General features: G+C 68.3%; 63 protein-coding genes, 1 tRNA gene, 1 pseudogene and 1 riboswitch (2 of these 66 cut by a window edge). Of the genes and pseudogenes, 34 read left to right on the forward strand and 31 right to left on the reverse strand.

Annotated elements, in window-relative coordinates; genetic code table 11:
• The 3 genes from Q9R13_RS08630 to rsmI all read right to left on the reverse strand — a co-directional run.
• Positions 1 to 801 carry the 5' portion of a transglycosylase family protein gene (locus tag Q9R13_RS08630; protein WP_310964693.1) on the reverse strand. It extends 357 nt beyond the left edge of the window, so 801 of the gene's 1158 nt are visible here — the first part of the coding sequence; the start codon lies at positions 799 to 801; its stop codon lies beyond the left edge, outside the window.
• Positions 802 to 1003: 202 nt separating this feature from the next.
• Complete coding sequence (locus Q9R13_RS08635) at positions 1004 to 1864, reverse strand: TatD family hydrolase (RefSeq protein ID WP_310964694.1); 861 nt, start codon at positions 1862 to 1864, stop codon at positions 1004 to 1006.
• Positions 1861 to 2721, reverse strand: coding sequence for a 16S rRNA (cytidine(1402)-2'-O)-methyltransferase (gene rsmI, locus Q9R13_RS08640; protein WP_310964695.1), 861 nt, complete (start codon positions 2719 to 2721; stop codon positions 1861 to 1863). The genes Q9R13_RS08635 and rsmI overlap by 4 nt, the downstream gene beginning before the upstream one ends.
• A gap of 34 nt (positions 2722 to 2755) precedes the next feature.
• Here rsmI and Q9R13_RS08645 point away from each other — a divergent pair, with 34 nt between their 5' ends.
• A complete protein-coding gene (locus tag Q9R13_RS08645) occupies positions 2756 to 4366 on the forward strand; it encodes a dolichyl-phosphate-mannose--protein mannosyltransferase (RefSeq protein WP_310964696.1) in 1611 nt (536 codons plus the stop codon).
• Between the two features lie 187 nt (positions 4367 to 4553).
• Here Q9R13_RS08645 and Q9R13_RS08650 read toward each other — a convergent pair whose 3' ends face one another.
• Positions 4554 to 6395 carry a phosphoenolpyruvate carboxykinase (GTP) gene (locus tag Q9R13_RS08650; RefSeq protein WP_310964697.1) on the reverse strand — a complete coding sequence of 614 codons (1842 nt, stop codon included), beginning with the start codon at positions 6393 to 6395 and terminating at the stop codon, positions 4554 to 4556.
• Positions 6396 to 6583: 188 nt separating this feature from the next.
• Between Q9R13_RS08650 and Q9R13_RS08655 the strand changes: the two genes are divergently transcribed.
• On the forward strand, positions 6584 to 6925 hold the full coding sequence (locus Q9R13_RS08655; RefSeq protein ID WP_310964698.1) for an ArsR/SmtB family transcription factor: 342 nt from the start codon (positions 6584 to 6586) through the stop codon (positions 6923 to 6925).
• 14 nt (positions 6926 to 6939) lie between these two features.
• Here the strand turns inward: Q9R13_RS08655 and Q9R13_RS08660 are convergent, their stop codons facing one another.
• A complete protein-coding gene (locus Q9R13_RS08660) occupies positions 6940 to 7422 on the reverse strand; it encodes a hypothetical protein (RefSeq protein ID WP_310964699.1) in 483 nt (160 codons plus the stop codon).
• Position 7423: 1 nt separating this feature from the next.
• Positions 7424 to 7786: a DUF488 domain-containing protein gene (locus tag Q9R13_RS08665; RefSeq protein WP_310965063.1), complete on the reverse strand. Its 363-nt coding sequence runs from the start codon at positions 7784 to 7786 to the stop codon at positions 7424 to 7426.
• Between the two features lie 72 nt (positions 7787 to 7858).
• Here Q9R13_RS08665 and Q9R13_RS08670 point away from each other — a divergent pair, with 72 nt between their 5' ends.
• Complete coding sequence (locus tag Q9R13_RS08670) at positions 7859 to 8065, forward strand: hypothetical protein (protein ID WP_310965150.1); 207 nt, start codon at positions 7859 to 7861, stop codon at positions 8063 to 8065.
• Between the two features lie 159 nt (positions 8066 to 8224).
• Here the strand turns inward: Q9R13_RS08670 and Q9R13_RS08675 are convergent.
• The 3 genes and pseudogenes from Q9R13_RS08675 to Q9R13_RS08685 form a co-directional block, all read right to left on the reverse strand.
• A pseudogene (locus tag Q9R13_RS08675) lies at positions 8225 to 8422 on the reverse strand (hypothetical protein); the annotation flags it as partial.
• Positions 8423 to 8606: 184 nt separating this feature from the next.
• Positions 8607 to 8750 (reverse strand): hypothetical protein, encoded by a 144-nt coding sequence (locus Q9R13_RS08680; RefSeq protein ID WP_310964700.1) that lies wholly within the window; start codon positions 8748 to 8750, stop codon positions 8607 to 8609.
• A gap of 48 nt (positions 8751 to 8798) precedes the next feature.
• Positions 8799 to 9224, reverse strand: a complete 426-nt coding sequence (locus tag Q9R13_RS08685; protein WP_310964701.1) for an Hsp20/alpha crystallin family protein — start codon at positions 9222 to 9224, stop codon at positions 8799 to 8801.
• A gap of 158 nt (positions 9225 to 9382) precedes the next feature.
• On the opposite strand from Q9R13_RS08685, the gene Q9R13_RS08690 reads away from it, so the two are divergent.
• Together Q9R13_RS08690 and Q9R13_RS08695 are read left to right on the forward strand one after the other, a co-directional pair.
• Positions 9383 to 9811, forward strand: a complete 429-nt coding sequence (locus tag Q9R13_RS08690; protein WP_310964702.1) for a DnaJ domain-containing protein — start codon at positions 9383 to 9385, stop codon at positions 9809 to 9811.
• Positions 9808 to 10146: a MerR family transcriptional regulator gene (locus Q9R13_RS08695; RefSeq protein ID WP_310964704.1), complete on the forward strand. Its 339-nt coding sequence runs from the start codon at positions 9808 to 9810 to the stop codon at positions 10144 to 10146. The genes Q9R13_RS08690 and Q9R13_RS08695 overlap by 4 nt, the downstream gene beginning before the upstream one ends.
• A 172-nt stretch (positions 10147 to 10318) precedes the next feature.
• Here Q9R13_RS08695 and Q9R13_RS08700 read toward each other — a convergent pair whose 3' ends face one another.
• Positions 10319 to 11251: an SDR family oxidoreductase gene (locus Q9R13_RS08700; protein ID WP_310965064.1), complete on the reverse strand. Its 933-nt coding sequence runs from the start codon at positions 11249 to 11251 to the stop codon at positions 10319 to 10321.
• A 33-nt stretch (positions 11252 to 11284) separates the two neighbouring features.
• Here Q9R13_RS08700 and Q9R13_RS08705 point away from each other — a divergent pair, with 33 nt between their 5' ends.
• The 3 genes from Q9R13_RS08705 to Q9R13_RS08710 all read left to right on the forward strand — a co-directional run bounded on the left by Q9R13_RS08705 (position 11285) and on the right by Q9R13_RS08710 (position 15069).
• On the forward strand, positions 11285 to 11863 hold the full coding sequence (locus Q9R13_RS08705; RefSeq protein WP_310964705.1) for a TetR/AcrR family transcriptional regulator: 579 nt from the start codon (positions 11285 to 11287) through the stop codon (positions 11861 to 11863).
• 16 nt (positions 11864 to 11879) lie between these two features.
• A complete protein-coding gene (locus Q9R13_RS20250; RefSeq protein ID WP_397219274.1) occupies positions 11880 to 12116 on the forward strand; it encodes a helix-turn-helix domain-containing protein in 237 nt (78 codons plus the stop codon).
• 97 nt (positions 12117 to 12213) lie between these two features.
• Positions 12214 to 15069: a phosphatidylinositol-specific phospholipase C domain-containing protein gene (locus Q9R13_RS08710; protein ID WP_310964707.1), complete on the forward strand. Its 2856-nt coding sequence runs from the start codon at positions 12214 to 12216 to the stop codon at positions 15067 to 15069.
• A 359-nt stretch (positions 15070 to 15428) separates the two neighbouring features.
• Here the strand turns inward: Q9R13_RS08710 and Q9R13_RS08715 are convergent, their stop codons facing one another.
• Together Q9R13_RS08715 and Q9R13_RS08720 are read right to left on the reverse strand one after the other, a co-directional pair.
• Positions 15429 to 15740: an SRPBCC family protein gene (locus Q9R13_RS08715; RefSeq protein WP_310964709.1), complete on the reverse strand. Its 312-nt coding sequence runs from the start codon at positions 15738 to 15740 to the stop codon at positions 15429 to 15431.
• A 198-nt stretch (positions 15741 to 15938) separates the two neighbouring features.
• Positions 15939 to 16442 carry a hypothetical protein gene (locus Q9R13_RS08720; RefSeq protein ID WP_310964710.1) on the reverse strand — a complete coding sequence of 168 codons (504 nt, stop codon included), beginning with the start codon at positions 16440 to 16442 and terminating at the stop codon, positions 15939 to 15941.
• Between the two features lie 719 nt (positions 16443 to 17161).
• Between Q9R13_RS08720 and Q9R13_RS08725 the strand changes: the two genes are divergently transcribed.
• From Q9R13_RS08725 to thiC, 8 genes are all read left to right on the forward strand, one after another.
• Positions 17162 to 17428 carry a hypothetical protein gene (locus Q9R13_RS08725; RefSeq protein ID WP_310964711.1) on the forward strand — a complete coding sequence of 89 codons (267 nt, stop codon included), beginning with the start codon at positions 17162 to 17164 and terminating at the stop codon, positions 17426 to 17428.
• A 146-nt stretch (positions 17429 to 17574) separates the two neighbouring features.
• A riboswitch (TPP riboswitch) is annotated at positions 17575 to 17684 on the forward strand.
• The gene (gene thiE / locus Q9R13_RS08730; RefSeq protein WP_310964712.1) at positions 17685 to 18272 is read left to right on the forward strand and encodes a thiamine phosphate synthase; all 588 of its coding nucleotides are present in this window, start codon (positions 17685 to 17687) and stop codon (positions 18270 to 18272) included.
• Complete coding sequence (locus Q9R13_RS08735) at positions 18272 to 19294, forward strand: FAD-dependent oxidoreductase (protein WP_310964713.1); 1023 nt, start codon at positions 18272 to 18274, stop codon at positions 19292 to 19294. Before thiE ends, Q9R13_RS08735 begins: the two co-directional genes overlap by 1 nt.
• Positions 19291 to 19491, forward strand: coding sequence for a sulfur carrier protein ThiS (gene thiS / locus Q9R13_RS08740; protein ID WP_310964715.1), 201 nt, complete (start codon positions 19291 to 19293; stop codon positions 19489 to 19491). The genes Q9R13_RS08735 and thiS overlap by 4 nt, the downstream gene beginning before the upstream one ends.
• On the forward strand, positions 19488 to 20258 hold the full coding sequence (locus tag Q9R13_RS08745; protein ID WP_310964716.1) for a thiazole synthase: 771 nt from the start codon (positions 19488 to 19490) through the stop codon (positions 20256 to 20258). The genes thiS and Q9R13_RS08745 overlap by 4 nt, the downstream gene beginning before the upstream one ends.
• Complete coding sequence (locus tag Q9R13_RS08750; protein WP_310964717.1) at positions 20255 to 20824, forward strand: thiamine phosphate synthase; 570 nt, start codon at positions 20255 to 20257, stop codon at positions 20822 to 20824. The genes Q9R13_RS08745 and Q9R13_RS08750 overlap by 4 nt, the downstream gene beginning before the upstream one ends.
• Positions 20821 to 21606: a bifunctional hydroxymethylpyrimidine kinase/phosphomethylpyrimidine kinase gene (gene thiD / locus Q9R13_RS08755; protein ID WP_310964718.1), complete on the forward strand. Its 786-nt coding sequence runs from the start codon at positions 20821 to 20823 to the stop codon at positions 21604 to 21606. Before Q9R13_RS08750 ends, thiD begins: the two co-directional genes overlap by 4 nt.
• A gap of 11 nt (positions 21607 to 21617) precedes the next feature.
• Positions 21618 to 23315, forward strand: coding sequence for a phosphomethylpyrimidine synthase ThiC (thiC, locus tag Q9R13_RS08760; RefSeq protein WP_310964719.1), 1698 nt, complete (start codon positions 21618 to 21620; stop codon positions 23313 to 23315).
• A gap of 592 nt (positions 23316 to 23907) precedes the next feature.
• Here thiC and istB read toward each other — a convergent pair.
• Genes istB through Q9R13_RS08780 form a run of 4 tightly spaced genes read right to left on the reverse strand, consistent with a single transcriptional unit; the run spans position 23908 to position 27439 of the window.
• Positions 23908 to 24723: an IS21-like element helper ATPase IstB gene (istB, locus tag Q9R13_RS08765; protein ID WP_310961737.1), complete on the reverse strand. Its 816-nt coding sequence runs from the start codon at positions 24721 to 24723 to the stop codon at positions 23908 to 23910.
• A complete protein-coding gene (gene istA / locus Q9R13_RS08770) occupies positions 24723 to 25952 on the reverse strand; it encodes an IS21 family transposase (protein ID WP_310962791.1) in 1230 nt (409 codons plus the stop codon). The genes istB and istA overlap by 1 nt, the downstream gene beginning before the upstream one ends.
• A gap of 18 nt (positions 25953 to 25970) precedes the next feature.
• On the reverse strand, positions 25971 to 26282 hold the full coding sequence (locus Q9R13_RS08775; RefSeq protein WP_310964720.1) for a hypothetical protein: 312 nt from the start codon (positions 26280 to 26282) through the stop codon (positions 25971 to 25973).
• A 35-nt stretch (positions 26283 to 26317) separates the two neighbouring features.
• Positions 26318 to 27439, reverse strand: coding sequence for an abortive infection family protein (locus Q9R13_RS08780; protein ID WP_310964721.1), 1122 nt, complete (start codon positions 27437 to 27439; stop codon positions 26318 to 26320).
• Between the two features lie 90 nt (positions 27440 to 27529).
• On the opposite strand from Q9R13_RS08780, the gene Q9R13_RS08785 reads away from it, so the two are divergent.
• Together Q9R13_RS08785 and Q9R13_RS08790 are read left to right on the forward strand one after the other, a co-directional pair.
• On the forward strand, positions 27530 to 27928 hold the full coding sequence (locus tag Q9R13_RS08785; protein ID WP_310964722.1) for a GNAT family N-acetyltransferase: 399 nt from the start codon (positions 27530 to 27532) through the stop codon (positions 27926 to 27928).
• 265 nt (positions 27929 to 28193) lie between these two features.
• Positions 28194 to 29132: a hypothetical protein gene (locus Q9R13_RS08790; RefSeq protein ID WP_310964723.1), complete on the forward strand. Its 939-nt coding sequence runs from the start codon at positions 28194 to 28196 to the stop codon at positions 29130 to 29132.
• Positions 29133 to 29191: 59 nt separating this feature from the next.
• Here the strand turns inward: Q9R13_RS08790 and Q9R13_RS08795 are convergent, their stop codons facing one another.
• The 11 genes from Q9R13_RS08795 to Q9R13_RS08845 form a co-directional block, all read right to left on the reverse strand.
• Positions 29192 to 30334, reverse strand: coding sequence for a hypothetical protein (locus Q9R13_RS08795; protein ID WP_310964724.1), 1143 nt, complete (start codon positions 30332 to 30334; stop codon positions 29192 to 29194).
• A 309-nt stretch (positions 30335 to 30643) separates the two neighbouring features.
• Entirely contained in the window at positions 30644 to 33148 is a 2505-nt protein-coding gene (locus Q9R13_RS08800) for a S8 family peptidase (protein ID WP_310964725.1), read from the reverse strand.
• 28 nt (positions 33149 to 33176) lie between these two features.
• Entirely contained in the window at positions 33177 to 34061 is an 885-nt protein-coding gene (locus tag Q9R13_RS08805; RefSeq protein WP_310965065.1) for an AAA family ATPase, read from the reverse strand.
• A gap of 203 nt (positions 34062 to 34264) precedes the next feature.
• Positions 34265 to 35005: a site-specific integrase gene (locus tag Q9R13_RS08810; protein ID WP_310964727.1), complete on the reverse strand. Its 741-nt coding sequence runs from the start codon at positions 35003 to 35005 to the stop codon at positions 34265 to 34267.
• Positions 35006 to 35422: 417 nt separating this feature from the next.
• Positions 35423 to 35498, reverse strand: a tRNA-Ala gene (locus Q9R13_RS08815).
• Positions 35499 to 35555: 57 nt separating this feature from the next.
• Positions 35556 to 36359, reverse strand: a complete 804-nt coding sequence (gene sepX, locus Q9R13_RS08820; RefSeq protein WP_310964728.1) for a divisome protein SepX/GlpR — start codon at positions 36357 to 36359, stop codon at positions 35556 to 35558.
• Positions 36360 to 36420: 61 nt separating this feature from the next.
• Positions 36421 to 37005 (reverse strand): GNAT family N-acetyltransferase, encoded by a 585-nt coding sequence (locus Q9R13_RS08825; RefSeq protein ID WP_310964730.1) that lies wholly within the window; start codon positions 37003 to 37005, stop codon positions 36421 to 36423.
• Positions 37006 to 37019: 14 nt separating this feature from the next.
• The gene (locus Q9R13_RS08830) at positions 37020 to 37490 is read right to left on the reverse strand and encodes a MogA/MoaB family molybdenum cofactor biosynthesis protein (protein ID WP_310964731.1); all 471 of its coding nucleotides are present in this window, start codon (positions 37488 to 37490) and stop codon (positions 37020 to 37022) included.
• Complete coding sequence (gene moaC, locus Q9R13_RS08835; RefSeq protein ID WP_310964732.1) at positions 37487 to 38008, reverse strand: cyclic pyranopterin monophosphate synthase MoaC; 522 nt, start codon at positions 38006 to 38008, stop codon at positions 37487 to 37489. The genes Q9R13_RS08830 and moaC overlap by 4 nt, the downstream gene beginning before the upstream one ends.
• Positions 38009 to 38022: 14 nt before the next feature.
• On the reverse strand, positions 38023 to 39255 hold the full coding sequence (gene glp, locus Q9R13_RS08840; protein WP_310964733.1) for a molybdotransferase-like divisome protein Glp: 1233 nt from the start codon (positions 39253 to 39255) through the stop codon (positions 38023 to 38025).
• Between the two features lie 9 nt (positions 39256 to 39264).
• Positions 39265 to 40656, reverse strand: a complete 1392-nt coding sequence (locus Q9R13_RS08845) for a UTP--glucose-1-phosphate uridylyltransferase (protein WP_310964734.1) — start codon at positions 40654 to 40656, stop codon at positions 39265 to 39267.
• Between the two features lie 26 nt (positions 40657 to 40682).
• On the opposite strand from Q9R13_RS08845, the gene Q9R13_RS08850 reads away from it, so the two are divergent.
• The 4 genes from Q9R13_RS08850 (at position 40683) to Q9R13_RS08865 (ending at position 42914) form a co-directional block, all read left to right on the forward strand.
• A complete protein-coding gene (locus tag Q9R13_RS08850; RefSeq protein ID WP_310964735.1) occupies positions 40683 to 41267 on the forward strand; it encodes a 5-formyltetrahydrofolate cyclo-ligase in 585 nt (194 codons plus the stop codon).
• 91 nt (positions 41268 to 41358) lie between these two features.
• A complete protein-coding gene (locus Q9R13_RS08855) occupies positions 41359 to 41691 on the forward strand; it encodes an FmdB family zinc ribbon protein (protein WP_310964736.1) in 333 nt (110 codons plus the stop codon).
• 76 nt (positions 41692 to 41767) lie between these two features.
• Positions 41768 to 42400 (forward strand): SAF domain-containing protein, encoded by a 633-nt coding sequence (locus Q9R13_RS08860; protein ID WP_310964737.1) that lies wholly within the window; start codon positions 41768 to 41770, stop codon positions 42398 to 42400.
• Positions 42401 to 42455: 55 nt separating this feature from the next.
• Positions 42456 to 42914, forward strand: coding sequence for a large conductance mechanosensitive channel protein MscL (locus tag Q9R13_RS08865; RefSeq protein ID WP_310964738.1), 459 nt, complete (start codon positions 42456 to 42458; stop codon positions 42912 to 42914).
• Between the two features lie 77 nt (positions 42915 to 42991).
• Here Q9R13_RS08865 and Q9R13_RS08870 read toward each other — a convergent pair whose 3' ends face one another.
• The 4 genes from Q9R13_RS08870 to Q9R13_RS08885 form a co-directional block, all read right to left on the reverse strand.
• A complete protein-coding gene (locus tag Q9R13_RS08870) occupies positions 42992 to 43165 on the reverse strand; it encodes a hypothetical protein (RefSeq protein WP_310964739.1) in 174 nt (57 codons plus the stop codon).
• Entirely contained in the window at positions 43162 to 44076 is a 915-nt protein-coding gene (locus Q9R13_RS08875) for an NAD-dependent epimerase/dehydratase family protein (RefSeq protein ID WP_310964740.1), read from the reverse strand. Before Q9R13_RS08875 ends, Q9R13_RS08870 begins: the two co-directional genes overlap by 4 nt.
• Positions 44077 to 44151: 75 nt before the next feature.
• Positions 44152 to 45636 (reverse strand): FAD-dependent oxidoreductase, encoded by a 1485-nt coding sequence (locus Q9R13_RS08880; RefSeq protein ID WP_310964741.1) that lies wholly within the window; start codon positions 45634 to 45636, stop codon positions 44152 to 44154.
• A gap of 88 nt (positions 45637 to 45724) precedes the next feature.
• Positions 45725 to 46855, reverse strand: coding sequence for an LCP family protein (locus Q9R13_RS08885; protein WP_310964742.1), 1131 nt, complete (start codon positions 46853 to 46855; stop codon positions 45725 to 45727).
• Between the two features lie 673 nt (positions 46856 to 47528).
• Between Q9R13_RS08885 and Q9R13_RS08890 the strand changes: the two genes are divergently transcribed.
• From Q9R13_RS08890 to Q9R13_RS08945, 12 genes are all read left to right on the forward strand, one after another.
• Positions 47529 to 47768 carry a helix-turn-helix domain-containing protein gene (locus tag Q9R13_RS08890; protein WP_310964743.1) on the forward strand — a complete coding sequence of 80 codons (240 nt, stop codon included), beginning with the start codon at positions 47529 to 47531 and terminating at the stop codon, positions 47766 to 47768.
• 87 nt (positions 47769 to 47855) lie between these two features.
• Complete coding sequence (locus tag Q9R13_RS08895; protein ID WP_310964744.1) at positions 47856 to 48089, forward strand: hypothetical protein; 234 nt, start codon at positions 47856 to 47858, stop codon at positions 48087 to 48089.
• A 275-nt stretch (positions 48090 to 48364) separates the two neighbouring features.
• Positions 48365 to 48685, forward strand: a complete 321-nt coding sequence (locus Q9R13_RS08900; RefSeq protein WP_310964745.1) for a hypothetical protein — start codon at positions 48365 to 48367, stop codon at positions 48683 to 48685.
• Positions 48682 to 49188, forward strand: a complete 507-nt coding sequence (locus tag Q9R13_RS08905; protein ID WP_310964746.1) for a hypothetical protein — start codon at positions 48682 to 48684, stop codon at positions 49186 to 49188. The genes Q9R13_RS08900 and Q9R13_RS08905 overlap by 4 nt, the downstream gene beginning before the upstream one ends.
• 76 nt (positions 49189 to 49264) lie before the next feature.
• The gene (locus Q9R13_RS08910) at positions 49265 to 49720 is read left to right on the forward strand and encodes a hypothetical protein (RefSeq protein WP_310964747.1); all 456 of its coding nucleotides are present in this window, start codon (positions 49265 to 49267) and stop codon (positions 49718 to 49720) included.
• Entirely contained in the window at positions 49717 to 50376 is a 660-nt protein-coding gene (locus Q9R13_RS08915) for a hypothetical protein (protein WP_310964748.1), read from the forward strand. Before Q9R13_RS08910 ends, Q9R13_RS08915 begins: the two co-directional genes overlap by 4 nt.
• Before the next feature lie 263 nt (positions 50377 to 50639).
• Entirely contained in the window at positions 50640 to 51293 is a 654-nt protein-coding gene (locus Q9R13_RS08920) for a hypothetical protein (RefSeq protein ID WP_310964749.1), read from the forward strand.
• Positions 51294 to 51393: 100 nt separating this feature from the next.
• A complete protein-coding gene (locus tag Q9R13_RS08925; protein WP_310964750.1) occupies positions 51394 to 52560 on the forward strand; it encodes an AAA family ATPase in 1167 nt (388 codons plus the stop codon).
• Between the two features lie 119 nt (positions 52561 to 52679).
• Entirely contained in the window at positions 52680 to 53504 is an 825-nt protein-coding gene (locus tag Q9R13_RS08930) for a hypothetical protein (RefSeq protein WP_310964751.1), read from the forward strand.
• A gap of 212 nt (positions 53505 to 53716) precedes the next feature.
• Positions 53717 to 54019: a hypothetical protein gene (locus Q9R13_RS08935; RefSeq protein ID WP_310964752.1), complete on the forward strand. Its 303-nt coding sequence runs from the start codon at positions 53717 to 53719 to the stop codon at positions 54017 to 54019.
• Positions 54016 to 54669, forward strand: a complete 654-nt coding sequence (locus Q9R13_RS08940; RefSeq protein ID WP_310964753.1) for a recombinase family protein — start codon at positions 54016 to 54018, stop codon at positions 54667 to 54669. Before Q9R13_RS08935 ends, Q9R13_RS08940 begins: the two co-directional genes overlap by 4 nt.
• Positions 54670 to 55162: 493 nt before the next feature.
• A protein-coding gene (locus Q9R13_RS08945) for a hypothetical protein (protein ID WP_310964754.1) crosses the window boundary here: on the forward strand, positions 55163 to 55417 show its 5' portion. Its footprint extends 240 nt past the window's final position; only the first 255 of its 495 coding nucleotides appear in the window; the start codon lies at positions 55163 to 55165; its stop codon lies off the right edge, out of view.

Genomic DNA, 55417 nt, shown 5'->3' on the forward strand with positions numbered 1-55417 from the left:
GACCTTGTAGGTGACATCGCGGCGCCCGGTCTGTCCGGCCCGGACGGTCTTGGTGGTGCCCTGGGTCATCGAGGAGTCGTCGTGGCGGATGGTGCTGAACGGCATCACCTCGTCCTTGACCGACTTGGTGCGCACGGCGATGCGGGTCAGGACCACGTGGTCGCCGGCCTTGATGACGTGCTGGGGCCCAGGGGTGATCCGGTCGTTGCCGTTGTAGCGGACGTGCAGCTGGTCCAGCACACCGCGGGCGTCGAACGCGGCGACACGGTGCGCCTTGAGGTGGCCGCCGGCGACCTTCACCCAGATCCGGTGCGGGGTGGCGATCTTCAGCGCCATCCCCTCACGGTCGATGGAGGCGCTACGGCTGACGGAGAGCGCAGCACCGGCGTACGCATCGCCGAGCTGGTCCAGCGCGCCGTTCACCGTGCTGGCCGTCGTCCAGACGGTCTTCTGCTTGCCGTCGACGGTCAGGTGCAGCTGGCGGCCGTAGCGGACGGAGATCTGCGACCCGTCCACGACGTCGGAGTCGAGGCTGGGTACGACGGTGTCGTGGGCACCGATGTGGATGCCCTTGTCCTTGAGGACTCCGCCGACGGTGTCGGCGAAGGTCCGGACGCTCTGGGGGTGCCCGTCCACGGACAGGGTCACCTGGTCGGTCATCGAGCGGTAGCCGACGGTCGTCACGGCGAGCGCCACGACGATCAGGCCCGCAAGGGCGAGGCTGAGGGGCTTGCTGGCAAGGCGGCTTCGCCGGACCTTCTGGGCCGTCTTCTGGGCGAGGTGCGTCAGGCTGGTGCGCACGTCGTCTCTCCTGCTTCCGCGGCACATGATCAGGCCGCTGTCGGGTCCCGGATCTCGTGGACCCGGCTTCGCAGCCGTTGACGCTGGCACGGATCCGGGCAATGTCTCAAATCGGTAACGAGACATTTCGGGCCGCTCAGGCGGGGCCGCGTGACGTAAGTCATGCGCAGCCTGTGCGGCCGGTCACCGGCCGCGGAGGGGCTCAACCCCAGGCGCCGCCGAAGGCGCGGTCGGTGTTGGCGTCGATCACGGCGCACAGAGCGGCCAGGTCATCGCCGCGCGTGGCGGCCATCGACCGCACCGTCAGCGGCACCATGTAGGAGGCGTTGGTGCGGCCTCGGTGGGGGCTCGGGGTCAGGTACGGCGCGTCGGTCTCGACCAGGATCCGGTCCGCGGGCGCGAGCCGCAGCGCGTCCCGCACCTGCTCGGCGTTCTTGAAGGTGATCGTGCCGGAGAACGAGAGGTAGGCCCCGCGATCGAGGCAGGCTCGGGCGAAGTCGGCGTCGCCGGAGAAGCAGTGCATCACCCAGCGTTCCGGCGCCCCGACTTCGTCGAGCACGGCGAGCACGTCGTCGTGGGAGTCGCGGTCGTGGATGACCAGGGTCTTGTCCAGGCGGCGGGCCAGGTCGATGTGGGCGGAGAACGCGTCTCGTTGGACCTGTCTGCCGTCGGCTCCCGAGCCTGTCGAGGGGCCCGTGCGGAAGTAGTCCAGGCCCGTCTCCCCCACGGCTCGCACCCGGTCACTGCTTGCGGCCAGCGCCTCGATCTCCGCCATCGCGGCGTCGAGCTCGCCTCGGGCGGCCAGCCGCGGGGCCTCATTCGGGTGGAGGGCGACGCCGGCGACGACCGCGTCGTACTGCTCCGCGGTGCGGACCGCCCACCTCGCCCCGGGGAGATCACACCCGATCTGCACGATGCGCGGCACACCGACCGCGGCTGCGCGGGACAACGCCTCTGCGACCGGCAGCGCGGGCTCGTCGTCGCCGCGGGCGATGTCGAGGTGGCAGTGGTTGTCGACGACGGGGTGCGGCAGCGGCTCGGGAGCCTCGGGGCGGTTGCTCACTGCTCCCCCTTGCGGTGCACGAGGTCGTAGACGACGCGTTTGGGCACCCGTGAGCGCCGGGCGACGTCGGCGACCGCCTGCTTGCGCGGCGTACCGTCGGCCTCAGCCTGGGCGACCAGCGCGCGCAGCGTCTCGGGATCGTCGGTCGGCGCCTGCTCCGCGGCGCCCTGGACGACGATCGTGATCTCGCCACGCACCTCGCCGGCGGCCCACGCGACCAGCTCGGCGAGCGGGCCGCGGCGCACCTCCTCGTGGGTCTTGGTCAGCTCGCGGCACACCGCAGCCGGCCGCTCGTCGCCGAACGCCTCAGCGAGGGCGGTCAACGTGGCGGCGGTGCGATGGGGCGCCTCGAAGAACACCATGGTCCGCTGCTCGTCCGCGAGCGCGTCCAGCCGACGTCGGCGCTCACCCGCCTTGCGGGGCAGGAACCCGTCGAAGCAGAACCGGTCCACCGGCAGTCCGCTGACCGCCAGCGCGGTGAGAACGGCCGAGGGACCGGGTACGGCGGTGACGGGTACGCCGTGCGCGACCGCGGCGGCGACCAGCCGATAGCCGGGGTCGGAGACACTGGGCATCCCGGCATCGGTGACCAGCACTACCCGCTGGCCGGCGAGGAGCGACTCGAGCAGCTGCGGCGTGCGGGTCGCCTCGTTGCCTTCGAAGTACGACGTGACCCGCGCTCGCACCTCCACGCCCAGCTCGGCGGTCAACCGGCGCAATCGGCGGGTGTCCTCGGCGGCGATCACGTCGGCGGTGGCGAGCTCCTCGACCAGGCGTGGCGAAGCATCCGCAACCCGGCCGATCGGGGTGCCGGCCAGGACCAGCACGCCCGGCTCGGACGGTGCGGCGTTGCTCATCCCCCGATCATGACAGCCCACTAACCTTGCCCGGGTGACCCAGGCACCGGTGACCGCTCCTGCTGACGCGGCACCGACGCTCCGCCGCCCCGATCCGGTGACCGAGTGGGCCGCAGCACTCGGGATCACTCTGCTCGCGGCCTTCCTGCGGCTGTGGGACCTCGGCCGGCCACACAGCTTCGCCTTCGACGAGACCTACTACGCCAAGGACGCCTGGTCGGTCTACCACTTCGGCTACGCACGCAACTACGTCCAGGACGCCGACAAGAACATCCTCGCCGGCCACGTCATGGGCCAGTGGGACAAGGGTGCCGAGATGGTCGTGCACCCCCCGGTCGGCAAGCTGCTGATCGGGCTCGGGGAGAAGCTCTTCGGGATGGACCCGGCCGGGTGGCGGGTGGCATCGGTGGTGGTCGGGTCGCTGATGGTGCTGGTGATGATCCGATTCGCCCGTCGGGTCACCGGGTCCAGCCTGCTCGGTCTCGTCGCCGGGCTGCTGATGTGCTTCGACGGCCTCCAGCTGGTGCTGTCCCGGCTCGCCCTGCTCGACATCTTCCTGGCCTTCTTCATGCTCTGTGCCGTGCACTGCATGGTGGTGGACCGGGACTGGGGGCGGAGCCGGCTCGTCGACCCCGTCACCGGACGGTCCTGGGGCGCCCGGCTGTGGTGGCGGCCGTGGCGGCTCGCGGCAGGCGTGTGCTGGGGGCTGGCGCTGGGCTCGAAGTGGGACGCGATCTTCCCGCTCGCAGCGCTCTGCCTACTGATGTGGTTCTGGGACGCCGGCGCCCGCCGGCGGACCGGTGTCCGATGGTCGCTGCCGAAGTCGGCGATCATCGACGAGCTGCCCGCACTGGGGTACCTGATCGTCGTCCCCCTGCTCGTCTACGTCGCGAGCTGGACGGGATGGCTGATCCACCACCGGGCCTACGAGGTGTCGCTGTCCAACACCCAGTACGGGCCCTACTGGGGCAACTACCTCCACCAGCGGACCCATGGCTTCGTCGCTGAGACGATCCGGGCGCTGCGCGACCTCCTGCACTACCACCAGGACGTCTACAACTTCCACACCAAGTTCCTCAACAACGCCCACCACGTCTACCAGTCCGACCCGCAGGGCTGGCTGATCCTGAACCGGCCGGTGGGCGTCGACGCCCAGCTCGGCATCCAGCCGGGCCAGCAGGGCTGCGCCGCGGCCTCGGGCTCCACCTGCCTGCGCCAGGTGCTGCTGCTGGGCACACCGGCGCTGTGGTGGTTCGGCACTGCCGCTGCCATCTGGGCCGTGGTTACCTGGGCGTTCCGCCGGGACTGGCGCCCCGGCATCGTGGTGGTCGGCATCGCCGCCACCTGGCTGCCCTGGTTCCGCTACGACGACCGCCCGATCTTCAGCTACTACGCGATCGCGATCGAGCCGTTCCTCATCCTCGGCGCGGTGCTGCTGCTGGGCGAGATCCTCGGCCCGGCGCCGAGCCCGGGCCAGGGCCCCCGTGCCGCCGCCGTACTCCGGCGTCGGTACGGCGCCCTCGCCGCCGGCCTGATCGTCCTCCTGGTCGCCCTGAACTTCGCCTACTTCTGGCCGATCTACACCGACGGCCTGCTCACCAACGACCAGTGGCTGCACCGGATGTGGTTCAAGCGCTGGATCTGACGCCGAGGCGGCGCAACGTCACACCCCAAGCGCGCCGAGGCGGCGCAGAATTGCACTCCAGACGCGCCGAAGCGGCTCGAATTCGCAGCACCATCCCAGGGATGTGCGAATCCGAGCCGCCTCGGGCTGTTCAGGCTGCAATTCCGGGCCGCCTCGGCGTACCCGTCGGCTAGTCCGCCGCGGCGTCCTACTTGGCGTTGTCCAGGGCGGCGGCCACCCGGCGGTGGGCCTCCCAGATCTCCTCGGGCATCCGGTCGAACTGCTTGAGGTGCTCCTCGCGGTAGCCCATCTCCTGCTTCCACCGCTCGACGTCGATGGTCAGGATCCGGTCCAGGTCCTCGGGCGCGATGTCGAGGCCTTCGAGGTCGAGCTCCTCCTTGGTCGGCACGATGCCGACGGGAGTCTCCCGGCCCTTGACCTCGCCGTTCTTCAGCTTCAGCAGCCACAGCAGCGGCCGCAGGTTCTCCCGGTATCCGGGCCACAGGAAGTGACCGTCCTCGGGGTCACGCTGGAACCAGTTGACGTGCGCGAAGATCGGCTGCTCGGAGGCAGCACCGACCACGTCGAGGTAGTGCCGCGCGTAGTCACCCTCGCCGTAGGCCATGAACGGCCGGTTCGACATCGGGTCGTAGCGGAGCACACCCTCGGTGCCCTCGGCCGCGAAGGTCGCCTCCGCACCCAGGGTGAGGCCGTCGTACACGCCCTCCGCGAGGTCGTGGATCGCCCGCACGAGCGGCTCGCGGTCGCGGGTGCGGCCGCCGAAGATGATCACGTCGATCGGGACGCCTGCCGCCGCGTTGTAGTCGGGGGCGATGTTCGGCACGTTGTCCAGCGTCGTGGTGAACCGGCTGTTCGGGTGCGCCCAAGGCTCGCCCTGCTGCTCCTCGGTGCGCTCCGAGATCGGGTTGCCCTTCCAGTCCAGCCACCCGTCGGTGTCGGCCGGCGGCTCGGGCGTGCGCCCCTCCCACCAGACCTCGCGGGTCTTCGGGTTGTAGGCGATGTTGGTGAAGATGCAGTCGGTGCCCTCGCCGACCGACTTCAGCGCAGTCGGGTTGGTGACCTCGTTGGTGTCCTTGGCGACACCGAACACGCCGTACTCCGGGTTCATCCCGTAGAGCTTGCCGGTGGTCTCGTCGACCCACAGCCACGCGATGTCGTCACCGTAGAACGACACGTGGTAGCGGTCGCCGAGGGCGTCGGGGGCCAGCATCATCGCGAGGTTGGTCTTGCCCGACGCACTCGGGAAGCCACCGCAGATGTGGTAGTCCTTGCCGGTCTCCTTGTCGTGGATCCCGATCAGCATGTACTGCTCGCCGAGGAACTTCTTCGACGCCCAGCCGTCGTACGCCGCCTGCCGCAGGCCGTGGGCGATCTTGCCCAGCAGCGCGTTGCCGCCGTACGACGAGCCGAAGTGCAGGATCGTCCGCTCGTCCGCCACGGTCACGAAGTAGCGCTGGTCGTCGGGGGTGCCGTGACCAAGGTTCTCCAGGTCGCCGGTCACGTGGACGGCGCGGACGAAGTGGTCCTGGTCCTCGAGGTCGTTGACGAACTCCACGCCCACCCGGGCCATCCGGATCATGTGCAGCACGACCGTGCGGGCGTCGGTGATCTCCACACCGGCGGCCCACGGGGCGAGTGCGTTGCCCGGAGGCGACATCAGGTAGGGGACGACGTACATCGTCTTGCCCGCCGACGCGCCCCGCATCTTGTCGATGACGACGGGCTTGATGTCCTCGGTGAGGCGCCAGTTGTTGTAGACGCCCTTGTCCTTGGGGTCACTGGTGGCGACGATCGTGCGCTCCTCCGAGCGCGCGGTGTCCTTGGAGTAGGAGCGGGAGAAGTAGCGGCCCTCCCCTGCGGGCTCCAGCTCGCCGGCGTCGAGCGCCTCCTGGATCAGTCGTGCGTCGTCGGCCGCGCTCACCACCTCGACGCGCTCCGCGCCGGTGAGCTCGGCCCAGTGCTTGACGTACTCGCGCACCTGCAGGTTCTTCAGACCCGCATCATCCAGGGCCTTCTCCACGTCAGCCATCGTCGTAACAGTCCTCTCAGTTGACGACCCAGAAGCGGGTCTCATCCTTGCATCGAGACGGTCCGTGCCGACGGGTGGGTCGCCATTGACACGTAACCCGACACGGTGGTTGGTGGGCAGGCTACATGAGTTGAAGACTTCCTCATCTTGTGTATCGTTCAAATCGGATTCCGGCATGGGGAGGTGCGATGAAGACCAATGTGCCGCTGTACCAGGCCAAGGCGGAGCTCTTCCGCAGTCTGGGCCACCCCGTCCGCATCCGGGTGCTGGAGATCCTCCAGGAGGGTCCCACGCCGGTGCGCGACCTGCTCGCCGAGATCGAGGTCGAGGCGTCCAACCTCTCCCAACAACTGGCCGTGCTCCGCAGGGCTGGCCTGGTCACCTCCTCACGCGAGGGATCCACGGTCCACTATCGGTTGAGCTCCCCCGAGGTCGCCGACCTGCTGTACGCCGGCCGCCGGCTGCTCGCCTCGGTCTGGACGGATACCGAGGGGATGCTCGCCGAGCTGCGGCAGACCTCGGCCTCCTGACCGCCCCCGACCGCTCACCTGCCGATGGTGATCGGCAGCTTCGTCGGAGGTCGGCCGCCGTGCACCGCGACGAGCGTCGCCCGACCGGGGTGGGCGCCGGCCGGCACCGTCACCTGCCAACTGACCCGGCCGAGGTCGCCGTGCCCGTCAGCCGTGCCGAGGGTCCAGTGTCTGCCGGATTGCCGCAGCTCGAGCCGAATCCCGATCAGCGGGCCATAGGGATCGCGCCGCTGCGAGGATGAGCATCCGAAGCCGCCACGTCCTTGCCCAGTGTCGTCGCAGTCCTTCACGAAGGCGCGCCCGCGGACTGTGATCGTCGAGCCGCGGGGCACCGTCGGGGGGTGCCCCGAGCCGCCGACCGTCTCGAGGACCGGGGCGGCACAGCTGGCAGCCGCCCGCTCCCCCGGCGCCGGGACGATGACGAAGCCGACCAGGACGAGGGCGATCCACCACGAGCGCATGCCGCTGGGACGTCCGGCATGCCCGGACGGTTCCACATCAACCGCCCAGCAACTCCACCAGCACCGCCGCCTGGCTGATCTCGACCGCCTTGCTGGCGGTCAGGACCGTCGCCGGGCCGGTGCCGATCCGCGTCCGCAGCGCGTCCAGCGCTTGGCGCCGCTCCGGCTCATCGAGCTCGGCGCGGTAGCGCTGCTGGAACTCCGCGAACTTGTCGGGATCGTGCGAGTACCACTTGCGCAGCTCGGTCGAGGGAGCGACGTCCTTGCACCATTCGTCGAGGTGGGCCTTGTCCTTGCTGAGCCCGCGCGGCCAGACCCGGTCGACGAGCACACGCAGGCCGTCGTGCGCGCCGGGCTCGTCGTACACCCGGGCCAGACGGACATGGGGACTGCGGCTCACCCGTCCAGCATGCCACCGCGGCGTCTCCCGGTGGACCGCATGCGTGGCGTCCGCAGCGGGCACCCCGCACCCGTGGACGGACTGAAGATGGCCTGGAGCATCAGCCTGATCGTCACCGTGATCGCCCTGCCGATGGGGCTGGTACGGCTGCTCGCGCTGCACTCGGGCGGGTTCGAGCCGTCCCGGACGATGCAGATCGCCGCCCGGTTCGCCCTCGGACTGGGTGCTGCGGGACTGTTCTGTCTGGGCACGCTGTCCGTCGTGCTGCTGATGCGATGAGGACCTCCGCGGCAGTCGGGCGCCGTACTGCGCGTCGGTGACGTGGTCGAGCCAGGTCACGACCTCGCCCCGGTCGTCGGCCTCCTGAAGAGCGACGCGCGCCATGAACCGGTCTGCGGTGGCGCCGTGCCAGTGCTCCTCGCCCGGCTCGATGGAGACGATGTCACCCGGTCGGATCTCCTCGGCGTCGCCGCCGCGGCGGGCCACATACCCGATCCCGTCAGTGACATAGAGGGGTTGGCCCTTGGGGTGGCGGTGCCACGCGGTCCGGACGCCAGGTGCGAACCGGACATGCGCGCAACCGACCGCGGACTGCTCGTCTAGCTTCGCGGTGTGACCCTCCTGCTCAGGGTGCACTGACCCGGACGAGCGACTTGATCGCGCGTCGCTCGCCAGGCATTCGACGTCTTCTCTTTGGCAATGCTGGTGCAGGGAGGCTTTCCTTTGTGCGCCCCGCGGCGAGCGATCGCGCGCGGTGCAGGTCTGGAGAGCCCGGCTGGGACTCTGGACAGCCGGGCTCTCCAGCCGTGGGAGCAGGGCGTCAGCGGGTGCGCTTCCCCGCGTCCCGGCTGCGCGGGCCTGATGTCAGCCAACTGGCTGCGGTCCGGCGCAGGGTTGTCGTAGCCGCGGTGAGGCGCCGCAGCAACGTGCGCCGCAGCGTCTCCCGGGCGGAAACCTCGGCCATCATCACCCCCTTTCCTGACGGGCTCGGCTTGACGGCCACGGCAGGGGATCAGGCGTTGATCTCCTTGCGGTCGGTGCTGCTCGCGCTGATCTCGACCTTGCGAGGCTTGGCCTTCTCCGCGATGGGGATGGTCAACGTGAGCACGCCGGCGTCGTAGGTGGCCTTGAGCTGGTCGGCGTCGAGAGTCTCGCCCAGGAAGAGCTGGCGGCTGAAGACCCCGTAGCCTCGCTCGTCGACCACCCGCTCGGCGCTGTCGCCGACGGGAGGCTTGCGCTCGGCGTGCACGGTGAGCACGTTCTGCTCCACGGTCAGATCGATGGAGTCCGGTGAGACCCCGGGCAGATCGAGGTGGACCACGAACGTGCCGTCGTCACGGTAGGCGGTCATCGGCATCGCCGCCGGCCGGGCACGGGTCCCCCACACCGCTTCGGCGAGCCGGTCGAGGTCCCGGAACGGGTCAGTGCGCATCAACATGGTTTCCTCCTCACGAACAAGGGTGATCTGTTTCCCGAACAGGTGTCAGGTCGTGGCACCGATCAGGAAATCTCTGTTGGACAATTGAGATTTTTACCCCTTGGAGACAGAATGATCAAGTAGTGACCGCAGAACATCCATCAAGAAGGGTGAGAAGGGTGATCCAGTCGATCGATGAGGCTCGCGCGATCCTCGGGGTGGCAGCGGAAAGCAGCCCGGCGACGGTGGCGCGCGCGTACCGGCGGCTGGCCCGGGCGACCCATCCCGACGTGTCGTCGGCCCCGGATGCTGCCGAACGGTTCGCCGCGATATGCGCCGCCTACGAGGTGCTCCGGCAGGCTCCGATCCGCCCAGCGCACCTCTCCGAGCCGGAGACCGCCGAGACCGGTTGGGACGCGGATGCCAGGGCGCCGCGGCCCGACGCAGTGCCCCTCGACCCGTCGGTGGCAGCCCGACCCTCGGGATGGCCGCCGAGAGGCACAAGGGGGTACTTCGGTCGGCCCGCGCCGGTGATCGTGGCCGGCCCGGTCACCGTGCTGCCGGCCGATCCGTCGCACCGTCGTCGCGGGCGGAAGGGGGATCGATGATGGTCGACCTGGACGCAGGACGCGGCCTGTTCTCGATCTCGGTGACCTCCGAGCTGACCGGCGTGAACCCGCAGATGCTGCGGGTCTATGAGCAGAAGGGGCTGTTGGCGCCAGAGCGCACCCAAGGAGGCACCCGTCGCTACAGCGGCCAAGACCTCGAGCGGATCGAGCAGATCACCACCCTGCTCTCCGACGGGCTCAACCTCGCCGGCATCGACGTGGTCCTCCAATTGCGGGCCGAGAACCAGCGCCTGCAACGCGAGATCGACCGCCTGCGCCCCGATCGAGGTCGTCCTTCGACCAGCAGGCGGACGCCGTCGGATCCCACTCGTTGACCGCGTCTTGCATCTGCGGTACGCCGCCTCCTCCATCAGACCCGGCCGCGGTTCGGCCGCAGGGGATCGGAGGCGCTTGCGCGACATGGGCTCAGATCGTTTTCGCAGCGCGGACTGGCTCACCTCCAAGGCCGTGCGGAGAGCGCCGAAGCGACGCCCTCGAGGAGTGGCTTCAGGGTTGGATGTTCTCCAGGTCCGCGATCAGCTTGGGGTGGGTCGGCCGCCAGCCGAGCTGCTCGCGCGTTGCGGCGCTGGAGGACGGTTGGTCCATCGCGAAGACCGGGCCGATCGGTCCGAAAGTGTCGGTCGGGACCTGCTCGACGGGTACGCCGAGCCGGCGCCCGATGACCTCGGCGATGTCGCGGACCGCGACGCCCTCGTCATCGACCGCGTGCCACGAGCTGCCAGCGGGTGCGGACTCCAGCGCGAGGCGGAACAGGACCGAGGCGTCGAGTGCGTGCACCGCGGGCCAGCGTTGGGTGCCGTCGCCGGGGTAGCCGGACACACCCGAGCTGCGGGCGATCGTGGTCAGCAGGCCGGCGAACCCCCCGTTGCCGTTGTTGTGCACGGTTCGCGGTAGCCGTACGGCAGACGCCCGGACGCCGCGCGATGCCAGCGCGAGGATCGCCGACACGGTGCGACCGCGGCCGCCGACCGGACCGTCGGTCGGGATCGGGTCTGCCTCGGTGGACACCCGACCGGGCACCGATGGCGTGCCGGAGACGGTGACGAGCGGACGGTCGGTGCCGATCAGGGTCTCACCGAGCGCGTTGAGCGCGGCCGTCTCCTCGGCGATCGCCCGGTCCAGGGCTTCCGGGCTGCTGAAGTCGTTGGCGAAGGCGAGGTGGATGACGCCATCGGCCTGCTCGGCGGCGTTACGGATCACCTCGAGGTCGGCGAGGCTGCCGTGGACCGGCGTACCACCTGCTGCCAGGACCGCCCGCGCGGAGGCAGCGGAGCGAGCGAGGACGTCGACCGTGTGGTCGTGGGCGAGGAGGTCGGCGACGACGGCGGAGCCGACCAGCCCGGTGCCGCCGGTGATGAAGACCTTGATGGCGTTCTCCTGAAGTGATGGGACTGATGTCCCATCACCATAGCACGTGATGGGATAAGTGTCCCATCACCTAGGATGAGCGTCATGGCGAGGTGGGAACCGGGAGCACGCGAGCGGATCGTTCTCGCTGCCCTCGACCTCTTCACCGAGCAGGGGTACGACGACACCACGGTCGCGCAGATCGCCGAGCGCGCCGGCATCACCAAGAGCACGTTCTTCCGGCACTTCCCCGACAAGCGCGAACTGCTCGCCGCCGGTCAGGAGACACTGAGCCGGTTGCTGAGCGAAGGCATCGCGGAGGCCCCGGCGGGCGCGAGCCCGTTGGATGCGGTCGCCGCTGGACTCGAACGTGCGTCCAGCGAGATGGGCCCCATCAACCGCGAGCTCGGTCCGCGCATCTCGGCCGCGGTTGCCGCGAGTGCGGAACTGCAGGAGCGGGCGCTGCTCAAGAACGTCGGCCTGGCTGCGGCGATGACCGCAGCGCTCGTCGGTCGCGGAACCCCGGACCCGGTGGCGCACCTCGCGGCTGAGCTGGGAGTCCTCGCGTTCAAGCGGGGCTTCGCCGAGTGGACCGAGGGTGACGGGGACGGGACCGACCCGCTGGCGCCGTACACACTGGCTGCGCTGAACGAACTTCGAGTAGCAACCGCCTCGCTCGGATAGGCAGGTTCCGCCCGGTGTGGTCTCGCTTCTCGACGGCGGCGGAGACGCGGTCTCCAACGCGGAGATCGCCGAACAGCTCACCCTCTCTCGGCGCACGATCGAGTGGCATCTGCGTCACGCGTTCCACAAACTCGGCATCACCAGCCGCACGGAGCCGGTGTCGGCTCTCGCAGCCGCGCAGCCCACGAATCCCCGTGAGCCCCGCGCAAACCCCAGTGCGGCGCGGGCAAAGACCGGTACTGGGCTTGGTTGACCCTCATTCCGAGGAGGGCAAGCGTGAGAGACGACGCCGAGCGTTCTCGGGAACGGTTGTCGCCCCCCTGCTCCCCTCCTGATTGGACGGCCTCGACATGCCCCTCCTTCGACCCCGTCCCGCCGGGCCGGGCATCGGGCAACGCGTCGCGCTCTCGGTCGTGATCGCCGTCTTCCTCGGCGCCTCGTCGATCCTGACAGTCCCCCTGCCTGCCGCCTCGGCCCATTCCGACGACTACAACACCACCTACGACCACAGCAGCGATGTGGTCGTAGGAGACGACTCCAGGGCCGACTGGATGGCTGGGATTTCGGACGATTTCAGACTGAGCGACCTTTCGATCCCTGGCACGCACGACTCGGGGGCATACGCGATCGGCGGCGACGCGGTGCAGACCCAATCCAAGACGATCGCCGAACAGCTCAGGGCGGGCATCCGGGCCTTCGACATCCGGCTTGGCAACGATGACATTTGCAAGGGCCCGACGCTGTGGGTCATGCATGGTGTCGTCTGCCAGTTCGCGACCTTCGACTCGGTGCTCAGCACGATCTCCACGTACTTCAAGAGCCACCCCAACGAAGCAGTGGTGATGCTGATCGGGCACGAGCACGGGGACATGAGTCACGCGGATTTCAAGGCCGCGGTCAAGGCGGACTTCGACCATTTCCCGGGTTTGCGCTGGACGGGTGCGACCAGCAATGACGTCAACCCCTCCCTGAAGGAGATGCGCCACCACGTCGTCGTCCTGGACAACTACTCCGACGATCCCGGCCCTATCACCGACATCGGGATCAAGAACAACAGCCAGGTCAAAGCACAGAACAAGTGGGACCAGCCGGACCAGATGCACCTGGCCGACAAGTACTTCGCCATCAAGACACAATTCGACACATCGAGCGCTGGACCGGCCAACCAGATCTACGCGAACTACCTGAGCGCCGCCAACGGTGCGACGCCCGCGTTCTTCGCCAGCGGCCAGGACGCGCCGGCGAACGGCAGCCCTCCCGCGCCGACGCCCTGGATCCCGGCGAACTGCTCCGCCAATCCCCGGTGTCTGCCGGAATACACCGTCAAGGACGGCTGGGTCTACTACCGGGGGCTCAACTCACTCGCCGGCGCGTACCTCGACGGCCACCCCGTCAACCGGGCCGGCCTCGTCTTCGCCGACTTCCCCGGGCACGGACTGATCTGGAAGATCATCGCGATCAACTCGCGCCTGACCCGGTTCAATCCCGTCGCCGCTCCGACCTACCCCGCTCCGAATGCGAGCGGTTGGTACACCAGCGTGCCAGTGACCGTCACCTGGAACTGGTCGGTCGACCCCACGGGCGGCGACACGTCTGCGACATCGAAGACCTGTCCGTCTACGAGCACCGCGCTCACCTACGGTGACCGCTTGCTCAGCGCCACGTGTACAGACAAGGAAGGCAAGTCGACCACCGCCACGGTGGCACTCAAGATCGATACGACCGCGCCAGATGTCAAGAACGTCACCGTGGACCGGAATTGGTCGTCCTACTCCTGGTACAACCAGGACGTCACCGTCACCTACGGATGGCACGACGACCTGCCCAACGTGCCCCAGTCGGGGCTCGACCCGGCTGCATGCCCAGCGACCAAGACCAGTTCGGGTGTCGGGGACGACGTCACTGTCACGGCGACCTGCAAGGACCTCGCCGGAAACGCCAACACGAAGACCTACCACTTCCAAATCGACAAAGCAGCACCATCCGCGAGTCCGACGTACCCCGCCGCCGACTACGGCTCGTGGTACGGCTCGGACACCAAGGTGACCTGGAACTGGTCCGACGATCTGTCGGGAATCGATTCGACCAGGTGCCCTGCGTCATCGACCACGACCGGTGAGGGGTCGGTCGAGGTGTCGGCGACGTGCTACGACCAGGCGGGCAACCCTACGACGAAGACTGCGTCCGTCCACGTCGACAAGACTGCGCCGAGCTCCACCCCGACGCACGCCGTTCCGAACTCGTTCGGCTGGTTCCGGTCCGACGTCGCCGTGAGTTGGTTCTGGCGTGACTACTTCTCGGGAATCGACACCTCCCACGGGTGCGCGGCCTCGACCACGTCATCGGGGGAAGGCTCGGCAGTCGTCGTCTCCGACACGTGCGCCGATCACGTCGGCAACTCGAGCACCGCGAGCACCACGTTCAAGGTCGACAAGACAAAGCCGACCAGCGCGCCGACGGCTCCAGCAGCAAACGCCGCCGGCTGGCACAACAGCGATGTCAAGGCCACCTGGAACTGGTCGGATGCGCTGTCGGGGCTCGACACCCCCCGTTGCCCGGAGACCGCCACGACGAGCGAGGAGGGGGCCGATGTGGGCGTGACCGCGACCTGCTACGACAAGGCCGGCAACTCGCTCACCCGAAGCATGAGCTTCAAGGTCGACAAGACCAAGCCGACGCTGAGTCCGACGATCACGCCGATCCCGATTCTGCGTGCGAGCTCGGCCGTCGCTGACCCCGGGGCTAGCGACGCGCTGTCCGGCGTGGCGACTTCCTCGTGCGACCCCGTCGACACCTCCACGATCGGCCGACACACGATCGAGTGCCGCGCCACCGATCGTGCGGGAAACACGGCCACGCGTACCGTCAACTACATCGTCGAGCTCTCGATCGTGCGGCAGGCTCCCGAGGTCACCAGCATCGCGGGCCGCGGCAGCCGAGTGGTGCGGTTCCAGCTTTCCGACGCCGCCGGTCCCATACCCGACGACCTGGCGAACCAGCTGGCCAAGGGTTGCGCCGCGACCGTGACTCTGGGAACCGGTGTCCCCGAGTGCCCGACGTACGACGCGGGGTCACAGACCTTCCGCGCGATCATCCGGGCCGACGGAAGCTATCCCTCCGGAAGCATGGTCCCGCTGACGGTGGCCGTCGCAGCGGCAGACACCACCATCGTGGCGTCCGACACGACACAGGTCCGCGTCCGATGAGCCGGATGCACCGGCGCTCGCAGCGGCGAGGTGCTGGGCTCCTGCGGAGCCGGAAAGCGCTAAAGGCCGCTGCCTTCGGAGAACCGGACGTCAGCAAAGCGGCGCCCGTCTGCGAGGCGCACCATGGCGCGGTGCGGGACATCGCAATGTGGAGCTGAGGGAGCTGATGGTGTCTTGGTTCAGGACATAGGTCCCAACTGACACGTCCCACGTGAGTCGGGACATGCGTCACAGTCCCGTGGCATGCCGAAAGCCAGGGTCGCGGTCCTCAAAGTCGTCACCAAAGAACGCACCGTCACCGCTGCCGCCGAGCGGTACGGATTCTCCCGTAGGCATCTCCACCGACTACTTAGGAATCTTCATGCCGGTGCCGCCGTCAACCGGCTCCCCGGTGTAGGTGGTCTCCATGGGGGATGGTTCGTCCGCGGCGCGCATGGCAGGCGGCACGGCGGCTCGAAATCAACGACCTCGTAGGTGTAGGAGAGCCGTCGGTCGAGGAAGACGGCTTCGAAGTCCATCTGTGACCCGAACTTCACCAGCGGTGTGGTCCGCCACTTCACCGAATGAATGTTGGCGTACCACTCGGGGGCCTTCGTCGGGTCACCTGCGCACGAAGCGACTTCGTCGACCGCGAACTCGATGACTGCATGGAACTCGACGTCGACGTTCACCCCTCGACTATGCGCGTTTTCGCCACACCGGCCACGGAGCCTGCCAGGGCAGGCACCGGCGAGCGCGTCTCCGCGCGCAGCCCCGTCGCAGCGGAGCGTGCCACCCCGACACCGTGATGCACGTCGAGTCCGAGCCTCCACGCGGCGAAGCGACGCGTCGGTGTGCTGCACCCTTCGGACCGTGCGGCCGTGGGGCCGTCAGGAAGTGCATCCCCAGCCGTCGTGGTCGGCGTCGAGTCGGTAGGGGTCGCTGCCTGTTACTCGGACCGGCTTCTTCGAGGCGGGGATGTCGGCGCAGTTGAGGTCTGAGACCCGGGGCAGGCAGGGCGAGTAGTCGGGTTCGCAGCCGCTGCCGCTGCCCTTGCTCGCGGCGTGTGTCGTCGGCGCCGTCGCATGGGCGGTTGTGGTCGCGACGGACGGGGCGCCGATGTATCGGCGGTAGGCGGAGACCCAGTTGGTGTCCTCCATCTTCTGGGCGCGAGCCAGGCTGAGTTGGCCGGCGCAGACCAGGTCATGCAGCTTGTTCTCGACGGCATCCTTCGTGCGTGCTCCCCAGCGGCCCGCATACGGCTCGGGCCACAGATTGGTGATCGCATTGGACCCACCCAGCTCGAGGGAGACCAGGTGGTCGACCTCGTGGGCGTAGGGAACGTGGGCGACGTGGTAGCGGGCGTAGACGGCGCTGCTTTCCGATTCCGGCACGTCCCGCACGCTGGCGGCGTAACCGGGTGCGCACACCCTGGCGCGGCTGGTGGTCAGCACCGCACCGGGAGTCAGGACACGGTTCGGCAGGTCCGCCGCGCGAACTCCGGCCACGCGGGCCCGGGTCACCCGGGGCGCCGGCTTGGCAGTGGCCTTGGGCGGGGATTTGTGCAGCAGACCTCGATGGGTCGTGGCAGACCCGCGATGCGTCGACGCCGCGGACGGGGTCCGAACGGCTCTGGCCTGATGGACTGCTGTCGCCCTGTGGGCGGTCTGGGGGCTTTCGGAGGAGCAGCCGGTCACCGCAACGATGGTCGCCGCCGTCACGGCGGCGGTCAGGACGGCCAACCTGGAAGTCCTGCGGTGTCTCATGCAGCCAGCTCCTGTGGTGGGCCGGATGCCGCTCACTCGGGCAGGGACGACCGGTCCTGCGTTCTCGATGTACCAAGGTGTCACCAGATGCGAACGGGCGTGGACGATTCCCGGATCTGGGCTCCGAAGATCGCACGAGGTGCGGCTCACGTTGTCCGGACGAAGACGCAACGTCGGCGACCCACAAGGTCTCTCACAGCGAATCGCCGCTGTGTCGCAGGGCGCGGCGGATGGGCATGAGCCGCTGTCGCGGCGGTGTGCCGCACTCAATGCAGCAGATCTGGACATGCATGCTGGGCATGACCTGACGCGGGTGTGAGCCGGGCCCGGGAGGGCACACCGGCAGGATGACCGTCTACATCGCGTGGACCTCGGCGGACCTCCAGCAGTTCGACTCGTTACGAGACCTGGTTGGGCCATGGCGTGAAGTCTCGGTAGCTGCCGCTGAGCTGGCCTTTGTCGACAGTGACGAGGCGCTCTCTCAGGTCTACCACTCGTTGAAATGGGCACTGCCCGAAGGCGTCGCCCTCGTAGTGGCACCCGTTGCCGATCTGCCGAAGACAAAGGGACTGCCTCCTGGCACGACCAGCTGGCTTCGGGCGCGGCTCAGGTGACCACCGGTTCGCCACCGGCCAGGAAGATCCACACCCGTCGCGCGGAGTGTCGCACCCTCGATTGGCGCGAACTGGGCCTTCCATCACGCGCGAGGCCCGTCACCTCGGGCCGGTGAGGCCGAGCGGTGGGGTGTTGCTAAAGTCACCGACAACCACACGGGAGTCCGCGGCAGCGGGCTGAGATGGAGCTGGAGCCGCTCCGACCGTCGAACCTGATCCGGGTCATGCCGGCGAAGGAAGTGAAGGAGCTGTGCTCGTGTTACCCCGCATCTTCTGTCTGGTCGACGCCGCCCACCTGTCTCTCCTGCCTGCGATCGCGGAGACAGGCGTGGACGGCTTCCAGGTCCGCGCGAAGGCCGTGGCCGACTCGACGCTCCTCGCGTTCACGGAGTCGGTGGTCGCTGTAGTCCGGCCGCTCGGAGGGGTCGTCGTGGTCAACGACCGCGTCGACATCGCGTTGGCGGCGGGTGCTGACGGCGTGCATCTCGGCCGGCACGACCTGCCGGTCGATGTGGCCCGCCGGCTCGCTCCCGGGCTGCTGATCGGCGCGACCTGCCGGGACCGCGAGCAGGCGCGACGGGCCGCCACCAACGGAGCGGACTACGCCGGGTTCGGGCCGATCTTCGCCACCGCGAGCAAGACGGGTCTGCCGGCCCCGCTCGGGATCGCGGCGGTTCGCGCGGCCGCCGGTGTCCTGCCGCTGGTCGGGATCGGGGGCATCGACGCGGCCACCGCGCGTGCCGTCCTGGAAGCGGGCGCGGCTGGTGTCGCGGTGATCGGCGCGATCTGGCGACAACGAGATCCGCTTGCCGCAGCGAGAGAGCTCGTCGAAGCGGTCGCCTGATGCGGGTTCGGATCCTCGGGGCCGGGATCATCGGCTTGTCCTGTGCCGAGGAGCTGATCCGGCGTGGGCACGAGGTCGTCGTGGTCGACCGCGACCCGGGCCGCGGCGCGTCGTACGCCGCGGCCGGGATGCTCAGCCCCTCATCGGAGGTGTGGCACGGCGAAGGGGCGTTGCTCGACCTCGGCCTGCGCAGCATGGCGCTGTGGCCCGGGTACGCCGGCCGGTTGGGGATTCCCCTCCACACCACAGGCACTCTCCTGGTCGGCCGCGACGGTGGCGACCTCCAGCTCGTCGAGCGCCAATGCGCACTCCTGGCGAGGCATGGCCTCGATGTACCGATGCTGGAGCGGCGCCAGGTCCGCCGACGCGAGCCGATGCTCGGACCGCGGGTCGCCGGGGGCGCCTGGCTGCGCGACGACCACAGCGTCGACCCGCGCGCGGTGCTGGCCGCACTCCTGGTCCGCGCCCGTGTTGTGGCGGAAAGCGCGGCGCCGGCTGAGGTCACGGTCGTCGCGACGGGTTCTCGACTGCCCGAGCCCTTCGGTCGTCTCGTGCGGGGGGTACGCGGCGAGATCGTCCGCGCCCGCGGCGACGGTCTGCCGGCGCACACAGTCCGGGGCTGGGTGCACGGCGATCCGGTCTACGTGGTCCCACGGGCGTCGGGCGAGGTGGTCATCGGGGCGACATCGGAGGAGCACGACGGGCCGCCAGTGGTCAGTGTCGGCGGCGTGGCGCGGCTGCTCCAGGCGGCGCGCGAGCTGGTCCCCGGACTCGACCGGGCCGAGTTCGTCGAGGCGATCGCCCGCGACCGTCCGGGCACGGCGGACAACCTTCCGCTGGTCGGGCCTTCGGAGGTGGACGGCGTCGTGCTCGCGGCGGGCCACTTCCGGCACGGCGTACTCCTCGCGCCACTGACCGCACAGCTGGTGGCCGACCACCTCGAGACCGGGTGCGTCGAGCCCGCCCTCGACCCGCGCCGGCTCTCCCGAGACGGACTGACACGAGAAGGGACGAGTCGATGACGATCATCCTCAACGGGGCGTTGGCCGACGGAGCGGACACCGTCGCCGATCTGGTCGAGCGCCATCTCCCACTGGTCAGGCCGACGGGGGTCGCGGTTGCCGTCAACGCCACCGTGGTCCCCCGTGACCGCTGGGCCGCGTGGCCGTTGCGCGAGGGCGACGTCGTGGACATCGTGACGGCGGTGCAGGGCGGATGAGCGTCACGATCGCGGGTCGGGATCTCGCGTCGCCACTGTTCCTCGGCACCGGTGGGTTGCCGCACCTCTCGCTGCTGGAGCCGGTGCTCGAGGCGGCAGGGCCGGGCCTGGTGACCGTGGCGGTACGCCGCACGTCGGCCCTGCAGTCCGGGGGCCTGCTCGACACGATCAGGCGAGCCGGCGTGCCGGTGCTGCCGAACACGGCCGGCTGCACGAGCGCCCGCGAAGCGGTGCTGACCGCGCGGCTGGCTCGGGAGGCGCTCGGCACGACCTGGGTCAAGCTCGAGGTGATCGGCGACGAAACGAGCCTGATGCCCGACGCGGTCGAGCTGCTCGAGGCCGCGGCGATCCTGGTCGGTGACGGATTCGCGGTGCTGCCGTACACCACCGACGACCCGGTGCTGGCTCGTCGCCTCGAGGACCTCGGGTGCGCGGCGGTGATGCCGCTCGGCGCGCCGATCGGGTCGGGCCTGGGGATCCTCAACCCGCACGCGATCGAGGCTGTCGTCGCTTCGGTGTCGGTGCCGGTCGTGCTCGACGCCGGCGTCGGTACGGCGAGCGACGCGGCGTACGCGATGGAGCTCGGGTGTTCCGCCGTCCTCGCTGCGACGGCGATGACGCGTGCGGACGACCCGGTCGCGATGGCCCGGGCGCTGCGGCTCGGGGTCGAGGCGGGCCTTGCCGCGCGGCGCGCCGGCCGAATCCCCCGGCGCACGACGGCCCGCGCGTCCAGCCCGACGAGCGGAATGGTCGGGACCGTCGGATGAAGGTGCCACGACTGGTGTTGCTGACCGACCGGACCCAGCTGTCCGCGGCGCGCGGCCTGGTCGAGACCGTGCGCGTCTGTGCGGAGGCCGGGTTACGACAGGTGGTGGTGCGGGAGCACGACCTGGACCAGGACACGCGTCACCGGTTGGTCATCGACCTCGCCGCGATCGACGGCCTGGTCGTGATCTCCTCCCGACGGCCCGAGCCGGCCGCCGCCGGCATCCACCTGGCCGCCTGCCAGGCCGCCCCGGACACGGGATGGTTCGGGCGGTCGTGCCATACGGTCGAGGAGGTGCACCGTGCGGCGGCCGAGGGTGCCGGCTACGTCACGCTGTCGCCGTTCGCGGCGACCCGGAGCAAGCCCGGCTACGGCCCGCCGGTGGACCTCGACGCCTACGCCGACGGCTACGGCGTTCCGGTGCTGGCTCTCGGTGGCATCGGACCTGGCGACGCGGCACGGGCGCTGGCGGCCGGCGCCCACGGTGTCGCGGTGATGGGCGCGGTGATGCGCGCCGCCGACCCGGCCGCGGTCGTGCGTGGGCTCCTCGCGGAGGTCGGAGGATGAGCTCACCGGCCGTCGTCCTCGCCGTCGCCGGCACCGACTCCGGTGGCGCCGCAGGTATTGCCGCGGACCTGACCACGTTCGGTGACCTCGGTGCCCACGGAGTTGTCGCCGTCACTGCCGTCACCGCCCAGGACACCACCGGCGTCCGCTCGGTCCACGCGGTGCCCGCCGCGATCGTGCTTGCCCAGCTCGAGGCGGTGGTCGAGGACCTGCCGGTGGCGGCGGTCAAGACCGGCATGCTCGGCACCGCGGAGGTCGTCGCGCTGGTCGCCGACCGGCTGAGCGCCCTGGGTGTTCCGCTGGTGGTCGACCCGGTCTTGGTCGCGACCAGCGGCGCGGTGCTCGGCGATGCGGAGACCATGCACGCCTACGTCGAGCGCCTGCTGCCGGTGGCGAGCGTGATCACCCCGAACGCCGACGAGGCCCGCGCCCTGCTCGGCGCAACCGGACCTCCCGACCGGATGGCCACGGCGCTGACCAGGCTCGGCCCGGCCGTCGTGCTCACCGGCGGCGGACTGGCCGGCACGTGCACCGACTGGGTCGCCGTACCAGGCGAAGCGCCGGTGGCGCTGTCGCACCCGGCCGTCGAGACCACGAACGACCACGGCACCGGCTGCACCTTCAGCGCAGCCCTCGCCGTCCACCTCGCCCACGACATCCCTCTGATCACGGCGGCGCGAAAGGCCGCCGCCTACACCGCCGGACGACTCCGGCTCAGCCAGCCCTGGAGCCTCGGCCGCGGCCGCGGCCCGATCGCCCACACCCGATCGTCGAAATCCTGAGGAGAACCCGCATGACCGTCCACGAAGCCCACACTCGCGTCCTCGTCGAAGGACCCCGCCCCGGAAGTCGGCCCGACGTGCAAGTGCCGGTCACTCGGGTCGCCCTGACCAACGGCGAGATCTTCGACCGCTACAGCACCGAGGGCCCCGGCTCCGACCCGGAGGCCGGCCTGCCCAGGCTGCGGGAGACCTGGATCGCCGAACGCGCCGACACCACCACCTACGACGGCCGCCAGACGGGGCTGCCTGACAACGGCCGGGCGGCAGTGCGCCGCGGCAGCGCCCGCGCGGAGTGGCCCGGAGACACGGCACGGCCACGGCGGTCCGTCGACGGCGCGCGTGTCACGCAGATGCACTACGCGCGGGCCGGCCTGGTCACCCCGGAGATGGAGTTCGTCGCCGTGCGCGAGAACTGTGACGTCGAACTGGTCCGCGCCGAGGTCGCCTCCGGCCGCGCGATCATCCCGGCCAACGTGAACCACCCCGAGTCCGAGCCGATGGTCATCGGCCGCAGGTTCCTGGTCAAAGTCAACGCGAACATCGGCAACAGTGCCGTGACCAGCAGCATCGCGGAGGAGGTCGACAAGCTCACCTGGGCCATCACCTGGGGCGCCGACACGGTGATGGACCTCTCCACCGGTGACGACATCCACACCACCCGGGAGTGGATCCTGCGAAACTCTCCCGTCCCGATCGGGACGGTCCCCATCTACCAGGCGCTGGAGAAGGTCGACGGCCAGGCCGATCGGCTGACCTGGGAGATCTTCCGCGACACCGTCATCGAGCAGTGCGAGCAGGGCGTCGACTACATGACCATCCACGCCGGCGTACTGCTGCGCTACGTGCCGCTGACCGCGAACCGGGTCACCGGCATCGTCTCCCGTGGCGGCTCGATCATGGCCGGCTGGTGCCTGGCCCACCACGAGGAGAACTTCCTCTACATCCACTTCGACGAGCTCTGCGAGATCTTCGCCCGATACGACGTCTCCTTCAGCCTCGGCGACGGGCTCCGGCCCGGCTCTGTCGCCGACGCCAACGACGAGGCGCAGCTCTCCGAGCTGCGGACCCTGGCCGAGCTCACCACCCGCGCCTGGCAGTACGACGTCCAGGTGATGGTCGAGGGCCCCGGGCACGTGCCGCTGAACCTGGTCGAGGAGAACGTCGTACTCCAGCAGGACTTGTGCCACGGCGCACCCTTCTACACCCTCGGCCCGCTCGCCACGGACATCGCGCCCGGCTACGACCACATCACCAGCGCCATCGGCGCCGCCGCCATCGCGACGCATGGCACCGCAATGCTCTGCTACGTCACCCCCAAGGAGCATCTCGGGCTGCCGAACCGCGACGACGTCCGCGTCGGTGTGGTGACTTACAAGCTGGCCGCACATGCCGCGGACATCGCCAAGGGCCACCCTGGCGCCCGGGCGTGGGACGACGCGCTGAGCAAGGCGCGCTTCGAGTTCCGGTGGCGCGACCAGTTCGCCCTCGCCCTCGATCCGCAGACCGCGGAGTCCTATCACGACGAAACACTCCCGGCCGAGAGCGCCAAGACCGCGCACTTCTGCTCGATGTGCGGCCCGAAGTTCTGTTCAATGAAGATCTCCCAGGACGTGCGCGACCGCTTCGGCGACCCCGATCCGGACCTGGCGATGAAGCAGAAGTCAGCGGAGTTCCTTGAGCTCGGCGGCTCCGTCTACGTCCAGCCCTAAGTGGCCACGGCCAGTTCAGGGATCCAGACCACTTTGCGGCGAAGTGGGCCGCCTCCTACGCGACCTGCCCGCGAGCCTGTAGGTCGGTCTGGGAGCGGCGCAGGGCACGGCCGATGATCCGGCGCAGCCCGCGACGGACCATGCAGACCGCGTCGTGGTCGATCGGTCAACGCCGCCGCGGGAGCGGTGCTGGTGGCCCATCGCCGCGCAGGCCGAGTCGATGGTGGTCAGGGAGAGACCTTGGTCGGGCCAGCCGGTGAGGTAGGCGCACAATGCGGCGGGCTCGGCAGGGTAAGGCACGATCCCGCGGCCGGTGCACCAGCGCACCCAGCGGCGCCAGGCAAGGACGTAGACGGTGCGGTCGGCCCTGACGAGCGGGTTTTGTGGAGCTGAGGGTGGAGCTGAGGGTGTAGCTGAGGGGATTCGAACCCCTGACCTTCTCTGAAGGACCGCGACCATCGAATGGTCGATGGATCTCGGTCTCTCTCGAGCCAAACCGCTCAATCTGTAGCCCTGCGACGGATCTGAGATGTCGGCGGCGCTCCAAAACTGGTCGATTCCGGCGCCTGAAAAGTGAACGGTTTGGGTGAGTCTAGGACTCGTCTTCTGCTGTGGTGGTGCGGATGCTGGGGAGGCTGTCGATGCCGCGTCCGCGGAGCCTGTAGCTGGCGCCCTTCAATGTGAGGACGTCGGCGTGGTGGACGATGCGGTCGATCATGGCCGCGGCGACGGCTTGGTCTCCGAACACGCCACCCCAGCTGGAGAACGGCAGATTCGAGGTGAGCACGAGCGAGGCGTGTTCGTAGCGGGATGAGACCAGCTGGAAGAAGAGGTTCGCGGCGTCTTGTTCGAAGGGCAGGTAGCCGACCTCGTCGACCACAATCAGCCCGTAACGGCGTAGCCGGGCGAGCTCTTGGGGCAGTCGTCCCTGCCGGTGGGCCTCGGTGAGTCGGGTGACCCAGTCGGTGGCGGTCGCGAACAGGACCCGATGCCCGGTCTGGGCGGCGGTGACGCCCAGGGCGGTGGCCAGGTGGGTCTTCCCGGTGCCGGGCGGTCCCAGCAGAACAACGTTGCGGGCCTCGGCCAGAAAGCCGCCTGAGGCCAGTGCTGCGATCTGTTGCCGGATGCCGGGTTGGGCGTCGAAGTCGAAGTCCTCGATGGTCTTGACGGTCCCGAACCCGGCAGCCCGGATCCGCAGGTGGGCTCCGGAAGCGTTCCTGGCTGCGACTTCGCGTTCCAGGACGGCGGCGAGGTAGTCCTCATGGGTCCAGCCGGCGTCACGGGCTTGGTCGGCAAGCCGTCCTGCTGCTTCGGTGATCCTGGGTGCCTTTAACGCCGAAGCCAGGTAGGTGATCTGCTTGAGTGCTTCGGTGCTCGCGGCAGCCTTGGTGTTCTTCGCGGTGGCCATCAGCTCATCGCTCCCTCGTCGTTGCCGAGCAGACCGAAGGCGCGGTCGTAGTCACTCAGATCGCGCAGAAGGTCATCGCCAGTTGTCGCTGCACTGACTGGGCGTGGTTGCTGGAACCGTTTGCGCAGCCAGGCAGCGGTCTCGACATGGGCGGGGTCGGTGACGGTAGCGCCCCTGGCCCAGATTCGGGTGTGCTCGGTGACCAGCCGTCCCTCGGCGTGGACCCGGACGTGCTCCAGGTCGGCGGACACGTCGACGAGGCGGCCGATCAGGGTCGGGTCCACGGAGTAGTCGTTGGTGTCCAGACGCACGTAGTAGTCGCGGCCCAGTCGGATCCGGTTGCGCCAACCCAGATGCAACGGGATTGGTGGCAGCGGCAGCATCGCGGCCCGGTCGGCCTCGACCAGATCAACCGGGGATGCCTTGATGGTGCGCACCGTCCGCGCGTTCGCCTTCAGCAGCCAGTCGCCGAACTGGTCGTTGAAGTCGACCGGGGAGCCGAAGGTGCGTCCGGGCATGAAGGAGGTCTCGAACCAGCCATTGCGGCGTTCCACCAATCCCTTGGATTCCGGATCCCTGGGCGGCAGCAAGACCAGCTTGGTGGCCAAGGTGCCCATGAACTGCTCGACGCCTTCGGCGCGGCGGTGTCCGCGGCCGATGCCAGGCTCGTTGTCCCAGATCAGGCGTCGTGGCACCCGTCCCAGTTGCTGGATCAACTCCCACGAACCCAGCAGCAGGTCCTCAGTCTTGCGGGTAGGGATCATCTTCGCGGTGATGAACCTCGAGTGCGCGGCGGTGATCACCAGCACCGGCAACAGCTTGGTGGTGCCGTCCTCCAGCGGGATCCGCCTCGGCGGGAACCACAGATCACACTGCGCCGCATCACCCGGCGCCCAGACGAGCCGATCCGCCGGATCCACCGGCCGATGCTCGGGACGCAGCCGCTTCACGTTCTCGGAGAACCAGCGGATCGATCCCGTCCAGCCGACCCGCTCGGCCAACACCGTGGCAGGCATATCCGGCGTCACCTCGAGCAACTCCCGCACCCGCGGCTCGAACACCGCGAACGACGACGCCTTCGGCGTCCGCTCATAGCGGGGCGGCGCCTCAGAGTTCACCGCCTTGATGACCGTGGTCCGCGAGATCCCCAACCGTGCCGCGATCCGTGCCTTCGGCACCCCCTCAGCAGCCAGCCTCCTGATCAGCGCCCAGTCCTCCAAAGTGATCACACTCCAATCGTTGAGTGTTCACTTTTCACCGCCGAAACTGTTCAATTTTCGAGCGCCGCCGACATGAGATGTTCTGGACGTCAACGCTACCTCATTACCTCGGGCAAGCTCGGCGGCGCTCGGAGTCCATTTCTGCTGACTTTCCGGTACCGCGTAGAAGCCCAGATTGACGCGACGGGTGTTGAGCCCCGGGGTCGACTGGTGGGCGTTGTTGGGTTCGGAGTTCGCGCTTGGCAGCGCATGTGAGAGTCCGAACTTTGACACGGAGAGCGAAGAGACATATGAGCCGGAGGCCATCATCGTGACCAACTCCGCCGGCATCGTCCCCATCGCATACTTCCTCCGAGGTCGCCGCACCGCCTGAGTTACGGGTGCAACGCGAGCGGCGCATACCGCAGCAGGAGCCGCTTCACGCCGACCTCGCGCCCGAAGTCGATGGATGCCACCGCCGTGTCGAGCTTCCCGTCACTCATCACAACGTCGACGATCGTGCCCTTCCCGAAGGTGGTGTGCACTACCCGCGTCCCGGCAGTCGCATGGGTCGCGGTCAGGCGCGACTCCTTGCTGACGAAGTTGGGCGCCTGGTCGTTGTTCGTCCGGTCCTCATACACCTCGATGAGGTAGACCACTGCCGGGAGAACCAGCCCGACCGTGAGGCGGCCAAGCGCATCGTCGAGAAGGTGCGACTTGCTGCGTCCGTGACCGGTGCCGCGAGCGTTCCGGAGCTCGCCCGCACCGTTCAGCACGCTCGCCAACCCGCCGAACAGACGCTTCGCTGACCGTGCCTCTACCGGGTCGCCGCCTTCGTCGACCTGGGACGGGTCGATGCCCAGGTGCTTCATCGTTCGGGAGATGAGCTTGGGCAGGTCCTCCTTGCCGGCGTCCCCGGTGTGGCCCAAGATCGTGCGGCACGCGGTCTCGATGAGGTCCTTCGCCTGCCCGACAGCAGCCTCCGGGTCGGTCGCGTGGTCGCGGCGGATCCGCTCGATCTGGCGGCGCATCTCCCCAACTTCGAGACGCGCAGCGGCAGCTTCTGCGGACGAGAGAACGGTGCCGTCCGGGAGAGTCGCATCCACATCAGATGCGTCCCAGAACAACTTCTCCAGAAGGTCCGGGTGGTGCTCCTGCAACCAGGCAGGCAACTTCAGGTACTCGGTGACGGTGTCCAGGTTCGGGAACCGGTCCCGCAGAGTGAGCGGCTTCGGCGGCGCCGCCTTTGCCCCGAGGTCCGCCCACGGGTCGGGCTTCGGGTCAGGAACGCGGCCCAAGACGACCGGAACCATGTCGAGCACGTTGCCCTCGTAGTCGTCGTCACCGAAGTAGAGCGACCGCAGGAGCCGGGCGTGGCCCTCGATCTCCTTTGCCTTGCCGGTCAGTAGCGCGAGCTCAGTCCAGTCGCCGGCCGTAGACATGACGTCGTGCATGCAGCGCCCGAAGGCCAACAACACGAAGTTCTCCGGAGCGTCCGGTCGCCACGACAAGGTCACCCGCCCAACGCTACGGACCCGGGGCGACAACTTTGGGACCACCCGGGTGTCACTGCGGCAAGATGACGCCTAGCCCAACCAGGAGGACCGATGACTGACTGCCCCGACGTCCGTGACTACGGACCGTTCGGCAACCGCCAGTACGTCCTGTTCATCGACGACGAACCGGTCAGCCACGCGTGCGTCGGTGAGAGCAGGTATGACGAGGACGACGGCACCCTCGAGCAGGCGGCGTCGCTGAAGCTCATCTGGACGCCGCCGGACCACCGCGGACACCAGTACGGACGCAAACTCGTGGTCGAACTCCAAAGGCTGTTTCCGGACATCGTCCACGATGGCCAGTTGAGCAGCCACGGGCGGAAGCTCGTCGATGAGCTCGGCATCCCCCACGACGGTCGGACCACCCCTGTGTCGTACGACGGCGCGGAAGCGGAGAGCAAGGGTGCAGAGGCTTGGGCGAAATGGACCGCTGAGTACCTCGACGCCTGACGTCGCTCTGGTCGCCGGTGCGGGTGACGACGGATGGGCGCCGGTCGTCCGGACGTGGGCAGGGGCCGCATGCGACACGCCGCGCAGTCACGTGACCGGCGCAACGGTCGGTCGCTAGCTTCGAACTGCTGGCGTCGATTCGACCCCTCGCCGGCACGCGTCGCGGCTCGTCAGCCTGGGGAAGGGCAGGCGGGCCGCGACGTCCTCGACCGGGCGGGCGAGCCCGTTTGGCGCCGATGTCGCGGTCGTGGCAGCGTCCGGTGCCGTGGACGAACGCATTCGCGACCTCAACGTTCTGATGGACCAGGTCTTCCGTGGCCAGATCCCGGCAGGCGTCGTCTGGCACTACACGAAGCCCCGTGGGCTGCCGGACATCCTCAAGAGCCGCATCATCTGGGCCGGGGACTCGTACGGCATGAACGACCCCCGAGAGCTCCTTACGGGGCACGATGCCGTCGCGGACGCCCTGGCTGCAGCGAACTTCCCCGACAAGCTGCGCGAACGCATGACCAAGCTCCTCGCGTTCTACCGGCAGCAGATGGAACGCAGCGAGACGTTCATCCTGTCCGCGTCCATCGACGACGACAGCCTCCACCAGTGGGACGCCTACGCCGGCCGCGATGGGTACTCGATCGGCTTCCACGTCGAGCCCGGCAACATCAACCTCCTCGAGCGGTACCCGTTCAACCCAACGCCCGAGAATTCCAAGGACCAGACCCAGTTTGTGTCGAACTGGCGCAACGTCATCTACGACCCCGCCGAGCAGGCTGGAGAAGCTGGTGCGTACGTCGAGCTCGTCGCCCGGATGCTCGACCCGGTCCACTTCGGTGCCGACCCGAACCACCTCTATAACGAGTACACCGTCGAGCTGCTCGGAGCACCGGGGTACGCGGCAACCGTTGCCCGCCTCAAGCGGGACGACTCCGCACCCGAGAACGAAGTGCGGATCACCGCGACGACACTCGACCCGGACCGGTTCCGCAGCGACAACCCTTGGGGGCGGCCCAAGGTCGACCTCACCGGCTGGGTCAGCCCCACGAAGTTCCGCCCCGCCGGCGCGTACTCCAGTCCCGAGGCGACGCTCCTCCCGATCGTGGAGATCCGCACTGGCCCGGACGCCGACGTCACCGGTCTCCGAGAACTGCTCGACCAGCACGGGTACGGGCACGTCCGGATCTCCACCAGCCAGCACCCGCCCAGCTGAGCACCCGGGATGCGTGAGCCACCGCCACGGTGACCCACGCACCATCGAGTCGGGCTACGTCAGGGCTGCGGGACCGACGCCAGCGGAATCAGGCCCCAATCGCGGACAGAACGCCCGGGGGCGAAGTCCCACTCGCCACGGCACCGGTCACACCACAGGTTGACCGAGTGCTCCCGGAACCCGGGGACGTTGTCGTGCTCCTCGACGACCTCGCCGTCACCGCACGGGCACAGGAAGGTGACCTTCTCCATGTCGCCCGCGCCGGCACCCCACCCGGAGACATCGTCAGAGCTGCGGCTCACGAACTTCGGCCGTACCGGGTCCGCGTCGGGCGACGCCATGAACCACTCCGCAATGGTGTGCACCGCAGCGTCGTACGCGTTTGCCGACGGCCACGACGCAACGAGCTCCTCGAGGAAGTCGCCGCCCGAAGCGCAGATGGACTGGATGTTGTACTCGATGCCGCCGACGTAGTCACGGGCGATGTCGCCGACCCGGTCGTTCCGGTCGGCCTGGGCGATGAGCCAGTCGTGGAACGGCGTCGCGACAACCACCGGGGCCGGCCGAACCCACCGCGGCGCAACAGGCGTGCCCGCAGCGCACCGCGCGAGAGACTCCTCCAGGTGGTCGAGCGCAGCGGGACGGTGGTGGTGAGCGGTCGGCGGCGTGCTGCCGTCGACGAGCTGCCGCACGTAGTCGTGCTCGGCCTCGGAGATGCCGACCAAGAGGTTCGGCCCAGGGGTCTCGGTCTCGACCAGCGGCAGCCCGAGCGCGGCAGCGGCCCAGATGAGCCGCCCGTTGGTCACGTAGTTGCAGTGCGGCGCGAGGAGCTTCTCGACCGTGTGCTTCAGCCGGTAGCTGTGCACCGCAGCGTCCGCCTCGGTCGCCGGGGTGAACAGACGCAGCGCCTCGACGACCAGCGCCATCTCGACCAAGTCCTTCTTGGTGCCGAACCGCCACGGAGTCGTGTCCCACATACCGTTGTCCCCCAGGACCGGAGGCCCGCCGTGCGACCCGACGACCGGGTGGTCGTCCAGGACCCCGACGAGGGTCCGCACGCTAAACCGGTCACCCAGGAAGCCCTGGGCGAACGGCGACTCAACCTGACGCAGCGACGCGGTGTACTTCGTACCCGTCAAGGCGCTCCAGGCACGCGCGTCCTGCTGGGACGCCCGGTCAGAATTGTTCCTGCTTGATGCCATCTCGATCTCAATTTCCGAGCTCGCAACCCACGCTTGCCAGCCCTGACTGAGAGAGAATCCAAAGCAGACTGGAACCAACATCGCTGGTGCGCATCGCTTGTCCTCAACCACCGTCATCGCGTGGGAATCAGGCTCGGAGAGAGGTCGACCAGCCGGCCTCGTATTCCAGGATACCCGCTGACCCAACTCACACCAACGCCCCGCCCGGCCTGCTCGACGACACGAAAGCGCCCCACAGTTACTCAGAAGTCGAGCTTGAACCCGACCTTCGCCTCGGCCTCCGCCAAGGACAACCAGACACACTCGCGACTATTCGACGGTGATCGCGGTCGGGATCTTGAGGGTGTTCGCGATCGGGGTGTAGAGGTCAATGCCCTGGGCGCTGGTCTTCAGCGAGATCACCAGTGCGTAGCGGACAGGCTGATCGACTCTGGCCTTAGCATTGTTGTTCTTCCACCAGCCACCGACTGGGAAGACGGCGAGTTTGCCTGATTGGGCTAGCTCGACACCCGACGTGGGCCAGACGTCTTGGTGCAGTGACCCGAGGTTGCGCTGGTAGGCACCGACAAGCCACTTGACTTGTCCCCCGTCGGGGCGCCCGCCGGCCTCTTCGGTGCGAGCGTCGCGGTTCACTCGCTGGACGAATTGCAACTCTGACTCAAGTGGATCCTGGACCTCGAACCTCAACTGGTGCGACGGGTAACGGTAACGGCGTCGCCATCCGCGGCGCGACGCTGTGGGCTCGATGAAGTAGGAGAGCGTGACCCGAAGGTCCACCTGGAGGTCTCCGAGGTCTTGAAGAACCTGGGTCGGCCAGGGCAGGTCGTGGAGCCGGAAAGTGGGGATCTTGAAGTCGTCGCCTTCGAACGGGAGGAACTCGTCCTGGACGACCAAAGTGACTGCCTGGTCGGTCGAGTAAAGGACCCGGTCTTCGGTCGGAACTCCCCAGCCGTAGCGGCGCAGCATGGCCTGCTGGGCCTTCTTTCCCTGCTTGCTTGCTTCGTTCAGCGCGGCACGCATCGCGGGAGTCCACTCGGCTCCGTGGACGAGGAGTGCGCGGATGGTCTCGGGCCAGTACTCCGGATAGGTAGCCATCGCAAGCGCAGCCAGGCGCGAGGCTTGGGCGGTCGCCGCGCTCGTCGCGTGTGCCGACGTCAGTGCCAGGTTGTTGACATGGCCGGTGGTTCTCGTCGAGAGAGCTGGCAGGCCCGGTTCGAACAAGGAGCCCCCGTCGTACAGAACGTTGCCGCCCTCCATCACGATGTCGGGCTTGATCGGCCAGGGTGTGGTCCCGAACAGCAATGAGGTGCGGCTGTACGGGGACAGCTCGCCTTCGTCGGCGAGAACTTCCCAGCCGGTGTACGCGGGGTCAGTCGGCGCGGAGATGAGCTCGGTGTGGGCGCCGACCGTGAGGGCGTTCCAGGCCTGGCCGGGATCCAGGACTGCTGAGAGGTCAGACAGGTCGAGGTGGTCGGCGACGCTCTTGTCGGTGTTCCCCGCTGAGACCACCAGCAGCCGCGCGCGCGCGGGATCTGGGGCTGAGAGCAGTTCGAGTTCGTCGCCGTTGCGGACAACTTCGGCGCCGACGGCGAGGGCGTCCACGGTGGCCGACCAGAGTGTCGGTTGACCCGGTACCTCTGCGTTGTCGGCCTTCACGCTGATCGGCATGCAGAACACGCGGTCCCGCTTCGAGACGGTTTCGGGTACCGCCACAGCCTGGGCTGTCACGTCGCCGTAGGTGATCCGATCGTGTTGCGGTTCACCGTTGTGCGGCATGATCCTGACCGACTCCAGGCGGTGTCGAAGGACCACGGCCCCAGAACCGGCAAGAGTGGTTTCGAGGTTGCCGAACAGGGCGATGCCGGCCATCTTCGTGCCGTGGCCCTCCTGGTCGAATCCGCTGACGCCCAGGACGGTGTGCAGATCCGGTTCGGCGAGCGAGTCGGCCAACAGCACGTGCGTCCGGGCCACCCCGGTGTCGAGATGACAGACCGCGGGTGCGATCTCGTCGGCGGGCTCGAGCCGTTCGAGCAGGTCGTCGAGGTATTCCTCCTGCTCCTCGATGGACAGGTCCTCGATGGTGTCGACAAACTCCGGGCTCCGGATCTCCGCTACCGGAACGGCGGTGAACGGGAGCGCTTCGAGCTGGGTCCAGGTGGCTTCGATCCACATGACGCTGCGGTCGATTAGGCGCAGTACTCGTGGTGAGTGATTGAGTTCAGTGGTCTGGGCGTAACGTCTCAGGAGTTCCGGGCCGTCGGCGGTGGGTCGAAGCCAGATCTCCCACCAGTGCTTTCCGGTTGCGGGAGGTTGGCCGTCGGACTGCCAGAGGTCTGCGAGGACGGTCTGTCGGATGCGGGCGATGTTCGCCACGAGTTCGTTGTTTCGCGGGTTCCCGGCGGGGCTCGAGCGCTGGAGGTAGTCCTCGAAGATCTTCAGGAACTGGGCGCGGTACTGGTCGCTGACCCAGACCATGGCACGTTCGGGTAGGTCGATGTCGGGCTGGGCGAGGCGCACCGAGAGGAGGAGCCACTGGGGACGTTTTGCCGTGGTGCGGTGCCGGGACATTCGCTCCAGGCGTTCGATCGCTAGCGGGTATTCGGCGTCGGCTCCCTCGAGGGTGATCACCGTCCCGAGGGCGCGTAGCTCTTCTTCGGTGAGTACCTCGGAACGTGCCTGTTCGGCGGCGTCAAGGGCTGTGGTGAGTTCGTCGAGACGTCCTCGGCCGTGTCCGGCGCGGCTCTCGACGGGACGGATCTTGGGGTCGCCGCGGCCGGGGCGTCGGAACTCTTCGTCAGTGGATCTGTTCTCCACCAGGAGGTGGCTCAGATGTTGGCGGGGTTCAGCCAAGGCTGCCCGCCTGTCGGGCCTCCAATGCGTGGCGCAGATCTTCGACCGCGATCTGCGTGCGTCCCATGAGGATCACGCTCTTTGCGGCGGATTCGGCAGCCCGGACCAGGTCGGCGTGCGAGAGGCCTTCCATCTCTGACGCCAAGGATGTCCAGCGCACGCCCTTGGCCAGGGTGCCGAGCCGTCCGCGCATGACGGCGGCTCCTTGCTTGGGATCCGGTAGCGCGTAGTCCAGCACCATGTCGAATCGTCGGAACAGCGCCCGGTCAAGGATCTGGCGGTGGTTGGTGGCCGCGATGATCAGGCTCTCGCTGCTGCTGTTCTCCAAGAACACCAAGAACGAGTTCAGGATGCGGCGGGCCTCGCCGACGTCGTTCCCGCTCCGCTCGCCTCCGAGCGCATCGAACTCGTCGAACAGGTAGACCGCGCGCTGTTGTTCGGCCGCTTCGAAGATCACCCGCAGCTTGCTAGCGGTCTCCCCCATGAACTTGCTCATCAGGCTGTCCAGACGGATGGTCAGCAGTGGCATCGAGAGCTCGTGCGCGAGTACGGCAGCGGTCATCGTCTTGCCAGTACCGGGTGGCCCTTCGAACAGCAGTCGATGGGCCGGCTCGAATCCGTGATCCAGCAGATTCTTGCGCTGACGCTGCTCCGTCAGGATTCGTCCGACGAGGGACCCCAACGCGGTGGGCAGCACGAGTTCCTTGAGCGTGACCTCTGGATGGGTGGCGATGACCAGGTCCGCGAGGTCGCCGCGCGGCTGCGCGATCGAGGTGACCTTCGGCGACGACGCGGCACGGGAGGACTCAACGACCGACTTCAGGTCGGTCGCGAGTCGGTGATGTCCCTTGCGCGCCGCTTGGGCGGCCACCTGCATCGCCACCGAGTAGAAGGCGGCATCGTCACCGGCAGCGTGGCTGCGCACGAGCGCCTTGAAATGCTCCGCGCTCCCCGCCATGACTCACCTCCGCCGCCGGTATCCCCGTACGACGCAGTCTAGGGGGACCCACCGCCACAATCCGACCGAACGCGGCAGGCGACAACAGCCCCCTGAGCGCGCCCTTCGTCCGTTTTGCGCACTCATAGACCCAGATCGCGGCTCGAAGTGGAGGCGAGGGCTTCGAGTGGTCGGATGTACCGGTTGACGAGCACCGACATGTCTTTGTGCCGGGTCTGGGCGGCGATCCGGGCGAGCGGGACGCCGCCGAGGGCGGCGGTGGTGGCGTGTCCGGCGCGCAGGGAGTGGGCGGTGATGCGTGCGGCGTCGAGGCCGGCTGCGTAGGCGCGCTTGCGCAGTATCCGGGAGATCGATTCTCCGGCGAGCGCCTGGAGGCTGATCTGGCTGCGGTAGAAGCGGGTGAACAGCGGTCCGGGCTGGTGGCCGCGGAGCTTGCGCCAGGCAGCCATCGCCGCGACCGGATCGGTGGTGGGGTGCTTGCCGCGGGCCACCGCGACGATCTGGCCGTGGCCTTCTTGGTCGGTCTTCGACTTACGGATGGTGACCAGGACTCCGTCTGGTTCTTCGCGGATGTCGAGCAGGTCGAGTCCGATGATCTCGGAGCGGCGCATGGCGGAGGCGTAGCCGAGCAGGATGATCGCGGCGTCGCGGACACCAGGCGCGGTGGTGCGGTCGATGTGGCCGACGATCTGGCGAATGTCCTCGGTGGATAGCGGTCGGGCGAGTTGTCGGGGTGCGGTGCCGTAGGTTCGGCGCAGTCCGAGGCGGACCTGGCGCACGGTCTCGGAGGCGACCGGGTCGGGCAGCTCGTGCATCCGGTGGACGTGCCGGATCGCGGTGCAGGCCATGTCCAGGCTGCCCATCGCGATGCCAGCTTCGGCGCGTTCGGTCAGGTAGGCGCACAACGCGGCCGGGTCACCGGGCAGCGGCGGCAGGCCGCGGCCGGCGCACCAGCGGGCCCATTGGCCCCAAGTGTAGGCGTAGACGCGACGCGTGGACTCGGTGCGCGCGGCGGCGATGGCGGCTGCGATCCGCAGCGTCGACCTCGGTCAGGGGAGTGGGCAGGGCGACCTGAAGTGGCGGCGGGTTCCTCGGCAGCAGGCAGAGCGGTGAGGTGGTCATCCCGGTCGTATAGCGGCGCACCAGTTCGGCCAGCCAGCCCTCGCCATTCACCCGCGACGCGTGGTCACGAGTTCAGGTAGCAAAGTTCTGAGTTTCTGCTGAGTTGCCACTGCCGTCTCCTGAATTCAGGATCCGTGCAGGCCTCTGACCAGCGGGTTTGGTGGAGCTGAGGGGATTCGAACCCCTGACCTTCTCATTGCGAACGAGACGCGCTACCAACTGCGCCACAGCCCCAGGTGCGCCGGAACGGCGCGTGGAGAAAGTTACCACCCGCCAGGGCGGCGGCCGAAATCAGGCGCCGGCGACTCGACGCTGCTCAACGGTCTGCACTGCGGACTCGTCCTTGTCCTTCGCGACAGCCTTCGCGGCCTCGGCCTCACGGACGAGCTTGGAGTCGACCGGGTCGTGGCCGGAGGACGTCACCTGGGCCTGGGTGAGCTCGATGGTGCGAACCGTACGACGGGCCCGCGGCTTCGAGACGTAGGTCGGCAGCGTCACCGGCAACGGGTCCCACAGCGATCCGTCGTCAGCCAGCGGCTGGTCGGCCGCGGCAGCCAGGTCAGCCCGTGAGACGCCGATGGTGTCCTCGGTGTCGACCGGCTCGTCGATCGGGGAAGCCACCGCCTCGGCCGGGACAGCGACGCGCCGCCCGATGCCCTGCTCGCGCCGCACGGTGAGCCGCGCGACTACCAGGAACGCAACGATCAGGACCGCCGGGACCGCAGGGCTCCACATGGGGAGGTGCCCGAGGTAGGCGACCAGCCCGGTCGCAGCCAGCAGGAACACGAGCACGGCGAGCACCTTGCGGCGGCGGGCCGCAGCGCGACGGGCAGCGGCCCGACTGGTACGGCGGACCGGGGCCACCCCGGCAGCCGCGACCGGGGCGAGGGCAGGATGCGCCACCGGCTCGGCGGGGGCCGCCGGCTCGGCGACGGCCTCCGGCTCCGACGTGCCGCCGAACACACGCATCCGCGCGGAGAACCGCTCGACCGAGCGCGATCGAGCCAGTTCGTCGTGCTGCTGCAGCGCCTTGGGGATGAGGTAGACCGCCCACGCGAGGGCGAGCGCGATGAAGATCATTCCGGACAGGTCCACGGGTCAGAGCGTAGGAGCGTCGGTCACCGTGGAGACGCAAGCGGCCCGGTGTGTCGCAAGATCACTCCTGTGACTGGTGTGAATCCAATCGATGCAGCAGCCCAGGGAACGCCTCCTCGCGAGTGATTCCGAAGAGCAGGTGGTCACGCCAGTCGCCGTCGATGTGCAGGTATCCGGCAGCGAGCCCGACCAACGGGATCTCGAGCTTGTCCACGACGCGCAGCGAGGCGTGGTTCTCCGGTCGGATCGCCACCTCGATCCGGTGCAGGCCGACCGGCCCGAAGCAGTGGTCGATCGTCAGAGCCAGCGCTCGCGGCATGATGCCGCGTCCGGCCACCCGTTCGTCGATCCAGTAGCCCACCGAGGCGAACTGGGCCGACCCACGAATCACGTTGTTGACGGTGACCTGACCGACGAAGCGGCCGTCGTACTCGATGACGAACGGCAACTGCTTGCCCGCGCGGGCGCTGCGCAGCATCGCCCGGACCATCGAGCCGAAGGTTCGCGGCCGGGCGTTCGTCCCCGGTGGGGCGGTCGCATCCCACCGATGCAGCCACACCTGGTTGCGCTGTCGCACCTCGCGCCAGGCACGGCGGTCCCTCGCGGAGATCGGGCGCAACCGGACCGCCCCCGACTCCAGCACCACGGGCCAGCCCGGACTCAGTGGTCGCTCCCCACGATCTGCTCCACCGCGTGCCGCAGCACCGGTACGACGACCGCGAGCCCGTCGCGCACCCCGCCGGTCGAGCCGGGCAGGTTCACCACCAGGGTCCGCCCGACCACGCCGGCCAGACCCCGGGAGAGCGCCGCGGTCGGGACTCCCTGGGCGACGCCGTAGGCCCTGATCGCCTCGGCGATCCCGGGGACCTCGCGGTCGAGAAGGTCGCGGGTCACCTCCGGGGTGCGGTCGGTCGGCGTCAGGCCGGTGCCGCCGGTGGTGAGCACCACGCGGGCCCCGTCGGCGATGGCAGCCCGGATCGCCAGGCCCACCGGCTCGCCGTCGGGTACGACGTCGGGATCGGCCACCTCCCAGCCGTCGGCTCGCAGCGCATCGACGATCAACGGGCCGGTGGTGTCGTCGTACACCCCCGCGGCAGCACGGTTCGAGGCCACCACGACCGCGGCCCTCACGGGACCCTGCCGTCGTCAGGCTCGGCATCCTGAGCCGGCTCGGAGCCCGAGCGGATCCACTCGCCGCTCTTGCCGCCCGACTTGCGCTCGACCCGCACGCCGGTGATGGTCGCTGCCTTGTCGACGGCCTTGATCATGTCGATCACGGTGAGGGCGGCCACCGACACCGAGGTCAGTGCCTCCATCTCCACGCCGGTGCGGTCGGTGCTGCGGACGGTCGCGGTGATCGCCACGCCGGCGTCATCGACGGCGAGGTCGACCGAGACCGACGAGATCGCCAGCGGGTGGCACAGCGGCACCAGGTCGGGGGTCCGCTTGGCCGCCATGATGCCGGCGATGCGGGCCGTGGCGAGCGCATCGCCCTTCGGCATCCCCTCACCCCTCAGCAGTGCGACGACTTCGGCGGTGGTGTCCACCCGCCCGGTGGCGACCGCCTCGCGCGCGGTCACGTCCTTCGCCGAGACGTCGACCATCCGCGCCGCCCCGGCGTCGTCGAGGTGGGTGAACCGATCGGTCATCGAGCAGTCCTCATCTAGAACTCCCTGTCGAGGAGCATGACCGGCACGGACTCGCCGGCCGGTACGTCGGAACGGTCCTCGCGAAGGACGATCAGCGCGTTCGCCGCCCCCAGGCCGGCCAGCAGGTGCGAACCGGCGCCACCCACCGGCGTGACCCGGGTCCCGTCCTGGTCGGCGATGAACTGCCCGCGCAGGTACTGTCGCTTGCCCGGTGCGGACTGCACCGCCTCGGTGAGCCGGGCGCGGAAGAGCGGCCGCGACACCGGCGAACGGCCGATGAGCCGACGCAACGCGGGCGCCACGAAGACCTCGAAGGAGACGTACGTCGACACCGGGTTGCCCGGCAGCGCGAACAGCGGGGTCCGGTCGGAGCCCACGAAGCCGAAGCCCTGGGGCTTGCCCGGCTGCATCGCGACCTGCCGGAACTGCATGGCCGGCTCGCTGCGCAGCGCCATCTTCACCACGTCTCGGGTGCCCTTGCTGACCCCGCCGGACGTGATCACCAGATCCGCGCGGACCAGCTGGTCCTCGAGCGCCTCGAGGAACGCGGCCGGATCGTCCGAGGTCGACCGAGCGCGGTAGGCCACCGCGCCGGTGGCCCGGACCGCGGCGGTCAGCAGGAACGAGTTCGACTCGAAGATCGCACCCGGATGCAGTGCCCGACCCGGCTCGACCAGCTCGGCGCCCGTCGACATCACCACGACCCGTGGCCGTGGCGGCACGACCACCTGGTCGATCCCGACGGAGGCGAGCAGCCCGATCCGGCGCGGGTCGAGCATGTCACCGGCACGCACCAGGACGTCGCCCTTGGTGACGTCGTCGCCGATGGGTCGCACGTGCTCGCCCAAGGTGGGGGCGCGCCGCACCTGGACCTGGGTCACCCCGGCGTCGGTCCACTCGACCGGGACCACGCTGTCGGCGCCCATCGGCACCGGCGCTCCCGTCATGATCCGCATGGACGTGCCCGGCGACAGTGGGTGCGCGCTGGGCGCGCCGGCATGGATGTCGCCGGTCACCGGCAGCGACACCGGCGAGTCGGTGGTGGCCGACGCCACGTCGGCGTACCGGACGGCGTACCCGTCCATCGCGGAGTTGTCGAAGATCGGCACCGACCGCGGCGAGAGGACGTCCTCGGCCACCGGGAGCCCGACCGCCTCCAACAACGGCTGCGGGTACGCCGACAGCGGGCGCACCTGCGCGAGGATGTCGGCCAGGTGCGTGTCGACGCTGATCGGTCCGGAGGGCATGCCTCGAACCTATCGAGCCGGCTGCTCGCCGGTGCCGGAAAGCACCGTGCCGTCGTCGATCCGGCCGTGATCACCGGCCAGGCTCACGTCACCGACGACGCGGACGTCCCCACCGAAGGTCCAGTCGCCCTCGACCACCAGCGACTCGGCCTCGCGCATCGAGGGCACCCCGGAGGGGAATCGCTTGTCGAACTCACCGACCTGCTTGTAGACCGGCGCGAGGTCGACGTACGGCAGCCGCTCCGCTGTCTGGTCGAGAGCGAACTCCGCGGTCAGGTCGTAGGCGTCCGAGCGCAGCACCAGGAGGTCGTTGGTGGTCTTGACGGGGACGAACCGGTCACGGCCGACCTCGATGGTGCGGGCGCCGTCGAACACCTCGATCGCGGCACCCATCGCCGTCTCGATCTGGATCACCTCCGGACTGTGCGGGTCCTGCGGGTCGACCGTCTTGTTGTTGCGGATCAGCGGGAGCCCGAGGATGCCGTCACGGCGGTCGAGCTCGTCGCGCATGGCCTCGAGGTCGAACCACAGGTTGTTCGTCGAGGTGAAGCGGTGCCGATCGAGGTCGGCGAGCGCCTCCCGGTCGGCCGGCAGCGTCTGCGCGGTCTCACGGAGGATGATCCGCCCGTCGCTCCTGCGGATCGCGAAGTGACCGCCCTTCTTGTCCGAGGCGGTACGCCGGACCGCCTCGATCGCGAACGGCGCACCCGAGGAGGCGAACCAGCCTGCGACCCGGGCATCGGGCACCGCGCCGAGGTTGTCGGAGTTGGAGACGAACACGTAGCGGTAGCCGCCGTCGATGAGCTGATGCAGCAGCCCGGTCCCGAGCAGCGCGGTGTAGAGGTCGCCGTGGCCCGGAGGACACCACTCCAGCTCGGGGTCCGGCGTCCAGCTGATCGGCGTCAGATCGCTGGCGCGCAGCTTGGGCTCCTTGTTCTGCAGGAACTCCAGCGGCAGGCCCGGCACCGCGAGCTCGTCGTACCGTGCGAGCGCAGCGAGGGTGTCGGCGGAGGTCCGGAAGCTGTTCATGAAGATCAGCGGCAGCGGGGCGCCGTACTGCTGGCGCAGGTGCAGCACCTGCCGGGCGATCACGTCCAGGAAGGACAGGCCGCGCCGCACGCACAGCAGCGACTTGGCGCGGTCCATCCCCATGGACGTGCCCAGTCCGCCGTTGAGCTTGATCACCGCGGTGAGTGCGATCGCGTCAGCACCGACCTGGTCGGGCACCTCGATGTCGGCGAGCGCGTCCATCTCCAACGGCTCGATCGCGCTCTCGGGGATCATCCCCGTCTCGCCGAGCTCCAGCAGCCGGTAGTAGTGCGCGAAGACCTCGATCGCGGTGGCGTCCACCCCCGCGTCGGCCATCTTGTCCCGCGCAGCCCTCAACCCCGTCTCACTCATGAGGTCGATCGTAGGGTGATTGCGTCATGAATCACATCGAGGCCCAGAAGCTGGCGCTGCGAGACCAGATCGTCACCGCCCGGGGGCGCATCGGCGTCGCCGAGATCGCCGCACGTGCGCGAGCCGTGCGCGATGCGTTGCTCGCGAGCACCGACGTACGACGTGCCGCAACCGTGGCCTGCTACGTGTCGGTGGGACGTGAGCCGGGCACCGGTCCGATCCTGGAGGCGCTGGCCGCGGCCGGCAAGCGGGTGATCCTGCCGCTGCTGCAGCCCGACGACGACCTCGACTGGGGCGTGTACGACGGACCGCAGTCGCTGGCCTCGGCCCGCCGTGGTCTGCTCGAGCCGGTCGGGCCCCCACTGGGACCGGACGCGGTGGCGACCGCGGACGTCGTGCTGGTCCCGGGCCTGGCCGTCGACCGCACCGGCCTGCGGCTGGGCCGGGGCGGCGGGTCCTACGACCGGGCGCTGGCGCGCGCGACCGGCCTCAGCGTCGTCGTGCTCAACTCCGAGGAGGTCGTCGACCGGGTCCCGGCCGACGTGCACGACCGCCGGGTGGCCGCGGTGGTGACCGAGATCGGGTTGTACCGGCTCGACGCGAGCCGATGACGTAGGATTGGCAGTCGACGAGCCCGAGTGCCAGTCAACGGCGCCGACCGCGGCGCCGCCCGGGCTGTTGAGTCAGACAAGGATCGCCCACGTGCCCACCTACCAGTACTCGTGCAAGGACTGCGGACACTTCTTCGAGGCCTTCCAGAACTTCAGCGACGACTCGCTCACGGTCTGCCCCGAGTGCGGCGGCCCGTTGCGCAAGGTGTTCAACGCGGTCGGCGTGGTGTTCAAGGGCTCGGGGTTCTACCGCAACGACAGCAGGTCCAAGTCCAGCAGCAGCGATGCGCCGTCCACCAACGGCAACGGATCCGCCAAGCCGCCCTCGACGAGCAGCCCCTCCACGGACGCCTCCCCGTCCCCGGCCGCGAGCACGAGCACGAGCAGCGCCTCAGCGAGCTCAACGAAGACCAGCTCGGACTGACCCGAGCCCACCGGCCCACTCGGGCGGCCTGTGGACAACCGGGCGGTGCGGCCCTGTTCCATGTCAGCCTCGCAGGATGAACTCTCTGTCTCGGGCAACCCGCCGGATCGACCGACTGCGCAACCGGGTCCTGTGGCACCGCCGACCGCTCGCCGCGGTCGCCGCCGCAGCCGCGGTGTACGTCGGCCTGCACGCCGCCACCGCGCCGCCTCCGCGCACGGTGCCGGTGTGGACGGCGGCCCACGACCTCCCCAGCGGAGCCGTGCTCGAGCGGACGGACCTCGTCCGGCGGCAGTTCACCCCGCAGAGCGTGCCGGCGCAGCGACTGCGCGACCCTCAGGTCGCGATCGGACACACCGTCGCCAGTCCGATCGGCGCGGGCCAGGCCGTCAGCGCTACCCAGCTCGTCGGGATGGGCTGGCTCGACGACCGACCGGGGATGTCGGCCGTCCCGGTGCGGGTGACCGACCCCGGCGTCGTACGACTGCTCCACGTGGGCGACCGGGTCACCCTCCTCGCCGCCGACCCCCAGCACCCGGCCTCGGCGCCGGTGCACATCGCAGCCGACGTGCTGGCCATTCCGAGCACGTCGGACGGCTCCAGCGCGCTTCCCGGCCGGCTGGTGCTGGTCGGCGTCGACCGGGGCAGCGCCGAAACCGTGGCGCGCGCCTCAGTGTCGCAATTCCTTACTGTGCTCTGGAACAAGTAGCGTGTCCTCGGACAAACGATGCCCTCCTCTCGGGGGTCAGTAAGGAGAACTGAAGATGCTCAAGGGATTCAAGAACTTCCTGATGCGCGGTGATGTCATCATCGTGGCCGTCGGGCTGGTCGTCGCCCTGGCGTTCAGCACGCTGATCAGCGCGTTCACCACCAACATCATCAACCCGCTGATCGCAGCCGCCCAAGGCGGTAAGTCAGGTCCCGGTCTCGGCTGGCAGCTCGTCAGCGGCGGCGGGGACGGCACCTTCCTCAACCTCGGCGCGTTCATCTCCGCCATCATCTACTTCATCATCTTCATGGCGGTGGTGTACTTCCTGATCGTCGTCCCCTACAAGTCGGTGATGGCCCGCCAGGGCAAGGTCGTGTTCGGCGACCCGGCACCGACCAAGGCCTGCACCGAGTGCCTCTCCGACGACCTCGACCCCGCTGCGACTCGCTGCAAGCACTGCGGCGCGGCCCAGGGCGCAACCGGTCAGCACTCGGCGGTCACCCCGCCCGCCTGACCCATGGCAGCGAGAACGCCCCGGAGGGAGACCTCCGGGGCGTTCTTCGTTCTGGCCCATCGCGTCCCCCGCCAGGCTCAGCCGTGGTGGGGCGGCACCTGGCTGCGGAGCCACTCGTCGCTGTCGAGGTTGCGCTCGGACGGGTCGTCGAGGTCGTCGCTGGTCTGCTCGGGCAGCGACTCACCGAAGATCCGGGCAAGACGGCGCCGGCGCTCCTCGCGTTCGCGCGGGCTCAACGGGCGCTCGGTCACCGAGCACCCTCGAGGGCGCGTGCGGCGTCGAGCCAGCCCTGGTCGAACGCCGGACGCGAGGCACTCCACCCGGTCTGGGCCGCGAAGTGCTCGGAGCTGATCCGCAGCGAGCGTCTCAGCGGCTCGACGCGGGGACCGGCGAGGCGCTGCATCAGCGGCCCGAAGAACGCGCCCTCCGGCCCACCTGCGTGCGCAGCGCAGGCCGCCACCAGGTCCTGGCGGCGGACCGGCTCGGCGCCAACGTTGTAGACCCCGCTCGGCGCGCTCAGAGCGGAGAGGACCGCGGAGCCGAGGTCGTCGGTGTGGATCAGGTAGCTCCAGCTCGCCGGCCCGCCCAGACCGATCGGGCGGCCGCGTCCTGCCGCGCGCAGCAGGTAGCGGGTGGCCGGGTCGTCGCCGACGATGGTCCCGAACCGCAGGATCACCCCGGCCCGGGAGTCGCAGGCGTAGCGCTGCACGTGCGACTCCGCCACCGCGGCCGGCTCGGTCGCCGCGGTGATCTCGATCGGGTGCGACTCCCGGATCCAGTCGTCCCCGGCGTCGGCGTACACCAGGCTGATGCTCTCCTGGACCACCCTCCGGACACCCGCGCGGGTGGCCGCGGCGACGATGTTGGCCACCCCCCGGGTGTGTAGCTCGTCGTTGCGCTTCCATGCGCCGGGCCAGGCGGCGGCGTAGCCGAACGGCACGTGGGTGGCGAGGCTGACCACCGCGTCGGCCCCGGCACACGCGGCAACGAGGGACTCGACGGACCACAGGTCGGCAGGCCGGGCGGTGGCACCCATCGCGTCGACGACCTCGTCGTTCTCGGGTCGCCTGGTGAGCACCACGACGTCGTGACCGTCCTCGACCAGCACGCGTACGGCGGCACGCCCGATCACCCCGGTCCCCCCGGAAACCACGACCCTCACGTGCTCATCTTGCGATAACGAACCGATAACGGCAACTCTGACGCGGCGCCCCAGGCGCGCCGCGCGCCTGGTGGACTAGGCCAGTGCGGCGCGCACCTCGCCCGCCGCGCGCTGCCCGGCACGCACGGCGCCGTCCATGTAGCCGGTCCAGTACGTCGAGGTCTCGGTGCCCGCCCAGTGCACCCGACCGTGCGGGCGACGCAGCCAGGGTCCGTAGGAGGAGAGCACCATCGGGCCCATCACCGCGACCGGTCCGCCGCGGGTCCAGGCTGCGCGGTTCCAGTCGTGCTCGACGTACTGGATCGGGTGCAGCGCCCGGTCGCCGAACATCTGCGCGAAGCCGGCGAGCACCGCCTTGCGGCGCGCGTCCCGCGCCTCCAACCCGTAGTGACGCCAGGTGGCGCCGCCGACGAAGGCCAGCAGCACGCCGCACGAACCGTCGGCCGGTGAGTTGTCGAACACCGCCCGGGTCGCGCCATGGTCGCTGATGCCGAAGCCGTTCAGCCCGTCCTTGCGCCAGAAGGGGGTCTCGTAGACGGCGTCGCACTTCATCAGGTTGCCCATCTGGAGGTGCCGCAGCAGTTGGGTGCGCTGCCGGGGCAGCGCCGGATGGAAGTCGATCTCGGCCACCAGCGGAGGTGGGCAGGCGACGATGACCCGCTTGGCGCGGACCACTCCGCGGCGGCTGTGCACCAGCACGTGGTGGTGGCGCTGGACGATCCGGTGGACGGCGGCGTTCAGCGCGACCCGGCGGCCGAGCCGGTGCGCGAGCCGCAGCGGGATCAGCTGAGACCCGCCCACGAAGCGCGACTCCTGCGCACCGCCGGTGGTGTTCGCGTTGCGCTCGAAGGTGCCCTTGTGCTGGGCGTTGCCCGAGCACGCGATGTACCAGAGCACGAACAGCAGCGAGAGCTGGTCCGGGTCGGCGCCGAACCCCGGCTCGGTCCAGCACTCGATCAGCTTGATCACGTTGTCGTCGATCGCGTTGGCACGGATCCACTCCCCTGCGGTCATGGAGTCCCACTCGGCGGCCTTCGGGTGCTTCCACGGGGCGGTCACGTCGATCTCGGCCGCCATCCGGTCCAGTCGCGACTGCAGCAGCAGTGCGTCCGGCGCGAGCAGCCCGAGCTGGGTGGTCGGGACCGTGCCCGAGTAGGTCTGCCGGTTGTTGCCGGAGATATAGACGCTCTTGCCCTTCGTGTACTCCTTGAAGGTGCGCACGCCGAGCCGCTCCGCGAGAGCGGCGATGTGGTCCTGGGTCGGCCCGATGAAGGCGCCGCCCGACTCGATCACCGAGCCGTTGCGCAGTTCGTGGTTCAGCACCCGGCCGCCGACCCGCCCGCGCGCCTCGAGCACCAGCACGGAGTGCCCGTCGTGACGCAGCCGCGTGGCCGCCTCGAGCCCGCTCAGCCCACCGCCGACCACCACCACGTCGACCTCGCGAGGCAGCCGACCCTCGAGGGCTGCGGCGTCGACCTCCTCCCAGGTCAGGCCGGCGAGGGCGACGCCGCCCAGTGCCGCTCCGCCCAGGAGGGTACGACGTCCGATGGGCTGGTCCATGTGCTGAGCCTCCGTGGTTCGTGGCTGGTCAGGTCACGGTGACCAACGAGGGAGGTCGCCAAAGGCTAAGGGAGCCCTTGCGAAGGGGTCAGGCGCAGAGGCCGACGTTGTGCGCTGCCTGGATCTGTGCCGGCGTGGGGCCACTGGTCGACGTCCTCGGCGAACCGCCCCCCGTGGACGAGTGGGAGCCGTTGCCGCTCTTGGTCTTGCCGCCCGTCGAGGCGCCCGGCTTGTGGGCGGCGTTGATCACCTGCGAGTCGAAGGACCCGCCGAGTGGCTTGTCATGGATGATCCGCGACCACAGCTGATGGGCGCGCGGCGCCCAGACCAGCCGGTTCGGATCCGGTGGGTACGGCGCGAACGGGACCGTGACGAACTTGATGTGGTCCAGGCCGATGGACTTCAACGACTCGCCCAGCCCCACGAGCGAGCGGAGGTGGCTGAAGCCCTCGTCGGTGATCAGCGACTTCGTCGCCGCGTCCAGGAACTTGTAGAGCTTGATCGGGTTGGCCAGGGTGCCGGCCGACACGACCTGGTTGATCATCGAGGCGATGAAGGACTGCTGCCGCTTCATCCGGCCGATGTCGGAGCCGTCGCCCACGCCGTGCCGGACCCGGACGTAGTTCAGGGCCTGTTCGCCGGTGACCTTGTAGGTGCCCGCCGGCAGGTGGATGTTGCTCTGCGGGTCGTCGATCTGCTCCGGCACGCAGACCTGCACGCCGCCGAGCGCGTCGACCATCTCGCGGAACCCACGGAACTTGATCACCACGAAGTGGTCGATGTGCACTCCGGTGAGCTGCTCGACGGTCTTCATCGTGCACAGCGGGCCGCCGATGGCGTAGGCCGCGTTGAACTGGGTCAACTGGGCCGGCGCGACTCCGGTCGAGGTCTTGCACGAGGGCCGTTGCACCATCGCGTCACGCGGCAGGCTCACCCCGTAGGCGAACTTCCGGTCGGCCGACAGGTGCAGCAGGATCGTGGTGTCGGAGAGCCCGGGGGTGGCGCCGCCGATCTGCGGGCCCTGGCCCTTGCGGGTGTCGTCGCCCATGACCAGGACGTTGATCGGACCTTTGACCACCGCGGCCGGACGGTTGCCGAGGTCCCCGGAGTTGATCTGCACGCCCGTGATGTTGCCGTCGAGATGCTTGATCACGAGGTACAGGCCGGTGGTGACCACCAGCAGCAGCACGCCGAGGCTGACCAGGACGCGTTTGAGCACGCGGCGTGGGCGTGTCGGCCGGATGGCATGGCGCGCTCTGGACATGAAACCTCGGGGTGGAGGCGGGCACGCGCCCGCTCGGGCTGAACTCCCATTGTGACTCCTGGGCGCAGGCTGCCCAAATCGGCGGCCGCCGAACCCGACCTGCCGCCCCGGGCAGGCGCGCGACCGTGAAAGGATGGCTGCCGCGGTGCGGGGTCGCGCCGCGGGCCCCGGTAGCTCAGTGGATAGAGCAGCCGCCTCCTAAGCCGAGGGTCGCAGACCGGATTCACGCTGAAACCGACACGCCCGGACGTTTCCGCGCTACTCCCGCGCTACTGATGGTCGGTTCGCGCTACGTCGGAGCGATCCGGAGAAGGCTCAGAGCGCGGTCGGTCCGATCCGGTGTTTCTCTCCCGGATGTGCCCTGAAACTGGATCGTCCTCAGCCGCACTGACGGCCACTCTCATGAGGTAGATTCGGCGTCGCAGTCCCCAACCCGGTCAGTACCGGGGAGGGTGACCGGCCCGAGAACGGCCCAGTGGTCCGCCATCTGCTAGCGAACGCACTCAGTGCGTGGCTCAGAGCAGCGGCGCATGACCCGGCTAAAGGTTCTGGCTCAAAGGTCAAGGTCCACCACCAGCATCACGGTGGACCTGGCGTGCCTTCCATCCACACGGGAGGTCACCGACCCATGCCCACCAAGAAGTCTCTATCTGATGAGGCGGTCTCAGGCCGCACCAGCAAACCAGAACCGCTCGCCTACACGCTAGATGCGGTCTGCGAGCGGCTGCCCGGTACGACGAAGCGGCAACTCCAGCGTTGGATCGCCAAGGGCCACCTGAAGGTCAGCAAGCCTGCGGGCAAGAGCGGCCCAGCGTTCATCGAGCGTGCCGAACTGGAGCGGTTCCTCCGCGCCGGTCGCAACGCCTGACCCACTGACTCCGCCCCGCCAGTTCCAACGGCCTGCCGACTGGTCGGGGTGGTTTCACATCGCAGGTGGGCCGCCGAGGAGAACTACATGAACAAGAGCGAGATCACCACCGCGCTCGACCAATGGACCGAGGCGAGCGAACTGCTCGCCAACGCGATGCGTGCCACGGGGCACCACGACCTGATCCGCCACGCGGACACCGTGGCCTCCACGACGCAACTCATCTCCCGTGTCGTCATCGACTGTGCCGCCGATCTGACGGACTCACTGCCACAGTCTCGGCCCTCACTTGCGGTGGTGTCCGGCTCCGCTGACAGATGACCACATTGCCACCGATCTGCTTGTCCAACACGGCAGTCAGATCGGTGGAGAAGGCTCATTCGTAGGTCGCCGTCGATAACCGACGTCGGCATTCGAGAGGAGTTGCACATGAGCCGAGGAAGGGCTGCTGTCGGTCCACTGCGGCAGGTCCGCATGTCAGAGGAACTGTGGACGGAACTCCATCGGCTGGCCGTGTTGCAGGGCGTGCCTATCGCCCAGGTGATCCGCCAGTCATGTGAGGAGTACGTCCATCGGGCCGGTGGAGGCCGAGCCGCATGAGCAATCAAGACCCACTGATCGTCAATGCCCGGACCGTACGTGCGGCCACCGCACAGGTCCTCCGCGAGAACTACGAGACCGAACGACAGGAAGCACAGGAGATGGCCAAGAAGGAACGAAACCGCAACGGTGTTGTCCGCCGCAGGCCCAACGTCGAGAACACCAGCCGCATGATCGATGAGGCCGCGCGGGCAGTGAATGAGGCGCTCGACGCTCTGGCGGTCGCCAATCAGCGTGCCGAACAGATGCAGCAGGGCGGCCAAGCCCAGCGCGTGATTGATGCGCGTCGCCAGCAGCGTGGAGGTGGTCCGCGATGAACATCGGTGACAACGCTCCCAGCGTGTACCTCGATCAAGTCGAGGAGTTCGCGGACAACTTCAACGGGACGCCCAAGCAGGAGCGGAACCTGTCGATGTTCAAGGACAACTATGGGCGCCACGTGCTGGGTCAGATGAAGTCCATCTACGACCACACCGCCGACCGCGTGGCAAAACTGGAGGAGTCACTTCCTGAGGAAGCGCACGTGTTCACCAATGAGGTCCGCGACCGGACCGACGCTCTGGAAACGGGCCGGATGGACCTTGACGAGTTCAAGCGCTGGCTCTCGAACAATGCCGGACCAATGCTGCGGCGACTCCGCGAGGAGCACGCAGCGATGGTCTCCGCCGAGGATCAGGCCTGGACGGAGGTCGACATGACTCCCGCCGAGTGGCAGCGCGCTCAGGCTCGCCGTTCTAGCGCGCTGTTCAAGACAGGACGTGCCCTGCCCCGACTGACGCGGGAAGTGCTCGATGGCACCGAGTTCCCCGAGTTCCACTGACCCACGCCCAGATGTGAGTTGCGAGGCAGTGGCCCACTCAAACCACTGCCCCGCGCATCGAGGAGGAGAACCTCAGATGAGTGATCCAAGCCTACGAGTTGCACGAAGCATCCCGCTGCCTACGGGTGACGAGCCGGAAGCATGGTTGCTCGACACCACGCCGTGGCGACAGGTGTTCAAGGTGTACTTCGAGAAGCCATATCCCTTCCACTACAGCCCAATCGGTCGCAGGGTCCGGCTGCTCATGCCGACGCGCGGACTCATGCGGGTGGATCGGCTGCTCAAGGAACTGGCTGACTACGCACGGACAATCCCGGACGGTGGGGTGAGTCTGGGCCTGTCTCCGGAGTGGTCACCGCAGGAGAAGGCCACGGTGATGCTGGTTCAGGTCATCTGTGAGCCGGACACCAACTACATCGCCTACACCGTCTGGCCCAACGGTCGGGTGGTCGCGTTCAGCGGTGCCTTCGAGGAGCCCTACAACCAGCGCCGTTCCTGGCACCCGTCTGTTCCGTGGGGCGGCCTGTCGTGACTGCGCATCGAGTCCGGGAGTACGTCTACACCGACCAGAAGGGCAGGCCGAAACTCCGCAAGATCAGGTTCGACCCTAAGGACTTCCGGATGGAGTCATGGAGTGAAGTCGGCTGCGCGTGGGTGAGCGGCACCAGTCGTCAGGAGGGGTTCAAGGACAAGGCTCTGTACCGGCTCCCTGAAGTGCTGTGGGCACTGCGAGCGGGTGCTCCGACGTACCTCTGTGAAGGTGAGAAGGATGCCGATGCCGTCACGTTCGCACTCGGCAGCCAAGGTGTGGGGACAAGTCACTGGCAGGGAGCGAACAAGTTCACCGCCGAGCAAGCCGGGTGGTTCTCTCGTGGCATCGGTCCCGTCCCGGTCGTGGTCGACGTGGACAACGCTGGTGCGCTCAGCGGTCTGATCCGTCGTCGCCAACTGCTCAACAACGGCACCAGCGGACGACGGATCACGATGCTGGCCCCACCCCGACCGTTCAAGGATGCTGCGGACGCGATCACTGCCGGCCACACACTCGATGACTTTCGAGAGGTCGCCGTGCCACTGCTCTACCTCGTCGCAGACAGGTACATCGAGGAACGCAAACAGAAGCGCACCGAATCCGACTGGTACGGCACCGATGGTCGCCTGCTTCTGCCCGAGGGGTGGGGCAAGTGAACACGGCATACGTGCTCCTCGCAGTTCAGGCGGTGTTCGGTGTGCTGAATGTGTATCTCGCGTTCCGGCTGGCAATCCCCCACCACCCCACAAACCGGCAGACGCCCGCACTCCGGCGTACTGCCAATCGCGGGAGGAGTGCAGTCCCGGTAGTGCTGCGCTCCTCCCGCACCACCCTGATCCCCGGAGGGGTGAGCGTGGACGGCTCGCTTGCCTCTCCGGGCTCCAAGCCGTCAAGCCGTCATGGAAGGAAGTGAAGTGACATGAGCAAGACCAAGGTCAAGTGGGACCTCAACGACAACGTCGAGGCACGACGTGCTCGCGATGTCTGCGGTGAGTGCGGGAGCAAGGTCGGCCCGGATGGAGGCATGAAGTTCAGCGGTGACCCAAGCGACCCGCTGGACGGTGCTCCCGATTACGACCTGTGCGGCGAGTGCTGCGCCAACCTGACAGCGCTCGCCAACAGCGCGCACCCGCACTACTACGTAGATGCTGAGTGGCTGGCCCGGTACGGCGATGACCTGATCGAGCGTGCGCAGGTCCGGCGCAACGGTCGCTGGGAGTCCATGCCGGAACTGCCGGGCTCGGGCGATTGGCTCGGGTCCAACGGCTTCGCGGAGTTCTACAAGTCGGAAGCCGGACCGCTGGGCATCAACGTCTACGTGAGGAACGGTGCGCTGCCCGGCTACTACGTGACTGTCCACGACTTCGATGCGAGTCCTGGCGTGTACGCCGACACTCTCGCCGACGTGATGGACGTGCTGAGCCAGTGGCTTCCGGTGATCTCCCATGCGGCCCTGCTCGACGTTGCAGATGCACTTTCCAAGGGCCACAACCACCCGGACCGGAGGCGCGAGCCGCGCAACACGGTCGAGTCGCTGATGGACCTCATTCGGCACGCCGAACGAGCGCGCTAGCCCATGCCTGACCTCCACACGCGATCCAGAGCGGAGCCAGCCCAGAGAGTGGCTGGGGACTGGCCTTCGCTCGATCACCCCAACACTGAGGAGAACCGGGATGCCTAGTCCCAGCAACAAGCGGCGCAAGCCTGCGCGCTCCACTCGCGCGCAATCGAGTGGGAACGTCGTCAGATGGCCCGGACTGGAGCGGGACAAGCCGGACCGGCGAACACTCAAGCATGCGGTGTCGCTGACGTCGTATGAGAGCAAGCAGGTTCGATGGGTCTGGGAAGGACGCATCCCGCTCGGCAAGATCACAATCATCGACGGCGACCCGAACATGGGCAAGTCCGTCATCGCCAACGCTGACCTTGCCTCTCGGGTGACGACGGGCTCGGCCATGCCTGACGGCGGTGATGGTCTGGGTGAGCCACGTTCGGTTGTGCTCGTGGTGGCAGAGGACGACATCGGCGACACCGTGCGGCCACGACTCGAAGCAGCAGGGGCAGACCTCGACTACATGTTCACGATGCCCGTCCAACGCAACGACGCCGGGCAAGTCATCCCGCTCACGATCCCGGATGATCTGGAGCGGCTCCGCGAGGTCATTGAAGAGGTGGATGCAGCACTGGTCGTGATCGACCCCATCACCGCGTTCCTTTCCGAATCCATCAACAGCCACAACGATGCCAGCGTTCGCCGTGCGCTCTCACCCCTCAAGGAAGTGGCCGAGGAGACTGGCGCTGCCGTCCTGCTCGTGCGTCACCTCAACAAGTCCGGCGACGCCAAGGCCATCTATCGGGGTGGTGGGTCGATTGCGTTCTCTGGTGCTGCTCGGAGCGCGCTGGTGGTTGAGAGGCTCCCCAGCGACCCGGAGTGGTCTGCGCTTGCCCAGGTGAAGGGCAACCTGTCGAGGAAGTCGCTCACGATTAAGTACCGGGTCGTGAGCGCTGGGCCAGAGGGCAAGGTCGCAGCGATCGAATGGGGCGAGACCTGCGAACTTTCGGCGGATGACCTGCTGAGCAAGCCGGATGCCCGCAAGAACGCACCAGCCCGCACCGAGGCCAAGGCATTCCTCATGGACGTGCTCGCCGATGGGCCGCTGCTGGTCGCTGTGGTCCAGAAGCACGCCACTGCGGCAGGCATCTCATGGACCACGGTGAAGCGAGCCTCCACAGAGTTGGGCGTTGTCAAGGAGACCAGTCGCAAAGCCACCGGCAAACGCCAGATCGAGGGCTGGGTGTGGTCACTGCCCAAGGGGTTGAAGTCCGCGACCGAGAACTAGGGAGCGATCTAGGGAGCCCTTAGCAATAAAGGTTCTCTAGATACCCCTAGATAACAAGAAGTATCTAGAGGGCCGAGGTTTCGGAGGCTCCCCTAGATCAAATCAAGGGAGATCACCGAATGAAGAAGCGAAAGAGTGCCGCCGAGGAGAGCAGGCCGAAGGGCACGCCAAGCCCATCAAGCAAGAAGGCCAAGAAGCCGGGGTCAGGCGTGGATGAGGGTGTGAAACGCCTTGCTCCCAAGGACCGACCAGTGAGGGAACGGAAGCGGAAAGGGCCACGGTGCGCAGCGATCAAGGCCAACGGGCAACAGTGCCTGGGCGCACCGATCAAGGGAGCCACGGTGTGCCACAAACACGGCGGTGGAGCACCAGCTGTGAGGGAGAAGGCAAACCAACGACTGCTCGAAATGATCATGCCGGCCATGCGTGAACTGCGCAGGGTCATGGAGTCCAAGACCGCAAGCGATGCAGACAAGTTACGCGCGGTGTCCATGGTGCTCAACCGCACCGGCTACTCCGAGAAGCAGACCATCGACATAGGGCTGCGTCCGCCGAGCGAGTGGGACCAGCTCACACACGGTGGCGCATTCGAGTTCGATCGCTCGGAGATTGAAGCTGCCGTCGACCATCCTGTTCTGGGTGGTGGGGATGACCCCGACCTCCACGCACTCGCCAAGATCAGCCGTGATGAGGCAGACCGGGACACGTACCTCCAAGGCATCGATGACTCGGAGGTCGTCCGGGGTGAAGTCGTGGACCCCACCCCTCGACCAACCAAGGGCAGCCGGACCTACCGAGGACGCACGACCTCAGTCGGGCCCATCGAGTTCCCGGCGACCGGCGATCCGAGGAACCGGGGAACGGAGTTCGACCCGGACCCCGGAGGCCGGTACAACCCTCCCCGCTCCCAATGGGAACGGTACGAGACCGAGGACGACGGGTGATCAACCCCTGCATCCGGCCCGGAGGAGCGCTGTCACGGCTTGCAAGCGGTCTCCCGGCCCGATCCCCTGGGCCGGAGGGTCGAGACCGTGACAGGCGGGCAGTCGCCCAGCCGTCCGGAGGAGCGTCGCGGGCTGTCGTTCGTTACCCCGCGACTGGCGTACCTTTCAAGGGGAAGTGATTGAACGTTCAATCACTAACCCGAGGAGAACCGATGAACGAGAACTACCCGCTAGGCGGAACCCTCGCCTTCACCGCTGACGATGAGGCAGACCTGTCCTTCACACCCGCACCGATCACCAAGTCCGACGCGCTCGGCATCGCCATGGACTTCTGCGAGGCGAGCGAGCCCGAACGTGAGGCACTGCTCGCAGACCTGGGCCCGGTCATGCTCAAGCGAAGTCTCGTGATGCTGTCGAACGTGGCCCATGGCGCCGGTGACCACGACGCTGCCCGGTACGCGCTCGACCTCCGCGACCGGATCACCACCACCAGCGAGACCAAGGCCGCGTCATGAGAGCCGTGGGATATGCGCGGCTGTCCAAGTCCAAGCGCCACAAGGACGGCAGCATCCAGCAGGACCCGTGCTCCATCGAGGCACAGCGTGGGGCTATCGAGCGTGCGGCTGAGTTCAATGGCTGGGACATGCTCGGCATGTACGTCGACAACGGCAAGACCGGAGCCAACACCAAGCGTGACGGTCTACGGGGTGCCCTTGCTGTCCTGAGTGGTGGGGATGCCGACATCCTCGTCATTGCTCGGCTCGACAGACTGACCCGAGACACTGCCGACTTCCTCGACCTCGTGAAGTTGTCGACCAAGGAGGGTTGGGCACTCGCAGTGCTGGACCAGAAGGTCGATACCTCCACTGCTGTTGGGCGTCTGATGGCACGGACCCTTGCGAGTCATGCCGAGTTCGAGCGTGACCTCATCTCCGAGCGGACGCGTGACGCACTCGCCGTCCTCAAGGCACAGGGCAAACAGTTGGGCAAGCCGAGTCAGATCAGCCCAGAACTGGAGCGCCGGATCATCCGGCTCCACAAGCAAGGCAAGTCCGCATCGGCCATCGCTCGCAGGCTCTCAGCTGACGGCATCGAGACTCCGACTGGCAAGGACACCTGGCACCACTCCGTGATCGTGGACCTCATCAAGCGGAATGCCGCATGACCGCGCAGTACGGCTGGCGAGCCTGGACGATCACGACAACAGCAACCTCGGGTGGGACAAGCGGACCAGTGCTCGGGAGCCCGTTCCACTCGACCTTCATCACGACCGGCCCAACCATCCTGGCCTGTTGTGGGTGGGGGATTCCCCATGATGCTCCGGACCCGGAGTGCGAGTGCGGCATCTACGCGATGACCAACAGGGCCGACCTGCCGTTGTGGTGCTACCCGGCTGAGGTCGTAACCCGGCTGGCGCTCCACGGTCCTGTCCTCCCCGGACTGCAAGACATGGCACAGGGCGCATTCCCCGGTGAGGTTCGTGCTGCTGGCGCGACCATCGTCGGTCCCTGCTACATCAGCCCGCACAAAGCGCATCACGCCCAAGCCCTCGCCGAGCGATACGGCACCGGATTCAAGCCAGACCCTGCGCTGGCGGCCCAACCGTCGGCACTCACCTCAGCACTCTCGCTCCTGCGCCCCACCAAACGGAGGACGGCATGAGGCCGGTGAACATGGACCGGCTCCTCAGCAGCCGCTTCCGGGTCCATCGCATCTTCCCGATCAGCCAACCCAGCCCACAGCGGGCAACCTGGCTGGTCCGGTGGCAGGACTACGCGGGTGGCATCAAGCAGATTCGCCACTTCCCCACCGAGGAGGAGGCACTTGCCTTCCGGAACCACCTAGCCCGAGAGCAGGAGCGGACCCAGAGCGAGCGCAGCAAGCAACGGGTGGCCGGGCATCCGCCTGCCAAT

It is taken from the genome of Nocardioides marmorisolisilvae, assembly GCF_031656915.1.
Taxonomy (GTDB): domain Bacteria; phylum Actinomycetota; class Actinomycetes; order Propionibacteriales; family Nocardioidaceae; genus Marmoricola; species Marmoricola terrisoli.

Coding starts and splice junctions, on each gene's coding strand:
- rsmI (WP_310964695.1), bottom strand. CDS start 2,721: ATGAGCAACGCCGCACCGTCCGAGCCGGGCGTGCTGGTCCTGGCCGGC.
- Q9R13_RS08650 (WP_310964697.1), bottom strand. CDS start 6,395: ATGGCTGACGTGGAGAAGGCCCTGGATGATGCGGGTCTGAAGAACCTG.
- Q9R13_RS08655 (WP_310964698.1), top strand. CDS start 6,584: ATGAAGACCAATGTGCCGCTGTACCAGGCCAAGGCGGAGCTCTTCCGC.
- Q9R13_RS08680 (WP_310964700.1), bottom strand. CDS start 8,750: ATGGCCGAGGTTTCCGCCCGGGAGACGCTGCGGCGCACGTTGCTGCGG.
- Q9R13_RS08685 (WP_310964701.1), bottom strand. CDS start 9,224: ATGTTGATGCGCACTGACCCGTTCCGGGACCTCGACCGGCTCGCCGAA.
- Q9R13_RS08695 (WP_310964704.1), top strand. CDS start 9,808: ATGATGGTCGACCTGGACGCAGGACGCGGCCTGTTCTCGATCTCGGTG.
- Q9R13_RS08705 (WP_310964705.1), top strand. CDS start 11,285: ATGGCGAGGTGGGAACCGGGAGCACGCGAGCGGATCGTTCTCGCTGCC.
- Q9R13_RS08710 (WP_310964707.1), top strand. CDS start 12,214: ATGCCCCTCCTTCGACCCCGTCCCGCCGGGCCGGGCATCGGGCAACGC.
- Q9R13_RS08725 (WP_310964711.1), top strand. CDS start 17,162: ATGACCGTCTACATCGCGTGGACCTCGGCGGACCTCCAGCAGTTCGAC.
- Q9R13_RS08735 (WP_310964713.1), top strand. CDS start 18,272: ATGCGGGTTCGGATCCTCGGGGCCGGGATCATCGGCTTGTCCTGTGCC.
- thiS (WP_310964715.1), top strand. CDS start 19,291: ATGACGATCATCCTCAACGGGGCGTTGGCCGACGGAGCGGACACCGTC.
- Q9R13_RS08745 (WP_310964716.1), top strand. CDS start 19,488: ATGAGCGTCACGATCGCGGGTCGGGATCTCGCGTCGCCACTGTTCCTC.
- Q9R13_RS08750 (WP_310964717.1), top strand. CDS start 20,255: ATGAAGGTGCCACGACTGGTGTTGCTGACCGACCGGACCCAGCTGTCC.
- thiD (WP_310964718.1), top strand. CDS start 20,821: ATGAGCTCACCGGCCGTCGTCCTCGCCGTCGCCGGCACCGACTCCGGT.
- thiC (WP_310964719.1), top strand. CDS start 21,618: ATGACCGTCCACGAAGCCCACACTCGCGTCCTCGTCGAAGGACCCCGC.
- istB (WP_310961737.1), bottom strand. CDS start 24,723: ATGGCCACCGCGAAGAACACCAAGGCTGCCGCGAGCACCGAAGCACTC.
- Q9R13_RS08775 (WP_310964720.1), bottom strand. CDS start 26,282: ATGGGGACGATGCCGGCGGAGTTGGTCACGATGATGGCCTCCGGCTCA.
- Q9R13_RS08785 (WP_310964722.1), top strand. CDS start 27,530: ATGACTGACTGCCCCGACGTCCGTGACTACGGACCGTTCGGCAACCGC.
- Q9R13_RS08795 (WP_310964724.1), bottom strand. CDS start 30,334: ATGGCATCAAGCAGGAACAATTCTGACCGGGCGTCCCAGCAGGACGCG.
- Q9R13_RS08805 (WP_310965065.1), bottom strand. CDS start 34,061: ATGCAGGTGGCCGCCCAAGCGGCGCGCAAGGGACATCACCGACTCGCG.
- Q9R13_RS08810 (WP_310964727.1), bottom strand. CDS start 35,005: ATGGGCAGCCTGGACATGGCCTGCACCGCGATCCGGCACGTCCACCGG.
- moaC (WP_310964732.1), bottom strand. CDS start 38,008: ATGACCGATCGGTTCACCCACCTCGACGACGCCGGGGCGGCGCGGATG.
- glp (WP_310964733.1), bottom strand. CDS start 39,255: ATGCCCTCCGGACCGATCAGCGTCGACACGCACCTGGCCGACATCCTC.
- Q9R13_RS08845 (WP_310964734.1), bottom strand. CDS start 40,656: ATGAGTGAGACGGGGTTGAGGGCTGCGCGGGACAAGATGGCCGACGCG.
- Q9R13_RS08850 (WP_310964735.1), top strand. CDS start 40,683: ATGAATCACATCGAGGCCCAGAAGCTGGCGCTGCGAGACCAGATCGTC.
- Q9R13_RS08860 (WP_310964737.1), top strand. CDS start 41,768: ATGAACTCTCTGTCTCGGGCAACCCGCCGGATCGACCGACTGCGCAAC.
- Q9R13_RS08865 (WP_310964738.1), top strand. CDS start 42,456: ATGCTCAAGGGATTCAAGAACTTCCTGATGCGCGGTGATGTCATCATC.
- Q9R13_RS08880 (WP_310964741.1), bottom strand. CDS start 45,636: ATGGACCAGCCCATCGGACGTCGTACCCTCCTGGGCGGAGCGGCACTG.
- Q9R13_RS08890 (WP_310964743.1), top strand. CDS start 47,529: ATGCCCACCAAGAAGTCTCTATCTGATGAGGCGGTCTCAGGCCGCACC.
- Q9R13_RS08895 (WP_310964744.1), top strand. CDS start 47,856: ATGAACAAGAGCGAGATCACCACCGCGCTCGACCAATGGACCGAGGCG.
- Q9R13_RS08900 (WP_310964745.1), top strand. CDS start 48,365: ATGAGCAATCAAGACCCACTGATCGTCAATGCCCGGACCGTACGTGCG.
- Q9R13_RS08905 (WP_310964746.1), top strand. CDS start 48,682: ATGAACATCGGTGACAACGCTCCCAGCGTGTACCTCGATCAAGTCGAG.
- Q9R13_RS08910 (WP_310964747.1), top strand. CDS start 49,265: ATGAGTGATCCAAGCCTACGAGTTGCACGAAGCATCCCGCTGCCTACG.
- Q9R13_RS08920 (WP_310964749.1), top strand. CDS start 50,640: ATGAGCAAGACCAAGGTCAAGTGGGACCTCAACGACAACGTCGAGGCA.
- Q9R13_RS08925 (WP_310964750.1), top strand. CDS start 51,394: ATGCCTAGTCCCAGCAACAAGCGGCGCAAGCCTGCGCGCTCCACTCGC.
- Q9R13_RS08930 (WP_310964751.1), top strand. CDS start 52,680: ATGAAGAAGCGAAAGAGTGCCGCCGAGGAGAGCAGGCCGAAGGGCACG.
- Q9R13_RS08935 (WP_310964752.1), top strand. CDS start 53,717: ATGAACGAGAACTACCCGCTAGGCGGAACCCTCGCCTTCACCGCTGAC.
- Q9R13_RS08940 (WP_310964753.1), top strand. CDS start 54,016: ATGAGAGCCGTGGGATATGCGCGGCTGTCCAAGTCCAAGCGCCACAAG.